At 67.6% G+C, this 55,120-nt stretch carries 56 protein-coding genes and 1 pseudogene (2 of these 57 only partly in view); 30 read left to right on the top strand and 27 right to left on the bottom strand.

Going from position 1 to position 55,120, the window contains the following annotated elements; genetic code table 11:
- A protein-coding gene (locus tag Pth03_RS24310) for an ATP-binding protein (protein ID WP_203946683.1) crosses the window boundary here: on the bottom strand, positions 1-558 show its start. The gene continues 2,595 nt to the left of window position 1, outside the view; the window shows 558 of its 3,153 coding nt (coding positions 1-558); its start codon is at positions 556-558; its stop codon lies off the left edge, out of view.
- Positions 559-689: 131 nt separating this feature from the next.
- The gene (locus Pth03_RS24315) at positions 690-2,036 is read right to left on the bottom strand and encodes an erythromycin esterase family protein (protein WP_203946684.1); all 1,347 of its coding nucleotides are present in this window, start codon (positions 2,034-2,036) and stop codon (positions 690-692) included.
- Positions 2,037-2,096: 60 nt separating this feature from the next.
- Between Pth03_RS24315 and Pth03_RS24320 the strand changes: the two genes are divergently transcribed.
- Both Pth03_RS24320 and Pth03_RS24325 read left to right on the top strand, forming a co-directional pair.
- Positions 2,097-2,648 carry a helix-turn-helix domain-containing protein gene (locus tag Pth03_RS24320; RefSeq protein WP_203946685.1) on the top strand — a complete coding sequence of 184 codons (552 nt, stop codon included), beginning with the start codon at positions 2,097-2,099 and terminating at the stop codon, positions 2,646-2,648.
- Positions 2,649-2,766: 118 nt separating this feature from the next.
- Positions 2,767-3,564: an alpha/beta hydrolase gene (locus tag Pth03_RS24325; RefSeq protein ID WP_203946686.1), complete on the top strand. Its 798-nt coding sequence runs from the start codon at positions 2,767-2,769 to the stop codon at positions 3,562-3,564.
- 24 nt (positions 3,565-3,588) lie between these two features.
- Here the strand turns inward: Pth03_RS24325 and Pth03_RS24330 are convergent, their stop codons facing one another.
- Positions 3,589-5,109, bottom strand: coding sequence for a glycosyltransferase family 39 protein (locus tag Pth03_RS24330; protein ID WP_203946687.1), 1,521 nt, complete (start codon positions 5,107-5,109; stop codon positions 3,589-3,591).
- Positions 5,110-5,434: 325 nt separating this feature from the next.
- Here Pth03_RS24330 and Pth03_RS24335 point away from each other — a divergent pair, with 325 nt between their 5' ends.
- Positions 5,435-6,643, top strand: coding sequence for a sensor histidine kinase (locus tag Pth03_RS24335; protein ID WP_203946688.1), 1,209 nt, complete (start codon positions 5,435-5,437; stop codon positions 6,641-6,643).
- A gap of 24 nt (positions 6,644-6,667) precedes the next feature.
- Positions 6,668-7,360: a response regulator gene (locus tag Pth03_RS24340; RefSeq protein WP_373318588.1), complete on the top strand. Its 693-nt coding sequence runs from the start codon at positions 6,668-6,670 to the stop codon at positions 7,358-7,360.
- A gap of 52 nt (positions 7,361-7,412) precedes the next feature.
- On the opposite strand, the gene Pth03_RS24345 is transcribed toward Pth03_RS24340, so the two are convergent.
- A complete protein-coding gene (locus Pth03_RS24345) occupies positions 7,413-8,261 on the bottom strand; it encodes a helix-turn-helix domain-containing protein (protein ID WP_203946690.1) in 849 nt (282 codons plus the stop codon).
- A 498-nt stretch (positions 8,262-8,759) separates the two neighbouring features.
- On the opposite strand from Pth03_RS24345, the gene Pth03_RS24350 reads away from it, so the two are divergent.
- Complete coding sequence (locus Pth03_RS24350) at positions 8,760-9,521, top strand: SDR family oxidoreductase (RefSeq protein ID WP_203946691.1); 762 nt, start codon at positions 8,760-8,762, stop codon at positions 9,519-9,521.
- A 48-nt stretch (positions 9,522-9,569) separates the two neighbouring features.
- Complete coding sequence (locus tag Pth03_RS24355) at positions 9,570-10,349, top strand: SDR family NAD(P)-dependent oxidoreductase (protein ID WP_203946692.1); 780 nt, start codon at positions 9,570-9,572, stop codon at positions 10,347-10,349.
- 96 nt (positions 10,350-10,445) lie between these two features.
- On the opposite strand, the gene Pth03_RS24360 is transcribed toward Pth03_RS24355, so the two are convergent.
- Entirely contained in the window at positions 10,446-10,817 is a 372-nt protein-coding gene (locus Pth03_RS24360; protein WP_203946693.1) for a DUF5997 family protein, read from the bottom strand.
- 56 nt (positions 10,818-10,873) lie between these two features.
- On the opposite strand from Pth03_RS24360, the gene Pth03_RS24365 reads away from it, so the two are divergent.
- Positions 10,874-11,602, top strand: a complete 729-nt coding sequence (locus tag Pth03_RS24365) for a LysR family substrate-binding domain-containing protein (RefSeq protein ID WP_239119327.1) — start codon at positions 10,874-10,876, stop codon at positions 11,600-11,602.
- A gap of 544 nt (positions 11,603-12,146) precedes the next feature.
- Entirely contained in the window at positions 12,147-14,543 is a 2,397-nt protein-coding gene (locus tag Pth03_RS24370; protein ID WP_203946694.1) for a DUF8508 domain-containing protein, read from the top strand.
- A 235-nt stretch (positions 14,544-14,778) separates the two neighbouring features.
- Here Pth03_RS24370 and Pth03_RS24375 read toward each other — a convergent pair whose 3' ends face one another.
- Entirely contained in the window at positions 14,779-15,120 is a 342-nt protein-coding gene (locus Pth03_RS24375; RefSeq protein ID WP_275413190.1) for a mycothiol transferase, read from the bottom strand.
- 105 nt (positions 15,121-15,225) lie between these two features.
- On the opposite strand from Pth03_RS24375, the gene Pth03_RS24380 reads away from it, so the two are divergent.
- Positions 15,226-15,630, top strand: a complete 405-nt coding sequence (locus Pth03_RS24380; RefSeq protein ID WP_203946696.1) for a hypothetical protein — start codon at positions 15,226-15,228, stop codon at positions 15,628-15,630.
- Between the two features lie 95 nt (positions 15,631-15,725).
- Positions 15,726-16,070: a hypothetical protein gene (locus Pth03_RS24385; protein ID WP_203946697.1), complete on the top strand. Its 345-nt coding sequence runs from the start codon at positions 15,726-15,728 to the stop codon at positions 16,068-16,070.
- Positions 16,071-16,160: 90 nt separating this feature from the next.
- Here the strand turns inward: Pth03_RS24385 and Pth03_RS24390 are convergent, their stop codons facing one another.
- Positions 16,161-17,093, bottom strand: a complete 933-nt coding sequence (locus Pth03_RS24390) for an SDR family NAD(P)-dependent oxidoreductase (RefSeq protein WP_203946698.1) — start codon at positions 17,091-17,093, stop codon at positions 16,161-16,163.
- An 82-nt stretch (positions 17,094-17,175) separates the two neighbouring features.
- On the opposite strand from Pth03_RS24390, the gene Pth03_RS24395 reads away from it, so the two are divergent.
- The 3 genes from Pth03_RS24395 to Pth03_RS24405 all read left to right on the top strand — a co-directional run bounded on the left by Pth03_RS24395 (position 17,176) and on the right by Pth03_RS24405 (position 19,364).
- On the top strand, positions 17,176-17,766 hold the full coding sequence (locus Pth03_RS24395; protein WP_239119328.1) for a TetR/AcrR family transcriptional regulator: 591 nt from the start codon (positions 17,176-17,178) through the stop codon (positions 17,764-17,766).
- 185 nt (positions 17,767-17,951) lie between these two features.
- The gene (locus Pth03_RS24400; protein ID WP_203946699.1) at positions 17,952-18,329 is read left to right on the top strand and encodes a PPOX class F420-dependent oxidoreductase; all 378 of its coding nucleotides are present in this window, start codon (positions 17,952-17,954) and stop codon (positions 18,327-18,329) included.
- 129 nt (positions 18,330-18,458) lie between these two features.
- Entirely contained in the window at positions 18,459-19,364 is a 906-nt protein-coding gene (locus Pth03_RS24405) for a TIGR03564 family F420-dependent LLM class oxidoreductase (RefSeq protein WP_203946700.1), read from the top strand.
- Positions 19,365-19,452: 88 nt separating this feature from the next.
- Here the strand turns inward: Pth03_RS24405 and Pth03_RS24410 are convergent, their stop codons facing one another.
- Both Pth03_RS24410 and Pth03_RS24415 read right to left on the bottom strand, forming a co-directional pair.
- Entirely contained in the window at positions 19,453-20,313 is an 861-nt protein-coding gene (locus Pth03_RS24410; RefSeq protein ID WP_203946701.1) for a helix-turn-helix transcriptional regulator, read from the bottom strand.
- Positions 20,314-20,444: 131 nt separating this feature from the next.
- Complete coding sequence (locus Pth03_RS24415; RefSeq protein WP_203946702.1) at positions 20,445-21,287, bottom strand: helix-turn-helix transcriptional regulator; 843 nt, start codon at positions 21,285-21,287, stop codon at positions 20,445-20,447.
- A gap of 557 nt (positions 21,288-21,844) precedes the next feature.
- Here Pth03_RS24415 and Pth03_RS24420 point away from each other — a divergent pair.
- Positions 21,845-22,408, top strand: coding sequence for a copper chaperone PCu(A)C domain-containing protein (locus tag Pth03_RS24420; protein ID WP_203946703.1), 564 nt, complete (start codon positions 21,845-21,847; stop codon positions 22,406-22,408).
- Positions 22,409-22,557: 149 nt separating this feature from the next.
- On the opposite strand, the gene Pth03_RS24425 is transcribed toward Pth03_RS24420, so the two are convergent.
- Together Pth03_RS24425 and Pth03_RS24430 are read right to left on the bottom strand one after the other, a co-directional pair.
- Positions 22,558-23,229 (bottom strand): phosphonatase-like hydrolase, encoded by a 672-nt coding sequence (locus tag Pth03_RS24425; RefSeq protein WP_203946704.1) that lies wholly within the window; start codon positions 23,227-23,229, stop codon positions 22,558-22,560.
- A 23-nt stretch (positions 23,230-23,252) separates the two neighbouring features.
- On the bottom strand, positions 23,253-24,020 hold the full coding sequence (locus Pth03_RS24430) for a GntR family transcriptional regulator (RefSeq protein WP_203946705.1): 768 nt from the start codon (positions 24,018-24,020) through the stop codon (positions 23,253-23,255).
- A 156-nt stretch (positions 24,021-24,176) separates the two neighbouring features.
- Between Pth03_RS24430 and Pth03_RS24435 the strand changes: the two genes are divergently transcribed.
- Positions 24,177-25,313, top strand: coding sequence for a TIGR03364 family FAD-dependent oxidoreductase (locus Pth03_RS24435; protein WP_203946706.1), 1,137 nt, complete (start codon positions 24,177-24,179; stop codon positions 25,311-25,313).
- A gap of 102 nt (positions 25,314-25,415) precedes the next feature.
- On the opposite strand, the gene Pth03_RS24440 is transcribed toward Pth03_RS24435, so the two are convergent.
- Entirely contained in the window at positions 25,416-25,955 is a 540-nt protein-coding gene (locus tag Pth03_RS24440; protein WP_203946707.1) for a TetR/AcrR family transcriptional regulator, read from the bottom strand.
- Between the two features lie 75 nt (positions 25,956-26,030).
- Here Pth03_RS24440 and Pth03_RS24445 point away from each other — a divergent pair, with 75 nt between their 5' ends.
- On the top strand, positions 26,031-26,459 hold the full coding sequence (locus Pth03_RS24445) for a hypothetical protein (protein WP_203946708.1): 429 nt from the start codon (positions 26,031-26,033) through the stop codon (positions 26,457-26,459).
- The gene (locus tag Pth03_RS24450; protein ID WP_203946709.1) at positions 26,456-26,839 is read left to right on the top strand and encodes a hypothetical protein; all 384 of its coding nucleotides are present in this window, start codon (positions 26,456-26,458) and stop codon (positions 26,837-26,839) included. Before Pth03_RS24445 ends, Pth03_RS24450 begins: the two co-directional genes overlap by 4 nt.
- A gap of 365 nt (positions 26,840-27,204) precedes the next feature.
- Here Pth03_RS24450 and Pth03_RS24455 read toward each other — a convergent pair whose 3' ends face one another.
- The gene (locus Pth03_RS24455; RefSeq protein ID WP_203946710.1) at positions 27,205-28,158 is read right to left on the bottom strand and encodes a hypothetical protein; all 954 of its coding nucleotides are present in this window, start codon (positions 28,156-28,158) and stop codon (positions 27,205-27,207) included.
- A 285-nt stretch (positions 28,159-28,443) separates the two neighbouring features.
- Here Pth03_RS24455 and Pth03_RS24460 point away from each other — a divergent pair, with 285 nt between their 5' ends.
- Together Pth03_RS24460 and Pth03_RS24465 are read left to right on the top strand one after the other, a co-directional pair.
- Positions 28,444-30,987 carry a hypothetical protein gene (locus Pth03_RS24460; protein WP_203946711.1) on the top strand — a complete coding sequence of 848 codons (2,544 nt, stop codon included), beginning with the start codon at positions 28,444-28,446 and terminating at the stop codon, positions 30,985-30,987.
- Between the two features lie 376 nt (positions 30,988-31,363).
- The gene (locus Pth03_RS24465; protein WP_203946712.1) at positions 31,364-31,936 is read left to right on the top strand and encodes a flavoprotein; all 573 of its coding nucleotides are present in this window, start codon (positions 31,364-31,366) and stop codon (positions 31,934-31,936) included.
- A 51-nt stretch (positions 31,937-31,987) separates the two neighbouring features.
- On the opposite strand, the gene Pth03_RS24470 is transcribed toward Pth03_RS24465, so the two are convergent.
- The 4 genes from Pth03_RS24470 to Pth03_RS24485 all read right to left on the bottom strand — a co-directional run bounded on the left by Pth03_RS24470 (position 31,988) and on the right by Pth03_RS24485 (position 35,525).
- Positions 31,988-32,938, bottom strand: coding sequence for an AraC-like ligand-binding domain-containing protein (locus Pth03_RS24470; protein WP_203946713.1), 951 nt, complete (start codon positions 32,936-32,938; stop codon positions 31,988-31,990).
- A 162-nt stretch (positions 32,939-33,100) separates the two neighbouring features.
- Positions 33,101-33,607 (bottom strand): tautomerase family protein, encoded by a 507-nt coding sequence (locus Pth03_RS24475; protein ID WP_203946714.1) that lies wholly within the window; start codon positions 33,605-33,607, stop codon positions 33,101-33,103.
- A gap of 186 nt (positions 33,608-33,793) precedes the next feature.
- A complete protein-coding gene (locus Pth03_RS24480; RefSeq protein WP_203946715.1) occupies positions 33,794-34,501 on the bottom strand; it encodes an SDR family oxidoreductase in 708 nt (235 codons plus the stop codon).
- Between the two features lie 319 nt (positions 34,502-34,820).
- The gene (locus Pth03_RS24485; protein WP_203946716.1) at positions 34,821-35,525 is read right to left on the bottom strand and encodes an SDR family oxidoreductase; all 705 of its coding nucleotides are present in this window, start codon (positions 35,523-35,525) and stop codon (positions 34,821-34,823) included.
- A gap of 336 nt (positions 35,526-35,861) precedes the next feature.
- Between Pth03_RS24485 and Pth03_RS24490 the strand changes: the two genes are divergently transcribed.
- Positions 35,862-36,509, top strand: a complete 648-nt coding sequence (locus tag Pth03_RS24490; RefSeq protein ID WP_203946717.1) for a winged helix-turn-helix transcriptional regulator — start codon at positions 35,862-35,864, stop codon at positions 36,507-36,509.
- A 160-nt stretch (positions 36,510-36,669) separates the two neighbouring features.
- Here the strand turns inward: Pth03_RS24490 and Pth03_RS24495 are convergent, their stop codons facing one another.
- Both Pth03_RS24495 and Pth03_RS24500 read right to left on the bottom strand, forming a co-directional pair.
- Complete coding sequence (locus Pth03_RS24495; protein WP_203946718.1) at positions 36,670-37,188, bottom strand: carbonic anhydrase; 519 nt, start codon at positions 37,186-37,188, stop codon at positions 36,670-36,672.
- Positions 37,188-37,541: an NmrA family NAD(P)-binding protein gene (locus Pth03_RS24500; RefSeq protein WP_203946719.1), complete on the bottom strand. Its 354-nt coding sequence runs from the start codon at positions 37,539-37,541 to the stop codon at positions 37,188-37,190. The genes Pth03_RS24495 and Pth03_RS24500 overlap by 1 nt, the downstream gene beginning before the upstream one ends.
- A 632-nt stretch (positions 37,542-38,173) precedes the next feature.
- On the opposite strand from Pth03_RS24500, the gene Pth03_RS24505 reads away from it, so the two are divergent.
- Positions 38,174-38,377: a cold-shock protein gene (locus Pth03_RS24505; RefSeq protein ID WP_203946720.1), complete on the top strand. Its 204-nt coding sequence runs from the start codon at positions 38,174-38,176 to the stop codon at positions 38,375-38,377.
- A gap of 119 nt (positions 38,378-38,496) precedes the next feature.
- On the opposite strand, the gene Pth03_RS24510 is transcribed toward Pth03_RS24505, so the two are convergent.
- Positions 38,497-39,441, bottom strand: coding sequence for an acyl-ACP desaturase (locus Pth03_RS24510; protein ID WP_203946721.1), 945 nt, complete (start codon positions 39,439-39,441; stop codon positions 38,497-38,499).
- 83 nt (positions 39,442-39,524) lie between these two features.
- On the opposite strand from Pth03_RS24510, the gene Pth03_RS41685 reads away from it, so the two are divergent.
- Entirely contained in the window at positions 39,525-40,376 is an 852-nt protein-coding gene (locus Pth03_RS41685) for a serine hydrolase domain-containing protein (protein WP_275413191.1), read from the top strand.
- Positions 40,307-40,885: an HD domain-containing protein gene (locus Pth03_RS24520; RefSeq protein ID WP_239119329.1), complete on the top strand. Its 579-nt coding sequence runs from the start codon at positions 40,307-40,309 to the stop codon at positions 40,883-40,885. The genes Pth03_RS41685 and Pth03_RS24520 overlap by 70 nt, the downstream gene beginning before the upstream one ends.
- A gap of 90 nt (positions 40,886-40,975) precedes the next feature.
- Here the strand turns inward: Pth03_RS24520 and Pth03_RS24525 are convergent, their stop codons facing one another.
- Entirely contained in the window at positions 40,976-41,170 is a 195-nt protein-coding gene (locus Pth03_RS24525) for a hypothetical protein (protein WP_203946723.1), read from the bottom strand.
- Positions 41,171-41,473: 303 nt separating this feature from the next.
- Here Pth03_RS24525 and Pth03_RS24530 point away from each other — a divergent pair, with 303 nt between their 5' ends.
- Both Pth03_RS24530 and Pth03_RS24535 read left to right on the top strand, forming a co-directional pair.
- Positions 41,474-42,454: a DUF8189 domain-containing protein gene (locus Pth03_RS24530; RefSeq protein ID WP_203946724.1), complete on the top strand. Its 981-nt coding sequence runs from the start codon at positions 41,474-41,476 to the stop codon at positions 42,452-42,454.
- A gap of 334 nt (positions 42,455-42,788) precedes the next feature.
- The gene (locus tag Pth03_RS24535; protein WP_203946725.1) at positions 42,789-43,703 is read left to right on the top strand and encodes a hydroxyquinol 1,2-dioxygenase; all 915 of its coding nucleotides are present in this window, start codon (positions 42,789-42,791) and stop codon (positions 43,701-43,703) included.
- 13 nt (positions 43,704-43,716) lie between these two features.
- Here Pth03_RS24535 and Pth03_RS42765 read toward each other — a convergent pair.
- A pseudogene (locus tag Pth03_RS42765) lies at positions 43,717-43,964 on the bottom strand (transposase); the annotation flags it as partial.
- Positions 43,965-44,132: 168 nt separating this feature from the next.
- Here Pth03_RS42765 and Pth03_RS24545 point away from each other — a divergent pair.
- On the top strand, positions 44,133-44,477 hold the full coding sequence (locus Pth03_RS24545; protein WP_203946727.1) for a nuclear transport factor 2 family protein: 345 nt from the start codon (positions 44,133-44,135) through the stop codon (positions 44,475-44,477).
- Positions 44,478-44,508: 31 nt separating this feature from the next.
- Here the strand turns inward: Pth03_RS24545 and Pth03_RS24550 are convergent, their stop codons facing one another.
- The 3 genes from Pth03_RS24550 to Pth03_RS24560 form a co-directional block, all read right to left on the bottom strand.
- Entirely contained in the window at positions 44,509-45,384 is an 876-nt protein-coding gene (locus Pth03_RS24550; RefSeq protein WP_203946728.1) for a COG4705 family protein, read from the bottom strand.
- A gap of 715 nt (positions 45,385-46,099) precedes the next feature.
- Entirely contained in the window at positions 46,100-46,612 is a 513-nt protein-coding gene (locus Pth03_RS24555; protein ID WP_203946729.1) for a GNAT family N-acetyltransferase, read from the bottom strand.
- Between the two features lie 84 nt (positions 46,613-46,696).
- Positions 46,697-46,858 (bottom strand): hypothetical protein, encoded by a 162-nt coding sequence (locus tag Pth03_RS24560; protein ID WP_203946730.1) that lies wholly within the window; start codon positions 46,856-46,858, stop codon positions 46,697-46,699.
- Positions 46,859-46,948: 90 nt separating this feature from the next.
- On the opposite strand from Pth03_RS24560, the gene Pth03_RS24565 reads away from it, so the two are divergent.
- Positions 46,949-49,837: an ATP-binding protein gene (locus tag Pth03_RS24565; protein ID WP_203946731.1), complete on the top strand. Its 2,889-nt coding sequence runs from the start codon at positions 46,949-46,951 to the stop codon at positions 49,835-49,837.
- Positions 49,838-49,924: 87 nt separating this feature from the next.
- Here Pth03_RS24565 and Pth03_RS24570 read toward each other — a convergent pair whose 3' ends face one another.
- A complete protein-coding gene (locus tag Pth03_RS24570) occupies positions 49,925-51,529 on the bottom strand; it encodes an SGNH/GDSL hydrolase family protein (protein ID WP_203946732.1) in 1,605 nt (534 codons plus the stop codon).
- 548 nt (positions 51,530-52,077) lie between these two features.
- Between Pth03_RS24570 and Pth03_RS24575 the strand changes: the two genes are divergently transcribed.
- The 3 genes from Pth03_RS24575 to Pth03_RS24585 all read left to right on the top strand — a co-directional run bounded on the left by Pth03_RS24575 (position 52,078) and on the right by Pth03_RS24585 (position 54,321).
- The gene (locus Pth03_RS24575) at positions 52,078-52,425 is read left to right on the top strand and encodes an ArsR/SmtB family transcription factor (protein ID WP_203946733.1); all 348 of its coding nucleotides are present in this window, start codon (positions 52,078-52,080) and stop codon (positions 52,423-52,425) included.
- Between the two features lies 1 nt (position 52,426).
- Complete coding sequence (locus Pth03_RS24580; RefSeq protein WP_203946734.1) at positions 52,427-52,849, top strand: VOC family protein; 423 nt, start codon at positions 52,427-52,429, stop codon at positions 52,847-52,849.
- Positions 52,850-53,166: 317 nt separating this feature from the next.
- Positions 53,167-54,321 carry an AbrB family transcriptional regulator gene (locus Pth03_RS24585; protein ID WP_275413193.1) on the top strand — a complete coding sequence of 385 codons (1,155 nt, stop codon included), beginning with the start codon at positions 53,167-53,169 and terminating at the stop codon, positions 54,319-54,321.
- 25 nt (positions 54,322-54,346) lie between these two features.
- On the opposite strand, the gene Pth03_RS24590 is transcribed toward Pth03_RS24585, so the two are convergent.
- Positions 54,347-55,120, bottom strand: partial view of an undecaprenyl-diphosphate phosphatase gene (locus Pth03_RS24590; protein WP_203946736.1) — the 3' portion only. The gene runs 168 nt beyond the window's last position; 774 of the gene's 942 nt are visible here — the last part of the coding sequence; its start codon lies beyond the right edge, outside the window — the gene reads right to left on this strand; its stop codon occupies positions 54,347-54,349.

Below are 55,120 nucleotides of genomic sequence, written 5' to 3' on the forward strand. Positions count from 1 at the left end.
CAAGGCGACCAGTTCCCGCAACTCCGGCACGACCGCCCGATGCCCGCCCCGCTGGAGATCGGCCTCGATCCGATCCTCCAGAGCACCGAGCCTGCCCTCTTCGAGCCGAGCCACCTCGGCCCGCACGGATACCACGTCGAGTACGTCGGCGAGCGCCGTACCACGCCACAAGGCCAGCGCCTCACGCAACAACACCGCCGCCCGCGCGGGGTCACCACGCGCGAGAGCTTGCCGCCCCTCGCCCGACAACCGCTCGAAACGGCAGACGTCTACGTCTTCGGGATCGACCACCAGCCGATAGCCGCCGGGAACGAACTCGATCGCCGCACCGGGGCCTAACGCCCGCCGGAGCCGCGACACCTGCGACTGCAGAGCATGGCCCGCCCCGTCGCCCGCCTGCCCGCCGTACAGATCATCGATCAGCCGCTCGGACGGCACCACCTCACCGACGCGCACCGATAGCAGCGCCAGCAGAGCCCGCCGCGCCGGGCCGCCGAGCAAAACCTCACTCCCGTCGTCACGCCACGCCCGCGTCGTCCCCAGGATCCCGAACCGCATACGTTTCATCATCACCCGCCGCGGCCCTGGACAGCGATCTTCGAGCCTGCGCAACGAGGATTCTTCTGCGTCGATCCACCGCGGGGCGGCGGCGGGCCGGTGACGAAGGTGTAAGCCCCGCACAGCAGAGATCAATTGTCAGACAGGCCCTTGGGCGACTTGTAGTGGGAGAACACTTCCCGCACCTCCTGTGGCGAGCAGGCGAGCGCGGCATCGTCGGGGTCCGCGCCCGTGACGTGAGGCAGGTGCACGACGATGTCGTAGGCGTCCAGCGCGCTCACGGGAGAGTAGTACGCGCCCAGACCCGCGCGTTGCACGGTGGCGCCCCGGACGGCGTCGGCGTCGGCCGGCGAGAGCCGGCGTAGATCGGCGGCGAAGGGGCCGTCGTGGCTGGCGTGCATGAGGGCGTCGAGGCTGCCGGGCTTGGGGGCCTGCATAGGCGCGAAGAGGGCGCCGGCCTGGAAGGCCGCGGCGTCGGAGTTGAGCATGTGACCGGTTCCCGTGGTGGCGCCGATGACCAGGTAGTCCTCGCCCAGCCGGTCTGCCAGGTGCATCCCCATCGGGGTCACCGGGTCCATGCCGGGGAGCGCAGCGGGTCCGCGCTGGACGTGGCCGTTGTGGGCGGCTAGGACGATCCGGTCCTGTCGGCGCAGAATCCATTCCACTGTGTCGGCGATCTCGGCATCGCGGTTGTACATCACGCTCTGCTGGTCGCCGCCGGTCATGCCGCGGATGACCGACTCCAGAGTGAGCAGGTGGCGCATGGATTGCAGTGCGCGCTCGTACTCCTCAGCGGTGGTACGCCGGACGTAGTCCAGGCGCCGGCCCTTCATGCGCGCAGCGAGGCCAGCGAGGCCCGCCGTCAGCGCGTCCTTCGTCGTGGACGGGAGTTGGGCGTAGACGGCCATCGTCGTGCGGGCGGCGAACGCGGACGTCGCCGCGAAGGCCGCGGCCGTTTCCCGGATGGCCGTGTCGACCTGCAAGCCGGGATCGGCCTGCGCGAGGTAGGCGAGGACCGCGTCCAGGGCGGGGATCAGGGAGGCGTTCTGGCCGCCCAGGTCGATGCCGTAGAAGCCGACGGAACGCTCGGCGGTGGCGTTGTGCCGGCGCATCCACTCCAAGTGGGCGCCCATCTGCTGCCACAGGCCCGTCAGTGAGGTCAGGCCGTACGCCATGATCTCGCCGAGCCGGTCCTCGCCGCCATGGACCCAGGCGTTGGTCCGCCGGCCCTCCGTGAATCCGGTCTCCATCGCGTAGGCACTGAATCCGTGCCGCTCGCTCAGGTAACGCAGGAGGCGGTGGCGCAGCTGGTAGGTCTCGCGGTTGTAGTGCGCGCTCTCGCCGATCGCCACCACCCGCGCGTCGCCGATGGCTTCGTCCAGCCATTGCAGGTCGTCCAGCGGGGCGACCGGGTCCAGCGTGCGCAGGGGGATCACCGCCTCGTTGCTGAGCCGGGCGGGGGTCGTGTGCGTGTCCATCGATTGCCCTTCAGCTAGTTCCAACTTTGGGAACAGTACCATGTGTGGGAATATTGGAACATGGACACGCTTGAGCTGATCTTGCATCCCGTCAGGATGCGCATCATGTGGGCACTGTCGGGTGGGCGCACCCGCACCACGTCCGAACTGTGCGAAAGCCTGCCCGACGTGCCCAAGACCACCCTGTACCGGCACGTCGGCCTACTCGCCGACGCCGGGCTGCTGGAAGTCGCCGACGAGCAGCGGGTGCGCGGAATAGTCGAGCGCTACTACCGGCTACGACAGAACGCCACCCACATCGATCTCGACACGGCCAAGGCGATGTCGCTTCAGGACCACCGTCACGGTTTCGCGGCGGCCATGGCAGCGCTGCTCGCCGAGTTCAACGCCTATCTTGATCGGCCGGGGGCCGATCCGGCAGCGGATCGGGTGGGGTATCGGCAGGGCACGTTGTGGCTCAGCTCAGAGGAGATGGAGGAAATCGCGGGCGAGTTGCAGGAGGTGTTCAGGGCGCGGGCAGGCAACGGGCCCGGACCGAAGCGCCGGCCGCATGTGATCAGCGCGATCTTCTTTCCGACGGAGGAGCGGGCGCAGGACGAAGCCAGCCCGTGAACTCGCCCGACGTGGACCACCGGTCATACGGGCTGAGGCGCCGACATCAATCCCTGATCGCGGATGGCTACGGCCCGTGTGACGGCCGGTGCGCGACCGAGGCGATCAACGGGGCGCGATGTTCAGTCCCCCGACGGCAGTCGGCGCAGGTCACGCAAAATTCCGGCGAACGCCGGGAACAGCACCGGCGGAGAACCTGGCCAGCCACGGCTACCTCGTCGCGGGCGTCACCCCCACCTACAGCGCGAACCTGACCGTCCTCCGCGGGCAGCCGGTCCACGCCACCGACAACGGCAACCCGCCCGCGTTCGACACCGCCGACGCCGCAGAAGCCACGCGGGCCGGCGACCGTCTCGTCAATGTGTGGGCCGCGGACGCACACTTCGCCGGCGAGGAAGTGGCCGGCCTCGACAGGACCGGCCGCTTCGCCCGTCACGTCGATGCGGCATGCGTCGTGTATCTCGGCCATTCCCTCGGCGGCGCGGCGGCGCTGGAGGCCTGCCGTACGGATCCGCGATGCCGAGGCGCTGCCGACCTCGACGGCACCCAGTTCGGCCCTGTCGCACATGTGGGGTTGAGCAAACCGATCATGATCCTCGCCAGTCAGGATTCATGCGTGACCTGTTCCTGCCGGGCGGACAACCTCGTCGAGCTCGCTGAGCGCGACGCCGCCCGAGCGCTGCTGGCCGCCGGCACGGGACCGGCCTGGTGTCACCAGGTAAACGGCAGTGGCCACTTCAACTTCAGTGACCACGCCGCCTACTATCTGGCCGCCCCCCTGCACCACCTGCTGGGGTTGGGCGACATCGACGGCCCTCGCGGGCTCGCCATCACCAACGCCTACCTGACCGCATTCGTGGACCATGTCGTCCGCGGCACCAACGAGCCTCTGCTCTCCGCACGGTGCTCTCATTGATCCGTCGGCCACGCTCACGATCACTCAATAGTGCAGCAATCTAGGCCATAGCTCCGACCAGGGCTTGGCCGTGCCGGAGCACAGTTCGATCGGAGCGTTCTGCTCCTCGTTGTCCACGCCCTCCCCATTGTCCACGCGGCCCACCTGCCGGCAGCCGGTGAAGAACTGTCCGCTGGACTGGTCACCCTGCCGGCCCACCAGCAGCACCGGCCCGTCGGCGGAGTCAGGAGGCGGCCCCCAGCCGGCGTAGCTCATATGGCCGGAGTAGGGCATCGGCAGGTTGTACTGGGAGCCGTACCGGACCAGCGCGCTCGCCTCGCCGTAGTTGACGGTGAAAATCACGGCTCGTGCGCGCTCCTGGACGGGTATGGCGGCCCATTGGGCCGCTACCGCAGAGGTGAGCTCGGGCCACCCGACCTGCTCGCCCTGCTCCTTGTTGATCGCGTTCACCGCCGACAGCGCGTTCGGCGGCAGTACCGGAAGCGAGATCAGACCGCTCATCATGACTGTCACGCCACCGCCGGCGATGACCGTCCACACTCGCCGCCGGTCTCGCATCCACCTGGCCACCGGTTCACAGCCGGCCGCCGTCAACACCAAGAGCAGCGGAAGCGCGTAGTACGGCTTGCCGCCCGCCAGCAGCACCAGGACGCAGAGCACCGGATAGGCCAGCGCCAATGAGCGGGCCCACCGCAGTTCGGGGTCACGCCACAAACGCACGAATCCCGCGATCCAGATCGGCACGAACAGCGGCGACAGGTACACGATCTGCATCGGGACGAACAACAGTCGGTTTTCAAGCCCGTCATCGGCGCTGATTCCACCTGCGACGGTCAACTGCGGCCACCCGTGCGCGGCCTGCCACCACAGGTTGGGCCCGGCCACTACGGCCGCGATGACCACCCCGGCGACCAGCCACCGGCTCCGCAGCACCTGGCGTGGTCCCAGGGCCAACTGAGCCACGAACAGCGCCACCACCAGTGAGCCGACCAGATATTTGTTCTCTACGGCGAGGCCGACGGCCGCGCCCATCGCGACCCAGAGACGACCATCCCCGGTGCGCAGCAGCCGCAACGCCAGCCAGGCGATCACCACCCAGGCCAGCAGGTCGAATGTGGACGTGGACACCATGTGACCGACCGCCAAGACGAATCCCGATGTCGCCGCACAGAACGCGGCGATCACCTGGGCCCGACGCCGTCCGCCCAACTCCCTGGCCACCAGGGCGACCACCAGGACCGCCACTGCGCAGGCCAATGTCGAGGCGACTCGCAGCCCGGCCGGGGTGACCCCGAAGACCGCGGTGGCCACCCTGGCCACGATCGGAGTCAGCGGGGGCTGGTCCACGTATCCCCACGCGGGATGATCCCCGGCGACCAGGAAGTACAGTTCGTCGCGGTGAAAGCCGTACCGCCCGGAGAACGCGGTCAGCAGCCCGGCCAACGCCGTCACGACCGCCACCACCGGAACAAAGGCGAACTTCGCCGGACCTGTGGCGGGCGTGGAGGCGCCGGCGGTCCGTGGGCTCAGGTCAGAATTGATCAACGTAACGGCCTCCCAGGGGGGCCGGGCCGGCGCAGGGGCGTCGTGGCCCGGGAGTTCACAGGTCATCGGCGGGATGCCGACACGAGGAAGGTAGAGGGTGGGCCACGGCTGCCGGATCCCCTGCGCCCGCCAACTCTGGCCTCCCCCGCTGGAGGGAGCCACCGGCCGGGCTCCCTCATGAGAGGGAGGCGGTCCAGGCGTCTGTCCCGATCGGCCGGGTGTCTGTGGGGACGTTGGTGGAGCAGCCGGCGCCGAATGCCGAACGGCCGCCGATCCCTCTCACTGGGGAGGCCTCCTGAGGGGCACGGGCCGGATACTTGAGCCCATGCAGACGAGTCCGCTCCCCAGTCTCGTGGCGTGGATCAGGGCCCGCCCGCTGATCGCCGACGCGCTGCTCGGCGTGCTGCTGGCTGTGGTCTCGCTGATCGCGCTCGTCTTCCAGTCGCGCAGTGAGCACTTGCCTGCTCCCGGGCCGCTCGCAGTGGCGTTCGTCCTACTGATCAACCTGCCGCTGGCCTGGCGGCGGGCTTACCCCCTGGGGGTCAACGTGGCGATCGGGGCGGCGGCCGCCGCCTACGGGGCCACGGCGTTACCGGACCTGGTGACGCCCGTTCCGCTCGCCGGCGTGGTCGCCATTTACAGCATGGCCGCGTGGTGCGGGAGGCGGGTCTCAATGATCGTGGGCGTGTTCACCGCGATCAGCGTCGTGGTCATCGCCGTGGTTCCCGCGACCGACAGTGACTTCCTCGACTTCTCTTTCGCCACCTTGCTGCTTGGCGGCGCGTGGGTGCTCGGCGACAGTGCGCGCGTCCGCCGCCTGCACACCGCCGGCCTGGAGGCGAGAGCGGCCTGGCTGGCGCGGGAGCGCGACTTCGAGGCCAGGCGCGCGGTGACCGCCGAGCGAGCCCGCATCGCCCGGGAGTTGCACGACGTGGTGGCCCACCACGTCAGCATGATGGTGATCCAGGCCGAGGCGGGGCCGGTGGCGGCGGAGCACGACGTGCCGGGGGCCGTGCGGGCTTTCGACACGATTGCGGGCACAGGCCGGCAGGCTTTGGTCGAGATGCGCCGGCTGCTCAGCGTGCTGCGCAAGGAGACGGACGGGCACGAGCCGAGCCTTGTGCCGCAGCCGGGGGTGGCGCAGTTGCCCGGTCTCGTCGAGCGGGTACGGCAGGCCGGTCTGGCGGCGACGCTCGACGTCGAGGGTGAGCCCGTCCCGTTGTCCGCCGGAGTCGAGCTGTCGGCCTACCGAATCGTGCAGGAGGCGCTCACCAACGCGGTCAAGCACGCGGGAAAGGTGCCGGTTCGCGTCCATGTCCGCTATGGCGGGCAGGACCTTCGCATCGAGGTGCGCGATGACGGGCCCGCCTCAGGGGCGATGCCCACCGGCGGCAGACCGCACGGGGGGAACGGCCACGGCCTGATCGGTATGCGGGAGAGGGCGCACCTGTTCGGTGGCGAGCTGACCGCGGGGCCGGATCCCGATGGAGGCTTCACCGTCAGGGCCCGGCTGCCACTGGGAAGCACTGGATGATGATCGCCATCTTTACCATGGCGGATGAGCACCGAGGGAAGGCGCACAGTGAGCATCAGGATCATGGTCGCCGACGACCATGGGATCGTCAGGGACGGCTTTCGCATGATCCTTGGGGCCCAGCCGGACATGCAGGTGGTCGGGGAGGCGGCCGACGGGATGGAGGCGGTCGAGGCCGCCCGCAGACTGCGCCCCGACGTGGTGCTGATGGACATCCGCATGCCTGGGATGGACGGCTTGGAGGCCACCCGTAGGCTCGCCGGCCCCGACGTGGCCGATCCCGTCAAGGTGCTGATGTTGACCACCTTCGACCTCGACGACTACGTCTACGAGGCGTTACGAGCGGGCGCCAGCGGATTCCTGCTCAAGGACGTGCGCCGTGACGATCTCGTGAGCGCCGTACGGGTCGTCGCCTCTGGGGAGGCACTGCTCGCCCCCTCGGTCACCAAGCGGCTGATCGGGGAGTTCGCCGCCCGCCCGCGCCCGCCGGAGAAGGCGCCGGCCGCTGTCGAGACCCTCACGGGGAGAGAACGCGACGTACTCGAGCTGCTGGCGCGAGGCTATTCCAACGCGGAGATCGCCGCCCGGCTGGTGATCGGAGAGGAGACGGTGAAAACCCACGTGAGCAACGTCCTGTCGAAGCTGTTCCTGCGCGACCGCGTGCACGCGGTGATCCTGGCCTACGAGGTGGGCCTGATCACCCCGGGCTCCGGCTGAGACTCCCCCGCCTCTGTTTGACTGGAAACGCACCTCTTCGGTGCGCTCCGCGTTATCCGGGCCTTCGCTCCGCACGGCGGAGTGGTGTCGTCTGGGCCATGGAGGCGAGGAGGCGTAGTTTCTCATCGCTCTCGCTACCCTGATCGGCGTAGTAGAGGACCAGGACCAGATCGTCGACAGGAAGCTTGTCTCGGTGCAGGCGCAGCTCGCCGACGACGGGATGGTTCACGGTGGTGGTGCCGCCTTCAAGGCTGCGGATGTCGTGGCGCGCCCAGAGAGTTCGGAACCGCTCGCTCGACAGGGCAAGCTCGCCCACCAGTTCTACGAATCGCGGGTTGTCAATATCGTCGCCGATGGACTTTCTGAAGACGGCGATGAATCCTTCCGTGGAGCGCGCCCAGTCCTGCTGGAACGCCTGCTCCTCAGGATCGAGGAGCAGCGATCGGAGACGGTTGTACCCGGGCTGAAGGCGCGGAGAGAGCGCGACTGCGAGCCGGTTGGACGCGAGCACATCGAACGCGCGCCCTTCCACGAACGCGGGAACCTGCACGCTCGCCAGGAGTTGATGCAACCGTGCGGGCACGCGTTCAGGCTCCCAGCGCCGCTGCGGCTTCGGGCGCGAGGCGGCCAGGCCGAGGAGGTACTCCTGTTCGAGCTCGTCAAGGTGCAGGACCCGCGCGAGCGATTCGAGGACCTGCGGTGAGGGGTTCTTGTCGCGGCCGCGCTCCAGCCGCAGGTAGTAGTCGCCGCTGATGCCCGCGAGCATGGCGACTTCTTCACGGCGAAGCCCGGCAACGCGGCGATTCCCGCCCGCCGGAAGCCCGACCTGCTCCGGAGTGACCAGCGCCCGCCGGGCCTGGAGGTAACTGCCGAGCAGGTTGGCGCGGTTGTCGTCGCTCATTTCAGCAGCGTAGTTCAGGGCCCCCTCAGCCAAGGGGGCCCTGATAGGACCCCGGAAGACGGGGGTACTACCTCCGGCCGGAGAACAGATCAACACTGAAGGTGTCGCCGCACAGGAGAGGAGCCGAAAACGGCGATGCCGAAGACCGTGCTTGATCGCCGGCGGCACCGGCTTCTCGCCTCGTGGATCAGATAAGAGCTGCCGGGTACGGCTACGCGGTCCGCACGAGCGTGCACAGCCTCGGCTGGGAAGCAGCCGTACGCCCCCCGATCGCGACGTGCGCCGAGCGGGCGTCCCGTCGTTCGTCCGCGTGATGCGGCTGGTGGGACAGTTCGACGGGCGCACGCGATCATTCCGTCCCCAGCCTCGGCAAGAAGCACGCGGTCACCTCGGCAAGGCCGAGCGCATCCTCGCATGGAACCCCCGACGGGTAACCCAAACCATCATCGACTGCGCCCACCAGCTTGTCGCTGTCGGCGCCCTGAGCAGGAGCAATCAATGGACATCACCAACCGCACCGTCTTCATCGCCGGCGCTACCTCGGGAATCGGTCTCGAGCTCGCTCGCCGCTTCGCCGCGGCCGGCAGCGCCGTCATCGTCGGCGGCCGACGAACCGACCTGCTCGACGAACTCGCGGCTGAGGGATTCGCCACCGTTCCCATCGACGTGACCGACCAGGACAGCATCGACCGCGCCCGCGACACGATCCTCCACAGCTACCCGAGCCTCGACACGATCGTGACGATGTCCGGGGTCATGATCCCCGAGGACCTGCGCGATCCCGCACACTTCAGCGCCGGGGAAAAGACGATCGACATCAACCTCCTCGGCACCATCCGCGTCATCGACGCGTTCACCCCGCACCTGATCGGACACGGCACCGGCACCGTCATCACGGTCACCTCGGGCATCGGATTCCTGCCGTTCCCGGTCATGCCCACCTACGCCGCCTCGAAGGCCGGCGTGCATGCCTACTCCGAGGCGTTGCGCGCGCAACTGGACGGCACCGGCATCGAGGTCTGCGAACTCGTCCCCCCGGCTGTCGCCACCACGCCGGAGCAAGCACAGCGCAACCCCCGCGCCCTCAACCTGGCCGAGTTCGCCACCGAGGTGATGGACCTGCTCCAGGCCGACCCCACTCCGCACGAGATCCTCGTCAAGGGCGTGCTGATGCACCGGTGGGCCGAGCGCGACGGCACCTACGACGAGTTGGTCGCCCAGCGGTCGCAGGCACTCGCGATGCTCCCGAGCCGTCAGTAAGCACGACGGCCCACGGCCTCCAATTGATCCAATAGATAAGGAACAACAGTGAGTAAGCTCGCACTCGTCACCGGCGCCACCTCCGGAATCGGCCAGGCCTTCGCCGAACGCCTGGCCGCCGACGGCTACGACTTGGTGCTTGTAGGCCGGCGTCAGGAACGGCTTGAAGAGTTCGCCGCCTCGCGCCCCAAAATCAAGATCAAGACCGTGGCCGCTGACCTGTCCACCGCCGCAGGCATCGACACGGTCGCCGAGATCTGCGCGACCGAGCCGCTGACCATGCTCGTGAACAACGCCGGTGTCGCCCACTACATGCCGCTCGCCGAGCTCCCCGCCGGCAAGGCCGCAGAACTCGTCAGCGTCAAGGTCCTCGCCCCCACGATGCTCACCCGTGCCGTGGTCGCGGGCATGCAGGAGCGCGGCGAAGGCACGATCATCAACGTGGCCGGCATGATCGCCTTCAGCGGCCCCGCCCCGCACTCCCAGATGCCCCGCCGCGTCGTCTACGGCGGGAGCCTGGCCTACCTCGTCGCGATGTCCCAGACCCTGAGCGCAGAGCTTGAGGGCACGGGAGTCAACGTCCAGGTCGTGTGCCCGGGCGTGGTGGCCACCGAGTTCCACGAGCGCCAGGGCCTGGACATGAGCAGGGTGCCCCGCATGACGGCCGACGACGTCGTCACCGCGAGCCTGCGCGGCCTGGAGCTGGGCGAGACCGTCTGCGCCCCGGGCGTCGAGAACGCCGGCCTCCTGGACGCGGTCTTCCAAGCCGACCTCGCCGCCTTCGGAGCGCAGAGCCCCGAGCTCGCCACGCGCTACCGGGCCGCCTGAACGGCACGGCCGTCGGCCCAACACCCCCACGCCGGGCCGACGGTCACGTCAACGCGTCTGGGGTCGGAGATGTGCAGGATCTAGGATCTCAGCTGTCTAGCGTTGCTTGAGACGGAGTGCTTCTTTGCGGACCTCGGCCTGGATGGACCGCTCGCGCTCCAGCCACTCCGGGTTCTCCGCTTTCAGCGCATCGATCTCAGCGGTGGTGAGCGGTCCGTTGATCCCACCTCTGGTCAGGCCAGAAATGGAGACTTTGAGCTTCGCGGCGATGACCTGCTTGGGGTGCGGGCCGTTGCGGCGCAGGTCAACGAGCCAGGCGGGTGGCGTCGACTGCAACTCGTTCAGCTCGTTCCTGGAGACGACACCCGCCTGGAACTCGGCGGGAGTGGCCGAGAGGAGGACACCCAGCTTCTTGGCCGCGGTCGCGGGCTTCATCGTCTGGATGGTCTTCGGTTTGGGCGAGGTCATGGACGTCAAGGGTAGTCAGTCGGAACGGGTTCCCATGACATCGGTAGCCTGGTGAGGTGACTGATGGGGAGACCGGCAGGGCGTTTCGGCTGGCGTACGTGCCCGGGGTGGCACCCGCGAAATGGGTCAACATCTGGACCGAGAGGATGCCCGACGTACCGGTCACCCTGGTCGCGGTTCCCGCCGCCGAGATGGTGGGACTCCTGCGGAATGGCGGCGCCGACGCCGGATTCGCCAGGTTGCCGGTCGACCGGGACGGGCTCAGCGTGATTCCTCTTTACGTGGAGACCACCGTGGCCGTGGTGCCCAAGGACCACGCGGTGGCCGCCGCCGACGAGGTGGCCATCGCCGACCTTGTCGACGACGAGGTGTTCCATCCTCTGGACGACACCATCGAGTGGACGGTCCGGCCCGGGCTGCCCGCGTTCACCCGCCCGGCCACAACGGCGGACGCGGTCGAGATGGTAGCGGCCGGCACCGGGATTCTCCTGGTTCCGCAGTCGCTGGCACGCCTCCACCACCGTAGGGATCTCACTTACCGGCCGGTGCTGGACGCGCCGCAGTCTCAGGTCGCGCTGACCTGGCCCACGGATGCGACCACTGACCTGGTGGAAGATTTCATCGGCATCGTCCGCGGCCGGACAGTGAACAGCTCGCGGGGTCGTACCCCTGCCTCCCCAGCGGAGAAACCAGCACGGCGGCAGGCACAAAAACCCGCGCAGAACGGCTCCGCTCGCCGGGCCGTGCCAGCCAGCCGTAAGAGGAAGGGCTACCGGTCTCGGTGACCTGCAGCCCCGAACCTCCGGTTCGGAACCCGCTTGGGAGTTATTGACGCAAACCGCGGCATGCATCGGCGAGAGGCACTGAGTGCCGCTACGTGCACTCCCCCCGTGCTATTTGGTGATCTCCGCTGCGGTTCCGCGTAAGCACTTCTGCTGATTCCTCCCTCGTCCGATTCGCCGTCCGCCAATAGACCTGCGCCCGCTCGACTCCCCGAAGCGCCGCAGAGAGCGTCAAGATCGAGATCGACGGTCGGGACGCCGCCTGCGCCAAGCTGCTCCCCAGAAGGCACCGTCCCCACGCGAGATCGCGGCGGTAGCGGGAGGCGACACCTAAGACCCTCCTGAACATTCCGCTAACGCAGCGTGTCCCTCTTGCACGTACACGTAACGGGTGGCGGCATTTAGGCGATTTTCCCTAGGCCCTTCCCCGCAGAAGAGAGAGTCCTGGCGCCCCCGATCCCAATGCCCCTGATGTTCGATCTAGGAGCAAAATCCTGTGGCAATCCCCAGAACACGTCGGCTTATCGCGGCGGCGAGTCTGCCGCTAATGGTCGCGGCGACCATGGCACTACAACCCGGCACCGCGAACGCCCTTTCGTCCGACGTCGTCATCTCCGCTGTGTACGGCGGCGGCGGCAATGCCCAAGCCGTCTTGAAGAACGACTACATCGAGCTGGCCAACACCACCGACCACCCCATCGACGTCTCGGCCTGGAGCGTCCAGTACGCCTCGGCTGCGGGCGCCGTCTTTCAGATGACCAATCTGACCGGCAGCATCCCCGCGCACGGCAGGTACCTGGTCCAGGAGGCTGCGGGCGCCAGTGGCACCCTGGCGCTTCCCACGCCTGACGCCATCGGCTCGATCCCCATGTCCGCGACCTCCGGTGTCGTCGCGCTGGTCACGGCCCAAATCCCGCTGGTGGGCTGCGGCATCAGCTGCGCGACTGCTCCGAACGTCAAGGACCTGGTCGGTTACGGCGCGACCGCGAACGTCGAAACGGCCGCCGCGCCCGGGCTCACGAACGCCACGGCCAACGCCCGCACCGGAGCGCTGATCGACACCGACAACAACGCCGCCGACTTCACCGCCGGCGTGCCGAAGGCCACCAACTCCGCGGGTACCACGGTCACCGCGGACGACTCGGGCGGCCCCGGCGACCCGACCCCCGGCACCGTCCGCATCCATGACATCCAGGGCACGGGCCGGATCTCCCCGATCGTCGGGCAGAACGTTACGAACGTCCCGGGCATCGTCACGGCCGTCCGGGTGACGGGCAACGCGCGCGGTTTCTGGTTCCAGGACCCCAGCGCCGACGCCGACGCCCTGACCAGCGAGGGCATGTTCGTCTTCATGGGCTCGACGTCGCCGGCGGTGGCCATCGGGGACTCCGTCCTGGTCTCCGGCCGCGTCACCGAGTTCCGCCCGGCCGCGGGCGCGCAGAGCCTCACCGAACTCGGCGGCACGATCACCACCACCAAGCTCAGCAGCGGCAACGCGCTGCCCGCGGCCGTACCGGTCGCCTTACCCGACGCCTACACCAAGAGCGGCAGCCTCGAGGCCCAACCTTTGGAGCCGTCCTCCTACGTGCTGGACTGGCTGGAGATCCACGAGGGCATGCGGGTCACCATCGCCCAGGACACCCGCCTGGTCAGCCCGGTCAACACGGAGTTCTCCGAGCTGTGGGTGACCCTCAAGCCGGGCCAGAACCCGACCCCGCGCGGTGGCTCCATCTACAACAGCTACGACGATCCCAACAGCGGCCGGCTGATGATCGTCGCACTGAACGGCGCGCCCGCCGCCAACGTCGGCTCCACGCTGGCCGCCGGCACCACTGGACCGGTGGACTACCAGTCGTTCGGCGGTTACGTCGTGCAGGCCACCCAGCTCGGCACGATCACCGAGGGCGGCCTCAAGCGCCAGAAGGTGCTCCCGTCGAAGAAGAAGCACGACCTGTCCGTCGCGACCTACAACGTCGAGAACCTCACCGCCACCGACCCGGACACCAAGTTCACGCGACTGGCCGAGGCGGTCGTCACCAACCTCGGCGCGCCCGACATCCTCGCCCTGGAGGAGATCCAGGACAACAACGGCACCACCGACAACGGCGTCGTCGCAGCCGATCAGACCGTCGCGAAGTTCACCGCGGCGATCCGGGCCGCTGGCGGTCCCAAGTACGCGTGGCGCTCCATCGACCCGAACAACGACACCGACGGCGGCGCACCCGGTGGCAACATCCGCCAAGGGTTCTTGTTCAATCCCGGGCGGGTGACGTTCGTCGACCGCCCCGGCGGTGACGCCAACACGGCCGTGTCCGTCGTCCGCAAGCACGGGGCCGGCAACCAGATCTCCCTGTCGGTCTCACCCGGCCGGATCAACCCGACCAGCGACGCCTGGGCCACCAGCCGCAAGCCACTCGTCGGCGAGTTCCGCTACCACGGCAACCAGCAGTTGTTCGTCATCGCCAACCACTTCAACTCCAAGGGCGGCGACGCCCCGCTGAGCGCCGCCGTCCAGCCGCCGGTCCGCAGCACCGAAGTCCAGCGCATCAAGCAGGCCACCGAGGTCCACAACTTCGTCAAGGACCTCTCCGACAAGAGCGGCGGCCGCGCCCAGGTCATCGTCTTGGGCGATCTCAACGACTACCAGTTCAGCCCTGCCCTCCAGACCCTCACCGGCAACGGCACCGTGCTGAAGACCCTGATCGACACCCTGCCCGCCGACCAGCGCTACAGCTACATCTTCGACGGCAACTCCCAGGTCCTCGACCACATCCTCATCAGCCCCGCCATCAAGGGCTACTCCTACGGCGTCGTCCACATCAACGCCGAATTCTCCGACCAGGCCAGCGACCACGACCCCCAAATCGTCCGCATCCTCACCGGTTGCAACGGACACCGGCTCCCCGCTCGCTGCCTCCCCGGCAGCCCCGTAGTAAACGAGTAACGCAAAAGCGCCCGCCCTGAAGGGCGGGCGCTTTTCTCGTTCCACCGGCTGGAGCCCTGGCTGGTTTGGGCGTCCCAGCCCCGAAACGTGGAAGCAACGTGTGGGCTCCGGAGGCTGCGTGAGTGGCAACCCGTCTGTACCCCGAGGTATCGTCCTCGCCGGATACAACATGGCTCTGCCCTTCAGGGCGGTAGCGCACCCGTGGCCCCCGCCACGACATCGACACGCGCGGAGCCTAATTGATCGATGTTTGACCGCCTGTGGCGGCAAAGGTGTCCGCTGCGGCTTGGATTCGAGTGACGTACCGCTTCCACTCCTCCGCGTCGAACATGTCGTGGTCGGACCCGCCGTGTCCGTCGATCATTTCCCGCACGATGTCCGCGTGACCGGCATGCTGGGCGGTCTTTGCGACCATCCGCGCCAGCAACGCCCCCAAGGTCGTGTCGCGCCGTTCCTGCGGCCAATGCGCCACCTGTCCGGGTGCGGCCAAGTCGAGTCGGACATTCAGCCGGAGCGACGTCCGCGCCCCGCGGGTGCCTACGCCATGTGACGTATCGCCCGCGCAGCCCACCTTCATCCCCGGAGGGAGCTCGGATTGCTACCAGGAGCCGACGACCGGGCCCGGCGGTACGGGCACGATGAGGTTCAAGATTGCAGGCGAGAAATAGAGCAGGTGTCGTCGATGGGGGCCATTACCCGGGTCTCGGACTCGAGCACAGGGCTGCTGCGGACCGTGCTTGTTGTCGACGCGGCGGTCTGCTTCGGCGCCGCGCTGTTGAACTTCGGCCTCAAGGTCCCGCTGGGCCTCACCACGTTGCGCTTCGCCGATTCGATCTGGCAGGCGGGAACGGGCGAGGCCGTCATCGGCGCAGCGCTGTTCGCGGCAGGGTTGACCGGAGGTCGCCGCTTGTCCTGGGCGGCGTTGGTGATGTCGGTGCTGGGCATAGCCATCGGCCTCACATCAGAACGAGTGCAGGGAGCCGCCCGCGACCTCCATGCTGCCATGGTCCTGCTCGCCGTCCTCGTGTTGGCGCTGCTGCTGGTCGACGGCCGGCGGAATCGGCGGCAGTCCGCGGCGGCGAAATGACCGCCAACCGGCCTAGCCGTACGGACCACGGGCGGCGGCCGCCCCCCGTGGCCGCCGGAATGTTGATGGCGCTCGCAGCGGCGGCATTCGCAATCATGTCCGTCATCCATTTCGGGGTCGACATTCCGGTCGGCTTCACCACCATCAGCGATCCCTTCGCCGGTGCCGCCCCTCCCGAGGCCGTCATCTCGGGCGTCATGGCGGTCGGCGCGACTGCCGTCTTCACCCGGCGGACGACGACCAGGAGAGTCGCGCTGGGGACGACACTGTTCGCGCTCCTGGGCACCGCCTACGGACTGACCATCACGCTCGACAGCACCCGCACCGGCGACCTCGCCTACCACCTCGGCATCCTGGCCACTCTGCTCGCAATCCTCGGCCTGCTGCTCGTGCCGGCCAGGAGGGCCGACGCCAGAGTCACGGGGAGGGAGCCAGGGTGAGGGTGGTCCCGACGATGGTGAGGAGGTTCTCCTGCCCAACCGCACACGCCGCACACGGGGAATCCGAGGGATGCGCTCGACGTGCGTGTGTCATACCGGGAACGTCACCGCGGTCAGTTCCTCTGAAATCGTCCACAGCCGACGCTGGGCGGCCATGTCGTAGGACTGTGCGCTCGACTTGACGATCTTCGGGTGCCCCTTGCTCTCTTGGAAGCCCGCGGGGCCGTAGTACTGGCCGCCTTGGACGGCCGGGTCGGTCGCAGCACGTAGCGGGGGTAGCGCCCCCATCTCGGCGGGCTGGATCAGCAATGGCCGAACCAGGGCGAACAGTGCTCGGAAGTACAGGGGCTGCAGCGAGACCGACGTTCTGGACCCTCCAGTGTCGGATCCTCCAGGGTGCGCAGCGACGGCGATGGTCTCCCCGTTTCCGGACAGCTTGCGTTGGAGTTCGTAGGTGAACATCAGGTTGGCCAGTTTGGAGTTTCCGTACGCGGCGACCCGGCTGTACTTCCTGGTCTTCCAGTTGAGGTCGTCGAAGTCGATCGGCCCGCCCTGCCTGTGCCCTGCGCTGCTGACGGTGACAACGCGAGAGCCGGGGACATGCAGCATCTTGTCGAGCAGCAGCCCGGTGAGGGCGAAGTGGCCTAGGTGATTGGTGCCGAACTGGAACTCGAAGCCGTCCACCGTGGTCCCTTGCGGGGCGTACATGATGCCGGCGTTGTTGATCAGCAGATCGATGTGGTCACGAGTGGCGCCCAGTTCGTCGGCGGCCGCGCGGACCGAGGCCAGCGAAGCGAGGTCGAGGCGTTGCACCGTGACGTCGGCGCCGGGGGTGGCTGTGGTGATCTCGGCTGCCGCTCGCTTGCCCTTGTCCAGGTCCCGTACGGCGAGGACCACCGACGCCCCGCGCGCGGCGAGCACCCTGGCGGTTTCGAAGCCGATGCCGGTGTTGCCTCCGGTGATCACGGCGACGCGGCCCCGCTGGTCAGGCACGTCTGCGGCGTTCCACCGCTGTCGGGGCATGGTTCCTCCAGATACAATCGGGGCGCTCGTTCCGCTTAGGAACATACCGGAACGCACGCCCCGCTTGTCAAGGAGAGCCGTTGTGAGTGAGAAATCCCGGCCGCTGCGCGCGGACGCCGCCCGTAACCGGGCCCGCGTGTTGCAGGTCGCCTACGAGACATTCGCCGAGGAGGGTGCGGGCGTCCCGATCGACGAGATCGCCCGCCGCGCGGGAGTGGGCGCCGGCACGGTGTACCGGCATTTCCCCACCAAGGAATCGTTGTTCCAGGCAATCGTGGCCGACCGGTTGCGGCAGATCGTCGAGTGGACGCGTGCACAGGCGGCGGCCGACCCCGGAGAAGGGCTGTACGCGTTCCTCTTCCAGATGGCCGAGCAAGGCGCGACCGATCTGGGGCTCACGGAAGCTTTCGCAGGGAGCGGCTTCGATCTGGCGGCGGCCCTGCCCGACGCGGAGAGGGAGTTCACGGGGATGATGGCCGAGATCCTCGCCCAGGCCCAGCGTGCGGGGACCGTACGGCCCGACCTGGATACGGCCGACATCAAGACTCTGATCGTCGGCCTGCAGGCGATGCGGCGCTTCCGCGGCGACAGCGAACTGATGCGCCGCGTCTACCCGGTGATCCGGGCCGGCCTGGCCGTACCGGACTCCGCCGAGACGTCACCCCGGACGTGAACTAAGTCTCTTGATAAGCGGGGCGCTCGTTCCGGTATAGTCCTAACCGGAACGAGCGCCCCGAATTTATCTGGAGGAACCATGCCTCGACCGCCGCACACAGGAGCCGACGTATCCAGGCGGCACGGCCTGACGATGCCGGAAGCCTGGAGAGGCGCGAGCTTCGCCGTCGCGGCGAGGGCGGCATGACCTGGCTGAACGAGATCATCCGCGGCCGGCACATCAGCCTGACCACCTTCCGCCGGAACGGCCGGGCCGTACCGACCCCGGTCGGGTTCGTCGTCGACGGCGACGAACTGTTCGTGTTGACGGCGCGAGACAGCGGCAAGGTCAAACGCATCCGCAACAACACGTCCGTCGTGGTCGCACCATGCGACGGCAGGGGCCGCATCGCGGAGGGCGCGCCCAGCGCGGAGGCCACGGCCCGGCTTCTGGACGAGACGCAGACGGCCCGCGTCAGGAGACTCATGTCGCGCAGGTACCCCGCGGCTCGGTTGGTGTTCTGGTGGAACCGGCTCCGTGGTGCCCATGACCGTTTGATCGGAATCGAGGTGACGCTGTGACCATCCGTCCGTGCACCGGACGCGAGGGAGCGTCGCCTGCCGAAGCAACTGTGGCGGCGCCACTGGCAGTTTCCGACCCCGGAACGTCTGATCACTGTTCACGCCGCGCGAGCCTGAGGAGCTGACCGCATGGAAATCGGACTGTCGAACTACGGTGCTGCGCCCATCCCGGAACTCCTGACGGAGATCGAGAGCGCCGCGGCGCACGGCTTCTCGCGTTTCTGGCTCGGCGAGCACGGTGGATGGGATCCGCTGACGGTATTCGCCGCACTGGGAAACCGCGCACCGGGCATCGAGCTGGCCACATCCGTCGTAGGGACCTACCCGCGGCATCCCCTCGCCCTGGCCGCCCAGGCCCTGACCACCCAAGCCGCAACCGGCGGGCGCCTGACGCTCGGCATAGGTCCGAGCCACGAACCGGTGGTCGAAAGCAGGTACGGGCTGACTTGGCAGCCGCCCGTACAGCACACACGCGAAGTTTTGGACGTCCTCGGCCCGGCCCTGCGAAGTGAGGAGGTAGAGGTCCGCGGTCGATCGATCACTGCGGTCGGCGGCGTCGCCGCCCCTGGCGTGACCCCGCCATCCGTCCTGCTCGCCGCGAACGGGCCTCGCATGCTCGCCCTCGCCGGCGAACGGGCCGACGGCGCGCTCACAATGTGGACGACGCCCCGCTTCCTCGGCGAGATCGTGGTTCCCACCGTCACCACCGCCGCAGCGGGACGGGCGGCACCGCGCATCGCCGTCGGGCTGCTTGCGTCCGTGACCTCGGACGTGAGTGGAACACGCCGGCGCGTCAACACGGACTTCCGCCAAGCCGCGACACTGCCCACCTTCCGCGCCTTGCTCGATCGGCAGGGCTCCACGGGACCGGACGACACTCTAGTCGCCGGCGACGAAACCCTCGTCGAAAAAACGGTAGGCCGCTTCGCCGACGCGGGAGCCACCGAGCTGATCATCTTCCCCGTCGGGCTCCCCGAAGACCAACACCGCACGATCGCCCTGTTCGCCGATCTCGCCAAAAGGCATCGCCGGTAGCCCGCCCTGGCCGACTGAGCAAAATAGCCGAGGAGGGCCACGTTTTCCACAATCAAGACGATTTATAACACGACGGCGTTCGCCACTTTTAGTTATGGGAAGGATGGGCCCATGTTGCGCCCCATTTGGCCAGCCGTTCCAGGGCGGAGGCGGACAGAGATCCCTGTGCGGCGGTGCAGACGAACAGGAACTGCTCGGGGTCTCCGGGGAGACGCAGAAGCTGGTAGTGGATAGAGAAGTCCCCGACTATCGGATGGTCAAAGGCAATCGTTCCCGAGGCGCGCTCATATACATGGTGAGCAGCCCATACTCTCCTGAAGTCCTCGTTTTCCAGTAACTCCCCGATCAGCTCGTTGAGCCTCGGATCGCCGGGATGACGCCCGAGGGCGAAATGGAGCATGGCGGTGACGTCGGTCGCCACGTGCTCCCAGTCGAGATACAGCCTGCGCGAGTTCGGGTCCAGGAAGAAGAATCTCGGGAGGCTGTCGTCCCGCTCCAGTCTGTCGTCCTGCCGCATATGCAGGGCCCAGAACGGCCGGTTGGCGGCCATGATGTCCAGGCAATGGCTGAACACGCACGCCGGGGTGTCGGCGTGCTCCAGGGCGTCGAGCAGCTCGCAGGTCAAGGGTGATACCCGTTGCCAGGCGCCCGCAGGGCGACGGACGGGAGCGATTATGGGGCTGGCCAGCGCAAACAGGTGATCACGCTCGCTCTGGTTCAGCCGGAGCGCGCGGGCGATCGAGTCGAGGACTACCGGAGAGGCGTTCTTGCAGCGGCCCTGTTCCAGCCGGGTGTAGTAGCCGAGGCTGACGCTGGCGAGTCGTGCGAGTTCCTCGCGACGCAGCCCTGGAACGCGTCTACGCCCTACGTCCTCCATCCCGACGTCCTCAGGATTGAGGCGGGCCCGGCGGGAGCGGAGGAAGTCCCCTAACCCCACGAGGCGGTCCATGTGTCCAGTATGTGCTCCTGGTCACACTGCGTTGGCGGGGCCCACGAACCTGGACCTCACGTAGACAGCGTCCGTCACACCACCTGGCGGGCGCTGTCGCGATCGCGCCTGATCCGCTTACCGCCGGACGCCTAAGGAACGCTCACTGGATCCGCCACCACTCGCCCGGCATCGCCATGACGCAGCCGGGCCAGCGCCCGTTCCGACGGGCTGCCTGGGTCGGTTTGGAACACGATAATCCTCTGACCGGGAGCGGAGTCGAGGCTTAACCCCTGGTAGCGCAGGGTCAGGTCTCCCGCCACGGGATGGCGGACGCGCATGGAATCACCGATATCCGTACAGACGTCATGGTGGGCCCAAATTCGTCGAAAGTCCTCGCTTGCCCCCGAGAGTTCCTCAACCAGATCCAGCAATGCCGGGCAGTCCGCTCCCGCCGTGGCGCGAAGATGGGCCACCCTGAGCCTGGCCTGCGCTTCCCAGTCCACCCATAACTCACGCACCGCAGGGTTGAGGAAGGCAAAGCGCATGATGTTGTCAGTGTGCTCAAAGCCCTCTTGGAGCGCGGCGAACAACGAATTCTGGGCGAGAACATCCAGAACGTGATTCATCACGAACGCCGGCTTATCGTCCCAGCTGTCCAGAAGCCGCGACACGTCCGGATGAACCCCAGCCATCGGCTCGGGACACCCGCGCTCACGCGTTCCCATGCGCGCGAGGAGGTGGAGGTGCTCAGTGGCCTCGGGACCCAGTTGGAAGACCCGCGCGAGGGCGTCAAGCACCTGATCCGACGGCCGGCACTCCCGGCCCTGCTCGAGCCTGGCGTAGTAATCGGAACTCACGGCCGCCATGGTCGCGACCTCATGCCGACGCAACCCTGGCGTCCGGCGGCGGTCGTTGACCTGCATCAACCCCACCTGATCAGGGGTGGTGAGCCGGCGGCGCGCGCGGAGAAACTCACCTAAGAGACTGCCCATGCTCGGGAGGGTAAGAAACAAGGCGTCAAAGAAACGCAAAGCGCCTGATCGATGGCGGGCGGGGCCAGGGAGCTCCCGGGCTTCCCACAGGCCCTGCGCCGTCCCTTGACCTGGGGTTTCCTGTCCTGCTCGCAATGGCGTCTCGCATGATCGGCCCGGACGGGTACGGCTCGGCGATCGCGCATGCACCAGTGAGACGGAGCAACTGTCGGATCCACGCTCACGACCCGCCTGGTCCGGCGGTGGAAGGTGCAACGCCGGTAATTCCGCTTCCTTACCGATCTGCGCCGTTGAGGAGCAGGCGAACGGGGAAGACCCAGGCTACTACGTAACGTAATGAATAGATACTATCCGTGACCAACAGGGCCGAGATGACCGAAGTGCTCTTCATCCTGCCTTTGCCCAGCTTGACCGGCCCGATCAGACTCGGCCTCTTGACCGTCTACCGCTGCGACCTCCGGGAAAACCTGCATAACGCTGAGACGATCGGCGCTGAGGAACTTCCGGATTACGCGAAGTTGAGGACCCCGACGAGCGAGAGCGGAGCCTGGTGAAGCATGAGCCATTACAGCAGGCCGAAGGTTCTCGTATCAGCCACAGCGGCCCTCATGCTGACCCTCTCGTCCTGCGCCCGTCAAAGCGCCGTCGGTCTCCGGGAGTCCAGCCCCAACGCGGGGGCCAGCGCGTCCGCGTACGGCATCCTGCTGAGAAATGCGTTCATCATCGGTGGTCCCGCCGGAGCCCCGCTGCAACCGGGCGCGCACGCACCCATGTATCTGATCCTGATCAGCCAGAGCGCCACGCCCGATCAGCTTGTCGCCGTGAATGGCCGGCCCACATTCCAAAGCGCCGTCATCCCTGCAGGCGGGCTCCCGATTCCAGCACGGCAGATCGTCGGCAAAGGCCCGGCCCCTGAGGTGCTGCTGACAGGGCTGACCCGTCCACTCCACAGCGGCGGCTTCGTCGCGGTGGAGTTCGTCTTCCAGAACGCCGGAACGATAAGGACCCAGGTCCCGGTACGGCCTCCCACACTGTGGCGCACCACGTACTCGCCCTGGCCCTCCCCCTTCCCGTCCCGACAGACGCCACCCCTCCAGACAGCTCGACCGGCCTCCGGTTAGCCTCCACCTCTGCGCCATGCGGGCACCGAGGGCACCCCCCAGGCCGCCGCGTACGGCGAGGGCGACACCGAGATGACGCTGTGCTGGACGATCGTGAACACCGAGACCGGCCCGCTGCACCGAGGTGGAGGAGAGGTGCTCTGCGCTGATCAGCTCAGCAGGGCGGGGAGGTCGGCCACGCCCGGCAGCAGGTGCGTGTGACGCTCGGCGCCCAGGCCGGTGGCGTCGAGCTTGCCCGTGAGGACTCCGACGACGAACCCGGCGCCGGCGTTGACCCCGGCCTGCAGGTCACGGATGGTGTCACCGGCGACGAGCACCCGCGCCACGTCATGTACGCCGGTGGCCTCCATCGCACGGAAGATCATGTAGGGGGCTGGACGGCCGGCGGCGACGTCGTCCACGCACACGACCGCGTCGACCACGCTGGAGTCCCAGCCAAGGGTGTTCAGCAGGGCGTCGGTGACCTCGCGGTCGAACCCTGTGGTCAGCGCCACCTTGATCCCGGCGGCGCGGACGCGGCTGAGCGCCTCGGGGACGCCGGGCAGCGGGACCGGCGGCCGGTCGCGGTAGGACTTGTCGAGCCGGGCACGGAAGTCGGCGAACGCCGCGTCGACGATCACCGACTCGACCGCACGGCCGAGGTGCTCTTCCAGCAGGTGCTGGATCGCCTCGCGCTTGCCGGCGCCCATCCAGCGCTGGATGTCCGCTTCCGAGGGCCTGCCTCCCGCCGCGGTGACGGCTTCGGCCAGCGCCTCGTACACGGCGCCGTACTCCTCGATCGTCGTCCCGGCCATGTCCAGGACCATCAGTTCGATGGGCATGAGTTCCTCACTTGGTGATGTGTTCACAGGCTGCCGGTGGGGGCCGGCCGCCAGGCTCGCGCGACCGACGGGTGCGCCTGCTCGGCGTTCTCGATGGTGAAGGTGACCACGTCGGGCCGATAGCGGTCGTCGGAGTATTCGTACGGCTCGCCGGACGCGCTGCCGGCGCGGCGGCGTTCCCGCAACAGCGGCGCGCCCTCGGGGATCTCGAGGAGCGAGGCATCCGTGGGATCGGCGGCGACGGCGTCGAACACGTGCCGGGCGACGCTGAGGTCGACTCCCTGGTCGGCCAGATACGCGTAGATCGATCTTTTGTCCGGGTCGAAGTCGAAGCTGAGGAGCAGGCGCCCCACCGACTCCACGAAGGTCGTCCTCTCGACCATCGTCGGCCGGTCGTCCAGCAGGCGCAGCCGCACCAACTCGACGACGAAATCGCCTTCGTCGATGGCCAGGGCGTCGGCAACCTCCTGGCGTGCGGGCCTGCGCGCTATCTCCAGCGTGCGCTGCCCCGGAGTGCGGCCCAGGCTGCGGGCCCAGCGGGAGAACGACAGCAGTGTCTGGAACGGCTGCGGCACCTGGCTCGTCCGCACGATCGGCGGACGGCCGCGACCCCCGCCGATCAGCCCCTCGGCGCGCAGCGCGCTGAGCGCCTGGCGCACCGGCCCGCGCGAGGCCGCCCACTCCTCGCACAGTTGCGACTCGGACGGCAGGGGCGACCCGACGGGCAGGTCACCGCGCGCGATGCGACGACGCAGATCCTCGGCGATGCGCTGGTACAGAGGCCCCTCCACAAGGCTTGACTATACATCTCGTCCATGTCGGCACAAGTGGGATGCAATGCGGTCACCACCATGCTGAGCACGGAAGATGAACCGCTGGACAACGAGCGTCGACAGCTGTCGCCGACCTGTTGACGTGCCGTTGAATACTGGTGAATCCTACTTGTCATGACAAGTGGACCTCTGCTCGCCGGATCCTCCGACCACGCCGACGTCGTCATCGTCGGAGCCGGGATCGTTGGTCTCGCACACGCCGTCGAGGCCGTGCGCCACGGCTGTTCCGTCGTGGTGATCGAGCGCGACGACCGGGCCGTCGGCGCGTCGGTGCGGAACTTCGGGCACGGCTGCTTCACCGCCCAGAGCGGCCGGGCTCTGGGGTACGCGATGGCCGCGCGTCCCGTCTGGGTCCGTCTGGCGAAAGAGGCGGGCTTCTGGCTCCGCGAAAGCGGCACGGTCGTGGTCGCTCGTGCCGACGACGAGCGGGCCGTGCTCGAGGAGTTCCGCGAGTCCCGCGGCGATCAGGTGGAGTTGCTCGACCGGGCGGACGTCGAGGCCCGCATGCCGATCGGCGCGGACGTCGTCGGAGGCGCGTGGCTCCCGCAGGACATCCGGGTCGATCCCCGGGAGGCCGCCCGCATGATCGCGGCCTGGCTACTCACCCAGGGCGTACGGTTCCAGTGGGCCACGACCGCCCTGGGGATTGAGGCGGGTCTGGTCAGGACGAGCCGCGGCGAGGTCTCCGCCGACCACGTCATCGTCGCGGTGGGCCACGATGTGGACAGGTACTTCCCGGGCCTCGCGGAAGAGGCCGGCGTCGTCCGGTGCGCGTTGCAGATGTTGCGCGTCGAGGGCCCCCATAACCGGGTCATCGACCCCGCCGTCTTGAGCGGCTTCTCCCTGCTGCGGTACTCGGGGTTCGAGGCCTGCCCGTCGCTGCAGGCGGTACGCGAACGTCTGGGCGTCGACCACCCGGATCTTGTGGCCGCCGGGCTGAACCTCATGTTCACCCAACGCCCGGACGGTGATCTGACCATCGGGGACACCCACACCTACGGCCGCACGCTCGACCCGTTCGACTATGAGGCCCTCGACGACGCGATCCTCGGGCAGATCGCCTCGCTTCTCGGTTACGCGCGACTGACCGTCCGGGAGCGCTGGCGTGGCGTCTACGCCTCCTCGCCCGACCGCGAGTTCCTCGTGGAGACCCCCGAGCCCGGCGTCCGGGTCGTCTCGGTCACCTCGGGGATCGGCATGACCACGGCGCTGGGCCTCGCGCAGGACGTTGTCGAAGGGATGCTCGCCTGACTGCGTGTGGGCAGCCCACTGCTCCTCGACGGGCGGTTCTCGGTTTCCGAGGTGCGCCGATCATCCGTAACGCCGTGATGCTGCACACCGAGTAGGCGGCGCTCAGCCCGTACCGACGAGCGCGTCGATCCCCTTGCGCCAGGTGGTGTCGAGATCGGCGCCGGGCGGGAAACGTTGGTTCAGCTCGAGGATGACCATGCCGTGCGCAAAGGCCCAGATGGCCCGTGCGCGTTCGCGGTCACCGCCGGTGGCGTCGAGGAGCGGCATCGCGGCCGCCTCCTCGACACCGGAGGCGAGCAGGTCGCGGCGCAGAGGCCGCTCGGTCATCAGCCGATAGAGGTTCGGCTGACGGCGCGCGAAGGCGCGGTAGGCGGCGATGAGGGCGGCGATCGGGGCGTCGGATCGATGGACGGCCTCCCCGAACAGTTCGGCCTGCTCTTCGAAGCCGACCGAGATCAGCGCCGCCTCCAGTGCCTGCTTGTCGCGGAGGTGCTCGTAGATCGAGGATGCGCGGATCCCGAGTTGGTCGGCGAGGCGACGCATCGACAGTGCGTCGGGGCCCTCCCGCTCGAGGAGTTGCCGCGCGGTCTGCACGATCTCCCGGGCTCGTGGAGTGAGCCGGCTCAGTGCGTGGAAAGCCATTCGTCCCACCTTCCCGGAATGCCCTAACGGTGTTAGGGTAGCGCCCTAACACCGTTAGGGCGAAAGGTAACGTCGATGCCCGCTCCCCCATCCCTTCACGTCGAGACCAGCACCGGCTCCGCGCGGATCCGTGACCTCATCGCGCGGGTCCTGCTCCTCCTCGCCGCCGTAGGCGCCCTCGCCGCGGTGGCCACCGCAGTGGGCGTCGTCGCGGACGCCGGACCGGCCACGCGGATGGTCGAGACCTGGCGCATGCTCGGCTTCGGTGTCTTTACGGGTGTGTTCCTGCTGCTGGCCTACCGCCCCCGGCTCTACGCCGGGATCTGGGAGCTCGCCGTCCTCAACAAGCTCGGCCTGACCCTGGCCGCCCTGTCCTTCGGCAGCGGGACCGACGGCGCCGGCGAGGCGCTGATCGCCGACGGAGCGGTCACGCTCATCCTGCTGGCCGCGTATGTGCTCAGCCGGGGCTGGACAGCCTGGTCGACCGCAAGGGCCGTGGCGTGATGCAGGGCGTCCACGACCGCCCGCCGAACGCCGCTCCGGACTCGCTGACCGCGGCCGCACCACGCTTTCTGATCGAGATCATCGCTTGGGTCGCCGTGCCATGGGCGCTCGCGTCATATTCGATCTGGCTCGCCGTGCTGGCCGACATCGTGCTGATCGGCCTGCCCACCGTCTTCGGCATGCCGGGAGCCAAGAAGCAGCGGAACCCGATCCCGATCCCGCCCGGGCCGGCCATCGCGCTCGAACTGCTCCAGCCGGCCGCCGCCTGCGCAGGCGCCATCGCGGCCTGGCCCACGGTAGTGGCGTCCGTCGTGGTCGTGGCGTCACTCGCGGCTTGTCTCCTGCAGCTCCCCCGATGGCGCTGGATGCTCAGCCAGTGAGTCGCGAGAAGAACCGCACGTACGCCGCCCATGGTAGGGCAGCCACTGAGCTTCACGATCTTCACGGCCCCAGCTCGGTATCGGCTCAGTCGTACAGCGGGAATGCGACACCCCACCGAGTGGCGCGTGAAGGAAACGGACCTCAGCCGACGGAATGGAGTGCCGGTCAAATCGTCCTAATTCCTGTTGATCTCCTAGACGAGGCCCGACGCCCCACCCGACGATGGATTGACGATCCCAGATCCCCGCGAACGGCCCAGATCGGACAGGAGGCACCATGTACGGAAAACGACTCCTTAGCTTGCTCGGCCTCGCATTCCTTCCCATCCTGGCCCTCGGGTCGACGCAGATAGCCCAGTCCACGCTCACCCACGTCCCAGCGAAGGCTTCGGTCGCCAGCACTCTGGAGCACCCGATGATCGGCCAGTCCCAGTCAGAGGACGCGGAGCAGCCCGAGGTCGTGGCCACGCACACGCCTGGGCACCGGCGGTACTAGGACCAGCGCCGCGAACGCTCTCGCAGATATCCCTAGGACGCATGATCCACGCGGCATGACCGCCAACGAGAGCCCAGCACAACGAAGCTCCGCCGGCTGACGGGCCGGCCATGTACGTCAACTCGGCCTCCGGTCTTACTGGGGCCGAGTTCATATGCACCGTAACCAGGACCAGATCGACAGCGCGACGGCCACCAGACGGAACAGATGGTTGCCGCGTTAGTCCCGGCCGGATTGATCGGTCGTCGTCGCCGGCAGGTAGCAGCGCACGCAGCCGTAACCGCGTGCCGGCCAGTGCGTCGAGCGTCTCGGGGGACCGCGTCCCCATGTCCTCGTAGAACTCGATCCTGCGTCGGCACAGCGCGATCTCCAGGCCAAGCCGCGTCTCGTCGTCCAGCCGATCGTCGCCCAGGAGCTGACCCGCCCGGTCGAGCAGCGCCGAACGCTCCCGCGTCCCCATCGCCGGCAGCCCGCCCGACACCGGACCGCCGTCGTCCCTCTCCTCGCCGGGTGCCCACGCGTCCAGCCGGGCGAGCAACCCGGCCAGCTGGTCAGGAGCGGTGAGGACATCTCCGGCCTGTTCCGGCCACAACCACGCCTGCAGGAACCGCATCAGGAAGTCTTGCTCCGCCGCCGCGTGACGCACCCGCGCGGCGGGATCGTCAAGGTCGCCCAGGTCGGCCGCGACCCGTTCCCAGCCCGTGCCCTTGACTCGTTCGTACAGCACCGCCGCGTCCACCAGCCGACGGGCCGCCTCCAGCAGCCGCACCGCGTCGGCAACGAACTCGCCGTCGCGGGCGTGCCGGTCGGCCCTCGTCGGCACCAGCTCGGCCGCCCCCTCCGACAGTTCCCTCGCCTGCTCGCCGTGCCCATGCCGTGAGTGCGGACCGTAATGTCGGCCACGTCCAGAAGGGGTCGGAGTGGTCGGTAAATGACAAATAAGAACAAATAGCCCATCGACACAGGCAGGCGAATTCGTCACAACCTCGTCACGACCACACAAAGCGTGGCAACCAACACAAATACCGAATCGTCGTCATGGCATGACCGATCAAGCTCCTGCCTGTACGACCTTCCAGGAGCGCTCACAGGGGGAGACCGCCAGCCCATGCCGCTGCCCTGGAAACGGCTACGAAACACCACGCTCGCCACACTCACAGGCGTAGCCGCGACGACTTCCGTCCTCCTCGTTCCCACCGACGGCTGGGCCACAGACCGTACGGCACCGGCCGTCACCGTGTCACCGGCCCCGCGCGAGGCACACCAGACCGCCATGCTGGCGACCGGCGAGCGGCTCGAGATTCTGGACACCGGTCGCAAGGGCGCCTCGAAACCGAACCTATGGATCGCCCCGAAGGCCGGGCAGACCACCGGGCGCTACGCCTTCACCTCCGCGAACGGCAAGCTACGGGTACGGCCACTGAACCAGCGTCAGGTCGTCGCCGCGACAGAACTCGCCACAGGTTCCAGCACGCCGACGCCCGCGTTCGCGTCCGCGACGGCCACGACCTATCCGGTGAAGCTCAGCATCGTCAACGGGGGCGCCGTCTCGTTCAAGACCTTCATCGTGTGGAACCGCCGCACCTTGACGGAATACGAAGTCAAGAACCAGCGCAACAGCCCGAACGGCAGCGTGAGCCTGCCGCCCGGCGACTACGTGTCCGTGGCGATGCACGATGACTTCCCGAAGCCCACGTACCTTCTCGTACGGACCTTCACGGTGAAGAGCGCCGGTCTCACAGTGCGTTTCGACGAGAAGACGGCCAAGGAGACCGGCGTCAAAGTCGACGACGCGACCACGCGCCGCAACGCCTCCTCAGTGTCGATCTCATTCCCGGGCGGGATCGAGATCGGCTACGCCCTGCTCGGGGGCGACGGCAAGGTCTACGTGAACCCGTTCTCGCTCACGGGCGCCGCCCTCCACCTCCAGGAGGTGCAGGTCAAGCAAGGAAGTTCAGTCTCCGCGCCGAGCCCTTACCGCTATGACCTGTCCCACACCTTCCAGAACACCGTGCCCGCCTCGCCGATGTTCCACGTGCGCACGAGCTCACTCGCCAAGACGGTCACAACCTTCCGCGCTCCCGGGACCGACACCAACGCCTCTCTGCTCAGCGGTCCCATGGTCGACGACTTAGGCGGCATGTTCTTCGACTCCCCCGTATGGCTGCCCTCCACCGTCACCGAATACGTGACGCCTGACGTCACCTACGGTCGGGCGTTGGTGTACGGCAACTCCGAGTCCGTTCTGATCCTCAAAGATCGGAAGCTCCCCGTGGGCACGTCCGCCGGCGAGACGGTCGGCACCGCCCCGTTCGACCTGCGCGGACCCCAGTACCTGGGCGCGTACCGGCAGGGCACGACGATGTGGCTGAACGAGGACTCGCCCTTCTCCGACTCCGCCGGGAACTTCGGGTTCGACAACAGAGCCAAGGTGTCCTACGAGCTGAGCTCCGAAGGCAAGACGCTCCTGTCCGCCGTTGACCAGTCGCCGAGCAAGGAAGTACGCGTGACGGTCCCGGCCGCTCGTGCGGACTACGCGCTCACCGAGACGGTCAGCCGTACGGTTCCGTACTCCCGGTTGTCCAGCCAGATGATCAGCGAATGGAAGTTCAGCTCCGCCGCCGCCACCCGGCCCGCCGACCTGCCGCTGATCGACATCGACCTGTCGGTGTCGGGCCTCGACTCCAGGAACACGGCGACGTCGACCGTCCGTATCGGCGCGACCGCGACCGCCCGGCTTCGCGCGACGGAGACCGTGACCGGGTTGGAGTATTCGACCGACGACGGCACCACCTGGACCTCCCTGCCCCTCACCGGCACGGGCGACAGCGCGTCCGCCGAACTGGCCGTCCCGGCGGACGCCTCCTTCGTGTCCCTGCGCGTGTCGGCCGTGGACGACGAGGGTGAGAGCGTCCGGCGCACAGTCATCCGGGCCTTCTCGGGCCCGGCACCTCAGCCGGACCAGACGGTCGGCGCGACCAAGATCTCCAACGTCGTGGTCAACGACGGCAAGCCCCTGGCCGTGGACCCCTTCGGTGCGTTCTTCTCGGTGAAGTTCACCGCCACCGATCCGGCCGGTATCGCCGACGGCGACGCCTACCTCTACCACGGATCGTACGACAGACCCGACAACGTCTTGATCAACCCAGTCCCGGCCCAGTGCACGAAAGTGAACGCCACCACCTCGACCTGCGAGCTGATCTACAACATCGGCTCACAGCTCGACCTGGGGAAGAACTCGCTGGCCGGCCCATGGAAGGTGGCCGCCTGGGCGCACTCCAGGGATCGCAAGAGCTACACCGACCTGCATGCGGCCAAGACCGTCAACCTGCTGCGGGCCACCAAGCTGAGCGCGAACGCCACGCCCGAACCGATCCGCAAGGGCAAGACCCTCACCATCACAGGCAAGCTCACCCTGGCCAACTGGGAGACCTCCACCTACGCCGGTTTCGCCGGACAATCGGTGAGGCTCCAATTCCGCAAGGCAGGCACCAGCACCTACACCACAATCAAGACGCTGACGACGAACGCCTCCGGCGATCTGAAGACGACGGTCACGGCGTCCCGTGACGGCTACTGGCGCTACAGCTTCGTGGGCAACTCCACGGTCCGGACGGCCATCAGCGCCGTCGACTACGTCGACGTGCGGTGACCGCCCCGGGCGGCCCGGCATCAGCTCGGATGCACGGGCAGCGCCCGCAGGTAGCCCGCCTCAACGGTGCGGTCGGCCCTGACCAAACGATCAACGGTTTGGACGGTCAGGTCGCGGCTGGAGCCATCGTGTGACGGTCGGCGAGTTCCCGCCAAGGTTCTCGCGAAGGAAGTCACACGATGGCTCTGGATCAGTCTGCTGCTCGACCTGTTGCAGTCTTCCAAGCCGCCGACGACGTCCGCCACGCGCTGCAAGCGGGCGGTTCGGGCTCGGGGCCGACCTCGCCCCCGCCCATAGGCCTGGCCTGGCACGACTGGTCAGTCGCCTTGGCACGGTCGGTCACCCGCTCCCCCGATGGGGTTTTTACCGTTCGAGTATGAGCGCTACCGAAGTTTCCTCTTTTGGCGGCCGTCTGCTGATCGGCGCCACCGGCTCAGCCGCGGTCGCGTCGCTTCCGACGTACATCAGTGCGCTGCGCACCTCGTTCACCGGCACCGTCACGGTGCTGATGACACATACAGCAGCCACTTTCCTCCCGCCGCATACGGTCGCCCTCTTCGCGGACAGGGTGGTGACCGGTGCAACGGCCGCCGCATGGCCGCGAGAGAACCATGCGACCCTGGCTGCGCAACACGACCTGATGGCGGTACTCCCCGCGACGGCCAACATGCTTTCCGTGACCGCGACCGGCGGCGCGTCGAATCTGCTGTCCACCACCATCCTGGCTGCGACCTTTCCGGTCGTGTTCTTTCCAGTGATGACCGGCGAGATGTGGGAGAGCCCTGCGGTCACGCGCAATGTCCGGCAGATCCGCGAGGACGGGTATCACGTCGCCGACCCGTCGTGGGGGTCACGCTACGACGTCGCACTCGGTGAGTTCGTCAAGAGCCCCATGCCGCCGGCGCCGCCGCAGTTCATCGAGGTGATCAGGGACCTCATGCCATCGTGATGACCCACCTGCGGCGAGGCGATACGCGCGCCGACCTTCGGTGTGACGCGCTCAACCCACCCCGCTCCCGCCGGACCGGTAGGTTCCCGGCGTGATGCCTGTGACGGCCTTGAATGCCCGGTGTAGCTGAGACTCGCCGCCGAAGCCGCACTCGTGTGCCACCACTGTCAGAGGGCGCCCTGGAGCAGCCCGAAGGATCTGCTGGGCACGGGCGACTCTCAGACGGCGGATCAGGGTGGTGAGCGACTCCCCGTCGGCGGCCAGGGCGCGGAACAAGGTGCGCTTGGAGAGGCCGCAGCCCGCGGCCACCGCATCGGCGTCCAGGTACGGATCATGGACGTGGCGGCGCACGAACCGATGGACTCGCTCGCGCGTCAGGGCGGCGGCCGAGGCGTTTGTCGGCCTCTCGCCGACAGTCCAGTCCAGTGCCGTGTCCAGCAGCCCGATCGCATGGGGGACAAGGGCGGCTGCGGCTTTCGGGTTCAGGCTCTGCTGGCGGTTCAGGCCCAGGAGGAAATCGGCGACCAGCCGGCCGGGTCCGGTGGCGCTCAGCTCCACCGCGGTCGTTTCGGGGAGTGAGCGCCGCGGCAGCAATGACCGTGGAACCTTGACGACCAGTTGGGAGAAGGCGCCGGAAAAGCTCAGCGAGTATGGGCGGCTGCTGTCGACGAAGGCCATCGCCCCGGCGGAGAGCGCAGTCACCCGGCCGTTCTGACGCACCTGGGCCTGGCCCTCGATCTGGATGTTGGCCAGCACGAAATCCTCGTGATCGCGGGCGATCATACGACGGGTCCTCGCTACCTGCTGGGCGAACGAGGACACCACCGTAAAGCCGATCCCGTCCAGAACGGCGTGATCGACCCGACCCTCGAAGTGCACGTCCGCCGAGGGCCGTACAGACACCCCCACGAAGGCCTCACAGATGGCGTCCGACCAGTAGCCGAAAGCGTCTGCGTCCCCGACATCCGCAGTAGACCAGGCATTGCGTACGAACTCCTCCACTCCTGGAATGATGCATCAGCGCACGTAAGGCCTTCTGCTCGGGGCCAGTCACCCGGTAGCGGTAAGGGCGTTCCTCAGCCATTGCTTTGGCCGCCGCCTTGTTGGATGCAGTCACAAACCTGAAAGGTCAAAGCGGTCTCACGCCTTCCTAGATGGCGTGGTTTACGAGATCTGGTCGAGGGCGACGTCCATCTTGCGGCTCATCACCACCTCGAGTGCACGTGCTGCTTCTTCGGCGGTTTCGGCGGCGAAGTACGGCCGCGCCGCGATGAAGTCCGGGATGTGGCCGTCCATGCCCCAGTGCCCCTCGGGGATGGCATAGACCTGGACCCACGGGCCGCGCGCCGGCAGCACCCCGTCGCCGGTCACGGACCGGATTGCTTCCGTGACTTTCTCGATCGCGATGCGGGCTTCCCGCGTGGTGGGCACGTATTCCTGGGGTGCGATCACGTCCACCTGCCAGAAGGCGTTGTTGTCGCCGATGGTGGCCGGGGAGTGCCAGTTCTCGCGGTCGATCTCGAAGTACTGCACCCACGAGGTCTGCTGGTGACGTGGGGAGTTGACGAGGTCCTCCGCCTCGGCGATCGCGGCGATCAGCTTGTCACCCAGCTCCTTCTTCTGCTCGGCGCTCAGCTGGGCCTTGAGCACTTGCACGCGTACGAAAACCACAACTTTCTCCTTGCTCAGCGGTGTCGGACGACCCGGCGGCCGCGGCGTCGAGGTGTGGGCGGAGCCGTTGCCGGACATGCCGCAGATGGGGCACCGTCATCCGATGCCCGATCCCGGCGTTCCGTTGTCCATACTTCGCAGCCCACCTGCCGGCGGTTGTCCGGGACCAGGGCTGCTGCGCGCGTGTCACATCACTTGCGCGAACTTCGCGTACAACTCGACGACACCTTCGGACAGGTTGCTCAGCACGAACTTGCTCACGTCGTCGGCGACGATCTCGGTCACGTCGCCTGCCAAGCCGTCGAGGGCGAGGCGCGCGACGTCGGCCGGGTCGACCTTGGGAACGTCGACGCCCTGGGTCATGTCGGTGTCCATAAAACCGACGTGCAACGCGGAGACGCTGGTGCGCTGCGGAGCGAGTTCCTGGCGCAGTGCGTTGGTCATCGCCCAGGAGGCCGATTTCGCAGCGCAGTAGGCGCCGAAATCAGCGAAGCTGATCCAGGATGCCACGGACAGGATGTTCAGGATCGCACTGCTCTCGTGTGCGCCCAGTTGAGGTGCGAACGCCCGAATGACCGACAGCGTGCCGAAGTAGTGCGTGTCCATTTCCAGACGGATGTCCGCGAGATCTCCGGCCAACAGCTTCGCGTAGGTGGCCGAGCCGGCGTTGTTGATCAGGATCGAGACATCGCCGGTGGCTTCTGCCGCGGCAGCGACGGACGCGTGGTCGGTCACGTCGAGCGCGACGGGCTTCACGCCGTCGAGGTCGACAGAGTCCGGGTTGCGCGCGGCTGCGTAGACAGTGGCGCCGCGATCCCGCAACTGCTGCGCCAGGTGCCGCCCCAAGCCGCGGTTCGCACCGGTGACCAGCGCGGTCCGTCCCTTGATCTGCATGTTGAGCTCCTCTGGTTCGTTTCCCCATCTGCGCTGGGGTGCTTGGTGAGCTCTGGGCGGCCCGATCATGCGAATGCAGTGGCGGGCACGACCCGGTGCTCGAAGTTTCTGAAACCACTCGGCATGGCGCCGGGCCCGCCGGCCACCAACGCAACGGGGGATGACGCTCCAAGTAGCCATCGCGCCGCCACTCGGAGAGTGAGCGCGGCCGGCGGGAGAACGCACCGGCTCGATGATCGCTGCAGTCCACAGCGGACTGCGGTCTGGCCCGGGCCGGCGTGGTTTCTGCAGATCACGCCTGTTCCGGGTCGGTGGTGGGTCAGTTGCCGGCGAGGGCGGGGTAGAGGGCGGTGACCGGCTGAGCGAGTGCGGCGTGGACCTTCTTGGTCATCTCGTCCACGAGCACTTCGTGCTCCCCCGCTTCGAGGGCGGCGAGGATGGCGTCGACGACGTCGGCGGGCTTGTTCATACCGCTGGTGTCGTTGCCGGCCTGCATCGGGGTGTCGGTCGCGCCGAGGTAGGCACCCAGGACCTGTACGCCGTCGGGCGCGAACTCGAGCCGGAACGCATTGGTGGCCATCCAGAACCCGGCCTTGGAGACACTGTGGGCCTTGCCGACGGCCAGCCAGCTCAGCACCGAACCCACGTTGACCAGGGCACCCTTGGCCGAGCGCAACGCGGGCGCCAGCGCACGGGTCAGAACGATCGGGCCGGTCAAGTTGGTCTTGATCGTCGCCTCGATGTCCTCGATCGGAGCGGTCAGCAGGTCCCCGCGCGGAAAGACCGCAGCGTTGTTGACCAAGATCGTGGTGTCCCCGATCTTCTCCGCAGCCTGCTGGATCGAGTCGCGGCTGGTCAGGTCCAGGTCCACGGTCACGACACGCTCGTCACCCCAGTCCTTCGCCTTGCGGGCGGCCGCGTACACGCGCTTGGCGCCGCGGTCGAGGGCGGCCTGGACGAACTCGGTCCCGAGCCCGCCGTTGGCGCCTGTCACGCAAACGGTGGCGTTCTGCAGAGCAGTCATCGTGCTGTTCCTTTCACTTCTCGAACTGGCTTGAGCGGTGCCGACGGTCACCCCGGGCTAGTGGGGTGACCGCCAGGTGGGGAGTGGCCAAAGGCTGATCCGCCGGTCAATGCTCGACCAGTACGCCTTCCGAGGACGGGCCTGAACCCCGGCCCGTCCTGTGCCGAAGCCGGGGAGCCCGATCACTCGCGACGTGCGAGTGACGGCCCGGACGGAGCCCGTCTTCCGGCTCCGCATGGCCACGGCGATGACACTAACCCGCTCTACTGCATTAATGCAAGTACAGTTCGTATAAAGGATCGAAGTTCATGCACGAGACAATGCTATAGTTAAGAGATGAAGCGGCGTGATTTTGGGCAGTACTGCGGGCTCGCGCGAGCCCTGGAGCTCGTCGGCGAGCGGTGGACCCTGCTGATCATTCGCGACCTGGCAATCCACCCGCGCCGGTACACCGACCTGCTCGACGGACTGCCCGGGATCCCGTCGAACGTCCTGGCCACGCGGCTGAAAGAGCTGGAACAGGCCGGCATCGCCGAGCGCCGGATCGCGCCGCCCCCGAACCGCGGCGTCGTCTACGCCCTGACGCCCCTCGGACGCGAACTCGAACCGGTGATCCACGAGCTCGGACGCTGGGGAGCCACACAGCTCGGTGAGCCTCGCCCTGGCGAGATCGTCACGCCGGAAGCGCTCACCATGTCACTTCGAGCAGCCTTCGACCCCGACGAGGCAGCGGGGCTGACCGCCTCATGGGAGATCCACACCCCCGACTTCGTCGTGCACGCCGTCGTCACCGAGGGAAAGCTCGAAGCCGGCGTCGGCCCAGTCCCTGCCGAGCCCGAGCTCGTGATCACGTTCCAGCCGGACGATCTTCCCTCGTACCTGGAGCTGGTGCAGGCCATCAAGTGCGGCCTCGTCAAGATCTCCGGGCAACCGAAGCTCCTCGACACCTTTACGCGGGTCTTCGCGAGTCGCGGCCCGGCGTAACCGGATCGTGTCACGCATCGCGCGGGAACCCACATCGCCGGCCACGGTGGTCGCGCCAAGTGCTGGACCATCGACGTACGCCATGCGGTGCCCGAGCACCTCAGCGTAGGACTGGCGCCGCTGCCGGCTGTCCGCTGTGTTGCCATCGGCCCTTTGCCGGTCAGGGGGTGACGACGGTTTCAACCAGGCCGGTGACAACGTCGTAGACGAGGCCGGAGACCTGGAAGCCGGGCAGGCGTGGCTCTGCGCGCAGCGCGACGACGTCGCGGGCGACCGCGGCCCGTGGATCGCCGACGGCGACGCCGGGCAGCTCGGCCTCGGGCACCTCGAAGTACGGGGCCAGCAGGTCCGGCCGGTCCTGCATCGTGGTGATGCCGCACTGCGTGTGGTGCAGCACAACGATGTTCCACCCGGTACTGGTGTCGGAGCCATTGGCCGCTGCCACGTATTGGAGCATGACCAGTTGCTCGATCGTGTGCGGTGTGACCCGTCCGCCGACATTGCGGATCACGCCGATCTCGCCCTGTTCCGCGCCGAGCACGACGGCCGGGTCGACCCGCGGGTCGAAGCAGGTGATGACGTTCGTCGCCAGGCTCGGCCGCATGCGCAGCTGAGGGATGAACCGCGTCTCGGCGAACGTCCGGTTCCGGTCGACGAAGGTGCTCACGACGTTCGCCATCAGTTCGTCCCGCTCAGGATGTCGGCGTGCTTGCGGGCGAACTCGCCGACGGACATCGACCGCTTGCCGGTGAGCTTCTCGATGTTGTCGTCGGCACCGCCCAGGCGGCCCGCCTGGTAGTCGATCGTGATGCCGCGAATGGAGTTGACCAGGTATTCGGGAACGCCGATTCCGGCAATGGGGGCCATGAACTCGGCACCCTGATCGGCCAGGGCCTGGGAACGTTCGTCGATGCTGCGCACCATGGCCCGAACCTCGAGGCCGAGGGCCAGGGCGTACTGCAGGGCGAAATGGCCGGTGTCACCGGTCGCGCCGGTGATGAGAACGATCTTGCTTCCGTCTGAAGAGGACATCGTGTGCTCCGTCTGTCAGCTGCGCGAGTTTCCGACGGTCGCGACCGCCCGCTGCGCGTTCGCGACCGGATCGAGCGCCCAGCCCTCCCCGGATCACGGCATTGACCATAGCAATGTAGCTTCATTTTTACAAGTTAACAGCTTATAGCGAACTCTACATCACCTATAGAAGATTTCTGATGCCCAGCTGCCGACGGGGTCGGCCCACAGCACACGAACAGCCGAAGGCGGCGGCGTGCAGCCGTAGGCCAGAGATCACGGGACATACGCGGGACGATCATGTGGGCGTTTCCGCCGGTGAGCTCGGTTTAGGTCGCGAGCTAACGGTGAGGTTCGCTTGCGCCCACTGCGTGACACCGCCGAGCCGCGGCCTTCCGCGCGCCCGGCCGGAGGACGGGCGCGGGTCTGCGGGGGCGTACGGGGTTCGCGAGAGAGTGGCGCGGGAACAGCGTTGTGGCGTGTAGTGTCGGAAGCACAGGTTGTGTCGAAGTCCAGTATGCGTTGAAGCGCCTGTGGAGTTATGACAGCGGGCGTTACCGTACGGAGCCGAGGCTTTCCCAAGACGGTCGGTCGCAGCAGCCCGAGGGTCACATCCGTGACCCTCGAGATCGTCTTATCAAGGAGAAAGCATCATGGCTCAGGGAACCGTCAAGTGGTTCAACGCCGAGAAGGGCTTCGGCTTCATCGCCCCCGACGACGGCACTCCGGACGTCTTCGTCCACTACTCGGCCATCGACGCCGGCGGCTACCGCTCGCTGGAGGAGAACCAGCGGGTCGAGTACACCGCAGGCCAGGGCGCCAAGGGCCCGCAGGCCGAGCGGGTCCGACCGCTCTAAGCAGCGCTTCGCACCGACGATGCCGGGCCCACTATGTGGTCCGTCATCCGACGGCATCCGGCCCCGGGCTTCTCACGGAGTCCGGGGCTTTGTCATGGGTGCCGACAGGCCCCCATTCGCTACGACACTGATTCGGCCCTCGCCCGCCGGGCGTCCCGTCGCTCCTCGAAGCGGGTCGCGGCCACTTCGAGCTTGGCGAGGAAGGCCGACAACTCCTCGCGGGCCTGCTCCCCCTCGGAGTCGAGACCTTCGATGTCGAAGGTCTTCCACTGTCGCAGCACCGGCGACAGAACCTCATCACAATGCTGGCGCAGGTCGTAGATGCCCGCCATGGCGATCGTCACGGACTTGCGGGCGAAGCCCTCGATGCCATGGCCCGGCATCTGGAACGAGGCCACGACATCGGTGACGGCTCGCATGGTCTGCGACGGGGCCAACTCGAACGCGGCGGCGAGGAGGTTCCGGTAGAAGAGCATGTGGAGGTTCTCGTCAGCGGCGACCCTCGAGAGCAACCTCTCGCAGACCGGGTCTCCCGACACCTTCCCGGTGTTCCGATGGGCGACGCGGGTGGCCAACTCCTGGAACGAGACGTATGCCAACTGCCGGAGCATGCCGTCGTACTCCGTGGCGAAGCCGTTCTGCATGTGGGTCATCCTGGCCCGCTCCAGAGCGACCGGGTCGACGGCCCGGGAGACGGTGAGATAGTCGCGGATGGCGATCCCGTGCCGGCCCTCCTCCGCTGTCCACCGGTGCACCCAGGTGCCCCAAGCGCCGTCTCTGCCGAATGTCGTGGCGATCTCGTGGTGGTAGCTCGGCAGGTTGTCCTCGGTCAAGAGGTTGACGATGAGCGAAACACGGGCGGGTTCGGGAATCGAAGAGTCCTCCGGCGACCAGGCTTCGCCCCGCAGAACCCCGTCGAACGTCCGGCCTTCACTCCACGGGATGAACTCGTGAGGGAACCACTCCTTGGCCACCGCGAGGTGGCGGTCCAACTCTCGCCCGACCACGGGTTCGAGCTCCACGAGAAGCTCCGTCTGGGTGAGCGGGCGAGACGTGATCGGCATGTAAGGCCTCCGGATCTGCAACCTACGGTGACGTAACCTACGCTAGCGTAGGTTAAGACCTTGCGAAGGGCCCCCGACACGCCGTGTTGACAGTCGAGCACGCGCTCACGATGACGCCCGGGCTGGAGTGGAACGAGAACGTCCCGTACACGAGTGAGGCCAACAGCGAGATCGCGATGGAACTCGCCCCCGACCGCTATCGCTACATCCTGCGGCAGCGGATCGTGGACGAGCCCGGCGCGCGGTGGTCGTATTGCGGAGGCGCCTCGGCACTGGTGGCTCGGCTCATCGAGAAGGGCACCAGGCTGGTGCTGGAGGACTACGCGCGTACCAGGCTCTTCGAGCCGCTGGGCATCTCGTACTCAGAGTGGTCGGCCGGCGAGGACGGTGTGGCTCTGGCTGCCTCCGGGTTGCGGCTGACCCCTCGCGGCCTCCTCGCGATCGGGGGGCTCGTGCTTGAAGGAGGCCGCGGCATCGTGCCCGCGTCCTGGCCGGCGACGGCGCTGCGCCCGCACGTACGGATCGACGAAGGTTCGGGCTGCTCACGTGCACGACCTGCCCGTGAGCAGCGAGGAGATCGCCCGGAACCAGCTGTGACGGACGACGCGAAGTCGCAGGCCACGAGCTGGACCCGGCTGCGCGACGTGGTGCCGCGCGTGGTGGAGCACACGGCTGGGATTTCGCCCTGTCCGGATATAGGTGATTCCTGGCCGGACGAAGGCGGCGCCGTACACCGATCGGTAGGCAGCATGGAAGTCGGACACACGGCCCCACAGCGGACACCCGTCGCGGAAAGTCAGAGGTCATGCCAGAGGTCATCGCGGGGTTGGAGATCCCTGAGACAGCGGCGGTCGCCGAAGCGACCATGCTCATCCAGGAGACGACCAGCCCCCTCATCTACCACCACTCCCGGCGGGTCTTCTTCTTCAGCCTGATTCACGCGCACAAGCTCGGTGTGAACCCGGACCCGGAACTGCTCTACCTGGCGACCATGTTCCACGACACCGGCCTCCTGACTCCCTTCTCCGACGCAGAGCAGCGCTTCGAAGTCGACGGCGCCGACCACGCGCGCAAGTTCCTCCTGGACCACGGTTTCTCGACGGCCTCCGCCGACACCGTCTGGACGGCGATCGCGCTGCACACCACGCCGGGCATCCCCGGCCGGATGGCCCCGGAAATCGCGACCACGCACCTCGGCGTCCTGACCGACGTGATCGGCTTCGGCCTGGACGAACTGGACCACGATCAGCTGGGCGAAATCCTCGCGGTCCACCCACGAGGGGACTTCAAGAACGAATTTCTGCGAGCCTCCTTCGACGGATTCAAGGACCGCCCCGAAACCACGAACGGCACCGTGAACTCCGACGTGCTCGAACACTTCATCCCCGGCTTCCAGCGCACGACGACGGTCGAGCGCATCCTCGGCTCGCCCTGGCCGAGCTGACCGGACATCACACGAGGCGGTGACGATCTGACGGTGATCTTCGCCGTGTACGTCGCCGGTCTGCTCGGCGCCTGCTGACGGTCGGGTCGCTCAGCGATCACCTGGGCCGCCGCCCTCCTCGTGGCCGCAGGCAGTACGGCGATCTTCTGGACACAACCAGCCGAGCTCCTCGTCGTCTTCGTCTCCACCACCGGAGAACAGCTCAAGACCGACGACCCGCACCAGTAGCCCCCGCCGCGACAGCGTGATCAGCCCGCAGGACGACGCGTACCGCCAGATCGCCAAACAGCTGCGCCACGTCCTGCTGTCCAACACCCACCGCGAACCGGAAGGGGATAAATCGCAGTCAACAACCAGTTGACACCTCTCATGCGTCAGCGTTGGCGCGTTTCTCATCGCTGTCACGGAATTCGAACCGAAGACACTCGGGGCTCATGCGCCTGGCGTGGATTCCGCGAGTGGAGCGGTCGCGCCCGCACTTGAGCATCGGCAACGCATCGTCCGAGGCGATCCGCAGATGATGCGCATCTCTGACGCATTGCGATCATCTCGCCATTTGGACTAGTCATCTCTTCTTCAAGGAACTTCATGTTTTCATGGAAAAAATGGCGATTGGCAGCAATCGCCATATTGGCTGCTTTCTCGGTCCTGATCGTGACCGGGACCCCGGCGTCCGCCGCCAACGCACCGGGCGAGTGGGACTATTGGCGCGCCGAAACAGTAAACGGTAGCCAACACCTCTATGCGGCAGGCACCATCGCTGAAGCAAGGAATGGCAGCGGCCGCCTGCTCAGGGTATGGAGAGCCAACGACGACACTGGTTACCTATGGGCGGCCTGGGATAACAGCGGGCAGGCATACCGGCTCGACGGGGCGTATTCCTGGGCCTCCCCCACAGTCGTTCGTTGGGGTAACAATGGATTCGCCCTCTTCCATACCGGAACGGATGGTCGAATCTACTGGGCCACCTACGACGAATCACTCAACTGGTCAGGTTGGCACGCGATCAGTGGCCAGACGACGCAGTTGTCGACTCCCGTATCGGTCACTCAAGTGGGTACGGGTTCACGGGAGCTGTACATGGTCTATCGCAGTGGATCCGACTTCGGCATGTGGGGCAGCTTCTTCAACGGCGGCAACTGGCAGAACGCGCAGAACTTGGGCGGGCGCACGTACTTCTGGCCTACGGTGACCTGGAACCAGTCGACGCACCGGCTTTACGCCGGGCACACCGGCCAGGACGGCCATGTCTATTTGCAATGGCAGGAGTACGGCGGCACCTGGCACGGCTGGTTCAGCGTCGGCGGCGATGTCAACGGAGCCCCGACCATCGCCACCTCTTCGACCGGTAATATGCAGGTGGCAGGCCGGGATTGGGATTCCTTTGTTTGGTACCGCGAATTCAATGCTTATGGGTATCCACTGCGGGATTGGACTCAGGATCCGGCTTTCCTGAGGGCTGCGTGGCCGGTTTTCCTCAGCGTGGCCGGCGCCGTCATCTACTCAATCGCCACCACGTCCGACAGGCACGATGGTTTCTACAAGCAGTCATTTAGCGGCAGCTCATGACCGCATGAGACAGCAGGCTTGGATGCCCACGACGGAAATACCAGTCAATGGGCATCCAAGCCTGCTGTTCAGCGATCCTCGGGGCAGGCCACAGTTGTCGACGGCGAGGTGAATCCTGGTGCCCAGCCCGCCTCGGGACCCGCGGCTGACAAGTGCCTGGCTGTCACCGACAACAACTGGGACTGCGCCGGCACCGCCAACCAGAAGTGGAACGCACCAAGGCCGTGCTGGGGGCGCCTACGATTTCCGCATGCCCAGACGCACGCCGACGTCCTGGCGCACGACGCCCCCGCGGTTCCCGAGCATGCCGCGCTGAATCCGAAAGGAGTATCACATGAACAAGCCCGACAGCGGCCCCCTGTCCGCCGAGCAGGCGCGCCAGCAGGAACTCCTGGACCGCGTGCTGACCTCGTTCCAAGGAACCGAGTCGCCGCGGCTGAAACAGATCATGGAGTCGCTGACCCGGCACCTGCATTCCTTCGTCCAGGACGTCCGGCTGACCGAGCAGGAGTGGAGCGCCGGGATCGAGTTCCTCACGGGAGTCGGTCACATCACCGACGACCGGCGGCAAGAGTTCATTCTTCTGTCCGACGTCCTCGGCGTGTCCATGCAGATGGTCACCGTCAACAACGTGGCGGTCGGCGACTCCACCGAGGCGACCGTCGTCGGACCGTTCTTCGTGGAGAACTCACCCGAGATCCCGCTCGGGGGCGACATGTCCTTCGGAGCTGAGGGCCAGCCCTGCTGGGTGGAGGGCATCGTGCGGGACACCGTCGGCAAGCCGATCCCCCGCGCCCGGATCGAGCTGTGGGAAGCCGACGACAACGGCCTCTACGACGTGCAGTACGACGACGACCGGGTCGCAGCCCGAGCGCACCTGTTCAGCGACGAGGACGGGTCGTACCGCTTCTGGGGGATCACCCCGACGCCGTACCCCATCCCCTCCGATGGGCCGGTCGGCAAGATGCTGGAGGTCGTGGGCCGGTCCCCCATGCGCGCCCCGCATCTGCACTTCATGGTGACGGCTCCGGGGAAGCGCACGCTGGTCACCCACATCTTCGTGAACGACAGCGACTACCTCGACAAGGACAGCGTTTTCGGGGTCAAGGAATCCCTGATCAAGGATTTCGTTCTGCAGGAGCCGGGCACCCCCACGCCGGACGGGCGCGACCTAGCGGACGCGCCCTGGACACGGGTGAAGTTCGACATCGTCCTGGCACCCGCAAAGGAAACCCCGGCCACCAGCTGAAGGGCGCCACCGAAAGGTCACCGCCCGGCTCAATCGCCACCTGGTTCGCGCCGCGTACGTCGTCACGCGCGGCCTCGGCGTCCCAGCGGTCAGTGCGCAGAAGGCGCAGCAGGCGCTGCATGGCAGCGGCCCCGCAGCCCCGGCGTGTTCGGCCAGGTTTCAGCAGTTCTTGCTCTCGATGCCGGCCAGCAGTCCCCGCTCATAGACGCCCGCCGTACGGCGTGGCTCGACGCGGTGGAACCGGCCCGCGATCCGGCTGATCAGTTCGTTGAGAGTGACCACCCAGCCGTCAGCTTCTACGCTGTGGCCCACGGCCATCACGCGATCTTCAGATGTCTTCACAAACTCCGAATGATCGCGAGGTGGCCGTCTCCATGGCGCTTAACCGAAGATCGCGAAGCCTCGCTGGAGTAGTAGGAGGTCTGCCAGGTGTCCGAGGTCGACAACAGAGCGTTTCTGCAGGGAGTCTTCGCCGAGACCGCGAAGGGGAACGGACGACCCTTCATCGACGCGCTGGCCGACGACGTCCGCTGGACAATCATCGGGCAGACCCCGTGGTCGCGCACGTATGAGGGGAAACGAGCCGTCCTGGACGAGCTGCTCCGTCCGCTCTCGGAACAGCTCGGCGGACGTAACGTCGTCAGCGCCGAGCGCTTATTCGGGACGCCTTCCAGCGAACCGTCGCGGGCAAGTGCGTCACCGGGGCCTGAACGGGCCCTCACATCAAGGTCGGAGCCGACGGTCAAGGATCGACATCCCATCGCGTACATCTAGATCGCAAAACCGTCGGCGTGCCGCATGTGGGTCAGGAGACGCTTGCCATGGCGAGGTTGTTACGGCGTTCCTGAAGATGGGCCCATCCCATGAGGCCGAACAGGACCGCGAGGAGGACAGCGGAGGAGCCGGCGGTTCCGAGGTCGAGACCGCCCTTCGTGGTCGGCTTGGTGAGGAGGTCACCTGCGATGGCGCCGAAGGGTCGGGTCAGGACGAAGGCGAGCCAGAACAGCAGCACGTTGGGCACGGCAGGGACGTATTTCAGGGCGAGGAGCAGCGCGAGCAGGGCGGTGATGAGTACCACGCCTCCGCTGTAGCCGAGGCCTGAACTATCGGAGAGGAAGTCGCCCAGGGAGGTGCCGAGCGTGTTGGAGACGAGGATCGCCGACCAGAAGAGGGCTTCGCCACGGAAGGTGTCGATGTCGCGGATCGCGAAGGTCAGCCCGGTGTACTTCCAGATGACGAAGATGGCGATGAGGATCGAGATCAGGATCGCGGCGCCGGCGGGGTAGCCCAGGCCGAAACCCTGTGGCCCCCAACCCAGCGACGTCGCTCCTTCGGGCAGGTATTCGGCGCTGGCGTCGCGGTTCATGAAGTCCGACATCGTAGTGCCGGCCATGCTGGTGGACAGGATGACCGTCCAGTAGAAGAACGGGTTGTACCGCTTGGAGGCGAGCTGGATCCCCAAAGCGACAAGGAAGATCAGGAACAGCGCGACCGTGGTGAGGAAGTAGCCGATCTTCAGCGTCTGTGCGAACAGGTCGCCGGCGGTCTCGCCGAGCATGGTGGCAGCGACCTTCATAATCCAAAAGGCCAGCGTGACCTCGGGCAGTTTCTTCATCACGTATTGGCCGGGACGCTGTATCCAGTGCGTGTCCATGCGGGGTGTCTGGTCGTCGTTTCGCACGGTCTAGTCCCCTTACTTCCCGTGGCTAATGCCTTGTGGGGATGCGGCATGACGTTCCGGAGCGCCTGACTCCGGGGACGGCGGGGCAGCGGCGAGAGGGTGAGGCGGGGCCAAGTACTCCGGTCCGCGGGCGCCAAACCGAAGCCGCGAGATCGCTAGCCTCCATGCGCCGCAGTCGCGCTGCAGCACTACCGGTAACCAGCACATCACGGAAGGCTACCGATGCAGGTCAGGCAGCGCGGGAGGATCGGGTAAGCAAAGACGTAACTCCACCCCAAGGGCTGTATCGGCCCCTCACGCAGATCCTCGATGAGAACCACGTCACCATCGCCGCCGGGGGCATCACCTTCAGCCCCATCCGGCTACGCCTGGCCCACCCGCCGGAGTTCGACCTGATGGCGCGGGAGCTGTAACCCTTGTCGGCCACCACGTGATCGGGGCCGGCCCAGCCCCTGTCGGGGAACGCGGACGGCGTGCAGCACCTGCTCCAGGCGGGTGCAGTCGTCGACGCGGTAAGGAACGGAATTGGATTCGGGCAACGTCCAGCGTGCGTTTGGCACCGTGCTCAGGCGGCAGGCAGTTCGATCGCTACCCCCGAAATGCGGACGGTGTCAGTGGAGCGGTGGATCCTGCTTCTTTAATGCTGAACGCCAACCCGGTGCGAGGCGGCGACCCAGTACACGACCTCTGATGCCTGAGCGGCTGGTCTCCCACCTTAGCTAGCTGTGACGAGCGAAAGGCTCCTCAGCAGGAAGTGGGACTCGCCGACCGAAGGGTCGGAGGGCAGCGTGCCACGAATGCCACTAGGTGTGAAGCCTCTGCTCTTATAGAGCGCGATGGCCGGTTCGTTTCCATCCACAACCCACAACTCGACCTCCTCGGCGCCCATCTTCCGTGCCTGCGACAGCGCCGCGTCCACGAGCCGCCCTCCGGCTCCCCGCCCGCGGATCGCCGGATCAACCCACATCGCGATCAGGTGAGCACGCAGGGGGTGCTCACCGCTGCCGGGAATCACCCCGACGATCCCGGCATCCACTCCATCCGTGACCGCGACCAGCGTCGCAACCTCACCGACCAGCCGTTCCTCCCATCGCTCGGCGGGGAAGGCGGCCTCCTTGTCGTAGGTGGAGGCGAACGCCTCGGGCGAGTCGGCCAGGGCTTTAAGCCGGATCTTGCGGTAACGCTCCCCTTCACCTGGCACAAGCCGCCGAATCTCTACATCAGTCATGCCCGAAATCTTGCCATCTGAGGCCCTCATGTCGATTCCCGAACTGAGATCTTCATCCTCCCTCGACCCCGATAGCGTCCACCGTCACTCCCGAGGCGCGAGTATCAGCGGCCAGACTCCAATGCCGAGCAGCGTGATGCCGGCTGCTTCGAGCACGGCCACGTCCGGCAACCCGGTCATCCTGATTGTCGGCTCGCCGCAGGCGACCCGGCCGCCATGGACCTCGACGCCGATCTGTATGATCATCGCGACGTAGACCGTGCGACTGGGTCCTGGCGTGTTCGCCGACTTGCGCTCCGGCAGCCGGTGTGATCGCCGGACGAACCGGGGGGCTCCATGTCCGATGGTGGGCCGGCGGGATCGGAATCCGTCCGGCTGTCCCGGCCCGAGCCGGTCGGGCGGGGCGACGAGCTCGCCCGAATCGACGCGGCGCTCGCCGACGCGGCGGCCGGCGAACGCCGCCTCGTCCTCATCGACGGCGAGCCAGGCATGGGCAAGACGCGGCTGCTGGAATACCTGGCCGAGCGGGCGCACGCCGCCAGGCGTACCGTGCTCGCCGGCAGCGCCACCGAGTTCGAGAGCCTCGTCCCGTTCGGCATGTACGTGGACGCCTTCACCCGCCTGTCCGACGAGTACGGCGCACCGGGTGCGGCGCCGACCGGCACCCGGCCCGGTGATTTCGCCGAGGCGGCGCTGCGCACCTTGTTGACGACGGGCGAGACGAGCGACACAACTCGAGGCCGGTTGGATCGTTACCACACCTATCGAGGCGTCCGAGCGCTCCTATCCCATCTGGCTGCCGACCGCGGCGCCGTACTGGCGCTCGACGACCTGCACTGGGCGGACGCGTCGTCGCTCGAACTGACCGAGTTCCTGCTCCGCCGTCCGCCGGCCGCCGGGTTCCTGCTGGCCATCGCCTGCCGTTCGGCCATGATCCCGGCCGTGGTGGGCGACGCCCTCGCCCGGCAGGATCCGCGCGTCACCCGGCTGAGCCTGCACCCGCTCGACGAGAACGCGGTGGCCGCACTGCTCCCGCTCGGGGTGGACCCGCACCGGCGACGGCTGATGTACCGGGTCAGCGGCGGCAACCCACTGTTCCTGCGGTCGCTGCTGGACGCCGACGACCACACACTGACGGAACTGGCCGACGGCCGGCCCGGGGCGGCGCTCGCCCTCGAGCAGACGTTGCTGGCGGTGCTGCGCCGGGAGCTGGACCGGCTCACCCCGACCGGCCGGCGGGCGGCCCACGCGGCGGCGGTCGCCGGCGAGCTGGCCTCGCTCGTCGTCATCTCCCACGTCGCGGAACTCGACGCCGCGACGGCTGCCGCCGCCGTGGACGAGCTCTGCAGGCAGGGGCTCGGCGCGCTGGCGGGCGCCCGGTTCGTGTTCCGCCACCCATTGGTACGCGCCGCCGCGTACGACACGTGCGGGCCTGGCTGGCGCATCTCCGCCCATGCCCGGGTCGCCGACTACCTGCGCCGCAACGACGGGTCGCTGGCGTTACTGGCCCACCACACCGAGCGGTGCGCCGAACACGGTGACGAGGAGGCCGCCAGGACGCTGGGCGACGCGGGCATCGCGTATGTGGGCTCGGCCCCGGCGACCGCGGTGCGGTTGCTGCGTGACGCCCTGCGGGTGCTGCCGGAACGCGAGGACCTCGTGCCGTATCGCGGCCACCTGCTCACCTGGCTGGCGCGGGGCACTGCGGTGAGCTCGCTGACCGAGGGCCGCCGAATCCTGCACGAGGTCATCCACCTGCCACACGACGTGGCCACCGAGGCGGTGGCCTTCTCCTCCGTGATCTCGCGGCTGCTCGGCCGGCTCGACGAGGCACGGGCCCTGTTGAGCGCGCAGGCCCGCCGGGCCGGGCAGGACCTGCGGGCGCAGGCCCCGCTCCTGGTGGAGCTGGCCGCCGTGGCCGTGTTGCGGGCGGACCCCGGCGGCGCGCGCCGGCATGCGCTCGAAGCCATCGAAATCCTGTCGAAGACGGCCGACCCGACGCTCGGCGCCGCCGCGTACGCCCTGCTGGCCCTGGCGTGCCTGCAGGACGGCGACGTCGCGGCGGCGCGTTCGCACAGCAGGCGAGCCGGGTGGATGATGGACAGCGCGCCGGACACCGCCCTGGCGACGCACGTAGAACTCGTCGCGCCGCTCTCCTGGGGCGAGACCTGTCTCCAGCGGCCCGACGACGCGGAGCGCCACCTGGCCCGGGGCATCGACCTCGCGACGATGTCCGGTCGCAGCAACGACATGCCGTACCTACTGATCGCCCAGGCCCACCACAAGGCCCGGACGGGCCGGCTGGCGGGGGCCATCGACGTCGCGGAGCACGCCGCCGCGGCCTCCGAGTACATCCAGAGCAGCGAGACCCTGGCGATGGCCCGCTGCGTCATGCTGTTGCCGGTGCTGTGGCGGCACGGCGTGCGCCCCGCCATGGCGCTCGCCGACCGGCTCGCCGAAGTCGCTCCGGGTTCGGCCTGGTGGCTGGCGATGGCGCACGTGTCCGTGATGCGGGTCCGGCTCGCCGCCGGCCGTACCGGGGCGGCTCACGCGCCGCCGCTGCCCCCGGCCCTGTCCCGCGACACCGAGGTGGAACGGCTGGCGGTGCAGTCGCTCCGCGCCGGTGCCGACGGCGACGTCGGTACCGCGCTCACCTGGTCGGCCGCGGCGGTCGCCGCGGCCGCCGGCGGCCCGGCGTATCACCTCGGCACCGCCTACGACGCCCGCGCCCGCGCGTTGTGCCACTGCGACGACCTGGGCGGGGCCGTGGCGGCGGCCTGGATCGCCGCCGAGCGGTTCGCCGAGAGCGGCGCCACCGCCGAACGCGGCCTGGTGCACCAGTTGCTCGCCGACATCCACGGCCGCATGGGGGACGTGGCGCAGTGCCGCGCCGACATCGCCCGGGCCAAGGCCGCCTACAGGGAGTCGGGTGCGGACTGGCTCGCCGGTCAACTGGCCAGGGTAGAGCGCCGGCTGGCCGCGCAGGGTCCCCGGCACGCGGCACGGAGAACCGGCGGGCCGCCGGTGCTCACGGCGCGGGAACGCCAGGTGGCCGAACTGGTCAGCCAAGGGCTGACCAACCGGGAGGTGGCCGAGCGCCTCCAGGTCAGTCAGAAGACGGTGGAGACCCACGTCGCTCGCATCTTCAACAAGTACGACGTACGCTCCCGGGTGGCGCTCACCCGGCGGCTGGCGAGCCTGGACGGTCTCCCGCCCGCCGAGTGAGACCCGTCGGCGCTGTCGGTGATCCGGGGCCGCCGGGCGGTACACGCCCGCCCGGCGGTTGCGATCAACGGCGTCGTCCGGTGCTGATCATTCCGGCCATTCCGGCAGCGGACCGCCGTTCAACCACGCCTCTGCTTGCTCCCTGAGCTTCTCCGGGTCGATCTTCTCACCCTTCTTACACGGGTCGGCCTTATCGGTAGTCAAGAAGTGAACATAGGTGATATCCATGGGTTCTCGCAGGATGCCGCCGCTCAGCGTGGACGTGGAGACGGCCACCTGCAGGCCCGGCTCCGCTGTTTTCACGATGAGATCGCAGGGGTCCCCCGTGGGTGTGTTCGTGATGCCGCCGGGGCCCGGGACGCCGGACGGCGCGCTGCTGTAGGTGGCCGGAATCCAGCTCGATGGCGCCGGCCCGCCGCTCGACCCGCCGCCCCCGCTGCCCCCGCTGCCCCAGGGGCCGACGACCCTCGGAGCTCCCGGAATCGGCTCCAGCGGGATCGGGTTCAGCAACACCTCAAGCGGGATCGTCAGCTGACCGTCCGGGCCTATGAAGTGGCAGATGCTGTCGATGGAGTCCCCGTCGCACAGCTTGCCGAGGTTGGTGCTCGCCCATTCCTCAAGTTGCTGGTCGGCCTCGGGGTCGTCAACGGAGGCTCGCGGGTTGGTGATGACGCGGTTGAAGTCGGGTCCGTTTGGGAAGAGGGACGGGAACTTGCCGGCCATCCAGTTCGCCAGCGCCCGGCCGATCGCCACCGCACCGAACTCGTTGGGGTGGAAACTCTCCTGAAGCGCGTTGAAGATCTTGCCCCGTGCCAAGAGCCCGAACCGGGAAATCACTCCGTTGAAGTATGAATCCGGTTGGCCGACCTCGTGACCGCTCACCACGCTGGTGCCGTTCGGCCCCGCCGTGTTCGGGTCGAACACGTGAACCTTTCTCTGCGGGAACCTCGCGCGGAACCTGTCAACCGCATCCGTGATCGCCTTGTTCACCGCGACGACGAACGGATAGATTTCGTCCATGGCCAGGCCGCCGATCTGATTGTGATCGACGTTGCCTGACGGCTTAACTGCCAACGGGTAGAGCGCGGCGACGATCTCCGCGTGATCCGTGGCGTTCATCACGTTCACCAGGCCCTGCTCGATGTTCGCCGAGACCTGCGGCATGTTATCCATCAACTGCTGCACCTTGTAGTGGACGAGACGCGCCTGAGCTTCGCGTCTGTTCACGTAGTTGCCGGCGGTCGCGGTGGAGTAGTGGCCTATCAGCACCATCCTCATCAGCGGCCCGAAGTTGGCGTCGTTGCCGCCGAGCCCGAAGTAGAAGATGTCGAGGTCCCGGGGAACGCCCGAGAGCTGAGACACGTTCCGCACCTCGGTGATGTCGGGGTGACTCTCGTCTTCGAACTGCACGTCCGTCAGGTGGCTGACCTTGGCGCCCGACGAGGCGTTGAAGATGAAGCGATCGCTGTTGCCGGTGCCCCAGGTGTGGCTGATCACATCAGGCTGGACCGTGTACTGGCCTCCATAGCGGGCCGATTGCAGGTAGTCCCACGCGAGAGCGAGTGGAGCGTAGCCGCTCTGATGCCGGAAGTCCTCGGAGCCGTCCGGGAATGTCACGTACTTGTGGTCCCAGGTCGCGCCTTCACCACTTGTATAACTGTCGCCCGCCCCTGCGATCTTGACCGTGGGCATCGGCGCGCAGTCGGGCGGACACAGATGTAGGGGAGGCGTGGAGCCCGGCGGGAAACCCGGCGTGGGAGTAGGAAAGAAAGTCGGCGGGGGCGGTGACAGGGTCGGCCGAACAGGCGGGGTGGTCGGAAGGAGGATCGGGCCGTCGGCGCTCGCCGGGATACTGACCAACATGGTCGCGGTGAGCACGGTCACGAGCCCGATCAGCACCAGCCGCCAGCGCGATAACCGGCGCGGAGGTCGCATGGACAGGTCTCCTCTGGGGGGTCGAAAGGAGCAGGCACTTGACGCACGCATCATCCGGCCGTCGGGTGACCGCTAACATCCGGTGTTGTCCGCCGGGCCACCCCGACATCCGCCGATCGAGCCGTCACCCGGGGCAGAAGGTACCTGGCTCAGCACAACGCCTTGTGGAGTTCGCCCACGACGCCGCTGAGGCGTCCTGTGCGGGCGAAGGCGGCGGTCAGCACCAACCGGACCGTCTCCTACGCCGCGCGATGGGCGACCTCTGGCAGCAAAAATATTCAGCATGTACGCTGAATATTGACAACGTGAACATTCAGCGAGATGGGTGGGAGATGGTCGACGAGTCCGGGCGCCATGAGGATGCGTACGAGGCGGTGTTCAGTGCGCTGGCACACCCGGCGCGCCGACGGGTGCTGCTCACCATCTACTTCAACGGCGGATCGATGGCCGCCGGCGAGATCGCCGCGGTGTTCTCACACGCCTGGCAGACGACCACCCGCCACCTGCAGATCCTCGAGGCCGCTGGCCTGCTCAGCAGCGCACGCGACGGCCGCATGCGGATATACCACCTCGAACGCAAGCGCCTGGACCTCGTACGCGACTGGCTTGCGCACTTCTCCATCACGCCCGACCCCACGAAGGAGGCCCCCTGATATGGCAGCCGCCACCACACCGGTTAACCGGCCCGACACTCCTCAGCTCTTCCGCCTCAGCGTCGAGGTCGGCGACCTCGACCGGGCCATCGCCTTCTACAGCGAACTGTTCGGCATCGAAGGCCACCGGCAGGCCGGAGCCCGCTCCTACTTCGACTGCGGGCCCGTCACCCTGTCAGTCATGGACGTCTCGGCCAATGGAACGCCGCACACCGCGGCAAAGGCCCTGTACTTCACCGTCGAGGACCTCGAAGCCGTCTTCGCCCGCGCCAAGGTCCTCGGCTGCCTGTCCACGGAACTCGTCCACGACCAGAGCGCCGGGGCCATCGTCGTCCGTCCGTGGGGCGAGCGGTCGTTCTACGCCGATGATCCCTGGGGCAACCCGCTGTGCTTCGTCGAGCGCGGCACCGTATACGCGGGCTGACTTCCACGGCCATCTCTTTCGAGCGTCCGCCCATGGGTAGTGACACGTCGAGACGGATGGCACGGCGGCCGCTTACGAATCTTCTCCGTCGTTGTGCCAGGTGACGCCGGACCAACGCTCTCCTGTGGCCCCCTCCCGTGCCTTTTCATGAACTGGCGCAATCATGGCGGGAAGCTCCTTCGACACCGCTGTCGGGGTGCGCGCACCAACGCCGGCGGCGCCATGGCGTTGTTCTTTTGCCCGATGAGGGGAATCCCGGAGCACAACGGATCGTTACTCACCGTAGTCATCGGTAGCCGAGCGCAACGTAGGTGTGTATGAGTAGCAGCACTGCGCCAGACAGGATCCCGACACGCCCACCAGCACTCCCCCGCTACGTTGTGTGGCGCCGTTGGGTCGGTTGGCTGGCTCTCATTGCGATCGCGTACGTGATCGGCGAGTCCGCGGAAGCGGTTCTGCCGGCAGCGCATCTGCTCGCTCCACTGGTAGCGGGGCTGGCCCTGGCCGCGACGGGACTGACTGCGGATCAGGTACCGGCTCGCCTCAATCGCACCTGCCAGGCCGGGCTAGGGGTGCTGATCGGCAGCTACCTCAACCCGAACACGTTGGCGCACGCCTCCGGCGCCGTGCTTCCGCTGACCGTCGTCACCGCGGCGACGATCGGGCTCTGTCTCCTCGCAGCCGCCGGCATGGCGCGCACCGGCCGCATCGATCGGGCCAGCGCGACCTTGGGCATGGTCGCCGGCGGTTCGGCCGCGGTGATCTCCACCGCTCAAGAGCACAACGCCGACTCGCGTACCGTCGCCTTCCTGCAGTGCCTGCGCGTCGCACTGGTGGCCGCCACCGCGCCCCTCGTGGTCCACTGGCTGATCAGCCCACAGCCGACCGCCCCCGGTACGGCCACGCCGTACACGGCTGGGGGCTGGCGCCTGGTCACCGGCGACCATCAGGGGATCGGGCTGCTTCTCCTGGCGGGTGTCGCCTTCGCGGGGATCCTCATCGGCCGCGCCGTCCGGCTGCCCAGTCCCGCGCTGCTCGGGCCGATGCTCATAACCGCCGCCGTCACCGCCGGCGGTTTCTCCGAGGAGTTCGCCCCCACCGGTCTGCTCCGCGCGTTCCTGTTCACCATCGTCGGCCTTGACATCGGCCTGCGCTTCACCCGCCCCGCCATGGCGCACATACGCCGACTACTGCCTCTCGCCCTTTGCTGCACCGTGGCGATCAGCGTCGCGTGTGCCGGCCTGGCCTGGGTGTTGTCCGCCACGGTGCGGATCCCCCTGGCCGACGCCTACCTCGCCACCACCCCCGGCGGCATCAACGCCGTCTTGGCCACGGCCGTCGCCACCCACGCCGACGTCTCCCTCATCTCCAGCGTGCAGAGCGTGCGGCTGTTCATCATGGTCCTGCTGGCGCCTTTGATCATTCGACTCTTCACTCCGCGGGCGGTCAGTCCCGGCAACGCGCAGACGTGAGCAGACCCGTCTCAGGACATCGGCGCTAGCGGGTGGCCAACCAGGCGAAACTCGCCACTCCGGCGGCGGCGCAGTACACCGCGAACGGGATCAGCGTTCGTGTCTGGAAATACCTGGTGAGGAACCTCACGGCGAGGTAGGCGCAGACGAACGACGCGGCACTTCCCGCGAGGACCTGCCCGTGGATTCCGTCACCGAGCGGGCCGAACAGGTCGGGCAGTTTCAGCACCCCGGCGGCGAGGATGACCGGTGTGGCGAGGAGGAAGGAGAACCGGGCGGCGTCGTCGTGGTCGAGTCCGCGGAACAGCCCGGCTGCCATGGTGGCGCCGGATCGGCTGATGCCGGGCAGCAGTGCGAGGACCTGCGCGGTGCCGATGAGCGTGGTGTCGCGCCAGGACCGCGCGGCGAGACGTCGATCGCTGCCCGTGGCGCCCTGGTCTCCGCTCCCGAGCGTCGCGCCACCGGCACCGGGCATGTCGGGTGTCGTCGCGGGCCGAATGGCGAGTGCTCGCCGGCGCAGCCGTTCCGCGCCGTACAGGATCACACCGTTGAGGGCCAGGAAGACCGCCGCAGGCATTGGGCGGCCGAGGACGGTCCTGAAGGTGTGTTCCAGAAGCAGGCCCGTGACCCCTACGGGGATCGTCGCAATGATGATCATCCAGGCCAGGCGTTCGTCGGCTGTGGCGATGCGCCTGTGGCGAATCGACGTCACGAAGCCGGTGATGATCCGAAGCCAATCACGCCAGAAGAACAGCATGAGCGCGAGCGCGGTCGCGACGTGCAGTCCCACGATGAAGGC

The sequence above is a fragment of the Planotetraspora thailandica genome (genome assembly GCF_016863335.1).
GTDB lineage: Bacteria > Actinomycetota > Actinomycetes > Streptosporangiales > Streptosporangiaceae > Planotetraspora > Planotetraspora thailandica.

Coding starts and splice junctions, on each gene's coding strand:
- Pth03_RS24315 (WP_203946684.1), bottom strand. CDS start 2,036: ATGGACACGCACACGACCCCCGCCCGGCTCAGCAACGAGGCGGTGATC.
- Pth03_RS24320 (WP_203946685.1), top strand. CDS start 2,097: ATGGACACGCTTGAGCTGATCTTGCATCCCGTCAGGATGCGCATCATG.
- Pth03_RS24325 (WP_203946686.1), top strand. CDS start 2,767: ATGTTCAGTCCCCCGACGGCAGTCGGCGCAGGTCACGCAAAATTCCGG.
- Pth03_RS24335 (WP_203946688.1), top strand. CDS start 5,435: ATGCAGACGAGTCCGCTCCCCAGTCTCGTGGCGTGGATCAGGGCCCGC.
- Pth03_RS24340 (WP_373318588.1), top strand. CDS start 6,668: ATGAGCACCGAGGGAAGGCGCACAGTGAGCATCAGGATCATGGTCGCC.
- Pth03_RS24345 (WP_203946690.1), bottom strand. CDS start 8,261: ATGAGCGACGACAACCGCGCCAACCTGCTCGGCAGTTACCTCCAGGCC.
- Pth03_RS24350 (WP_203946691.1), top strand. CDS start 8,760: ATGGACATCACCAACCGCACCGTCTTCATCGCCGGCGCTACCTCGGGA.
- Pth03_RS24360 (WP_203946693.1), bottom strand. CDS start 10,817: ATGACCTCGCCCAAACCGAAGACCATCCAGACGATGAAGCCCGCGACC.
- Pth03_RS24370 (WP_203946694.1), top strand. CDS start 12,147: ATGGTCGCGGCGACCATGGCACTACAACCCGGCACCGCGAACGCCCTT.
- Pth03_RS24375 (WP_275413190.1), bottom strand. CDS start 15,120: ATGAAGGTGGGCTGCGCGGGCGATACGTCACATGGCGTAGGCACCCGC.
- Pth03_RS24380 (WP_203946696.1), top strand. CDS start 15,226: ATGGGGGCCATTACCCGGGTCTCGGACTCGAGCACAGGGCTGCTGCGG.
- Pth03_RS24385 (WP_203946697.1), top strand. CDS start 15,726: ATGTCCGTCATCCATTTCGGGGTCGACATTCCGGTCGGCTTCACCACC.
- Pth03_RS24390 (WP_203946698.1), bottom strand. CDS start 17,093: ATGCCCCGACAGCGGTGGAACGCCGCAGACGTGCCTGACCAGCGGGGC.
- Pth03_RS24400 (WP_203946699.1), top strand. CDS start 17,952: ATGACCTGGCTGAACGAGATCATCCGCGGCCGGCACATCAGCCTGACC.
- Pth03_RS24405 (WP_203946700.1), top strand. CDS start 18,459: ATGGAAATCGGACTGTCGAACTACGGTGCTGCGCCCATCCCGGAACTC.
- Pth03_RS24410 (WP_203946701.1), bottom strand. CDS start 20,313: ATGGACCGCCTCGTGGGGTTAGGGGACTTCCTCCGCTCCCGCCGGGCC.
- Pth03_RS24415 (WP_203946702.1), bottom strand. CDS start 21,287: ATGGGCAGTCTCTTAGGTGAGTTTCTCCGCGCGCGCCGCCGGCTCACC.
- Pth03_RS24420 (WP_203946703.1), top strand. CDS start 21,845: ATGAGCCATTACAGCAGGCCGAAGGTTCTCGTATCAGCCACAGCGGCC.
- Pth03_RS24425 (WP_203946704.1), bottom strand. CDS start 23,229: ATGCCCATCGAACTGATGGTCCTGGACATGGCCGGGACGACGATCGAG.
- Pth03_RS24435 (WP_203946706.1), top strand. CDS start 24,177: ATGACAAGTGGACCTCTGCTCGCCGGATCCTCCGACCACGCCGACGTC.
- Pth03_RS24440 (WP_203946707.1), bottom strand. CDS start 25,955: ATGGCTTTCCACGCACTGAGCCGGCTCACTCCACGAGCCCGGGAGATC.
- Pth03_RS24445 (WP_203946708.1), top strand. CDS start 26,031: ATGCCCGCTCCCCCATCCCTTCACGTCGAGACCAGCACCGGCTCCGCG.
- Pth03_RS24460 (WP_203946711.1), top strand. CDS start 28,444: ATGCCGCTGCCCTGGAAACGGCTACGAAACACCACGCTCGCCACACTC.
- Pth03_RS24465 (WP_203946712.1), top strand. CDS start 31,364: ATGAGCGCTACCGAAGTTTCCTCTTTTGGCGGCCGTCTGCTGATCGGC.
- Pth03_RS24480 (WP_203946715.1), bottom strand. CDS start 34,501: ATGCAGATCAAGGGACGGACCGCGCTGGTCACCGGTGCGAACCGCGGC.
- Pth03_RS24485 (WP_203946716.1), bottom strand. CDS start 35,525: ATGACTGCTCTGCAGAACGCCACCGTTTGCGTGACAGGCGCCAACGGC.
- Pth03_RS24490 (WP_203946717.1), top strand. CDS start 35,862: ATGAAGCGGCGTGATTTTGGGCAGTACTGCGGGCTCGCGCGAGCCCTG.
- Pth03_RS24495 (WP_203946718.1), bottom strand. CDS start 37,188: ATGGCGAACGTCGTGAGCACCTTCGTCGACCGGAACCGGACGTTCGCC.
- Pth03_RS24500 (WP_203946719.1), bottom strand. CDS start 37,541: ATGTCCTCTTCAGACGGAAGCAAGATCGTTCTCATCACCGGCGCGACC.
- Pth03_RS24505 (WP_203946720.1), top strand. CDS start 38,174: ATGGCTCAGGGAACCGTCAAGTGGTTCAACGCCGAGAAGGGCTTCGGC.
- Pth03_RS24510 (WP_203946721.1), bottom strand. CDS start 39,441: ATGCCGATCACGTCTCGCCCGCTCACCCAGACGGAGCTTCTCGTGGAG.
- Pth03_RS24520 (WP_239119329.1), top strand. CDS start 40,307: ATGCTCATCCAGGAGACGACCAGCCCCCTCATCTACCACCACTCCCGG.
- Pth03_RS24530 (WP_203946724.1), top strand. CDS start 41,474: ATGTTTTCATGGAAAAAATGGCGATTGGCAGCAATCGCCATATTGGCT.
- Pth03_RS24535 (WP_203946725.1), top strand. CDS start 42,789: ATGAACAAGCCCGACAGCGGCCCCCTGTCCGCCGAGCAGGCGCGCCAG.
- Pth03_RS24555 (WP_203946729.1), bottom strand. CDS start 46,612: ATGACTGATGTAGAGATTCGGCGGCTTGTGCCAGGTGAAGGGGAGCGT.
- Pth03_RS24560 (WP_203946730.1), bottom strand. CDS start 46,858: ATGATCATACAGATCGGCGTCGAGGTCCATGGCGGCCGGGTCGCCTGC.
- Pth03_RS24565 (WP_203946731.1), top strand. CDS start 46,949: ATGTCCGATGGTGGGCCGGCGGGATCGGAATCCGTCCGGCTGTCCCGG.
- Pth03_RS24570 (WP_203946732.1), bottom strand. CDS start 51,529: ATGCCCACGGTCAAGATCGCAGGGGCGGGCGACAGTTATACAAGTGGT.
- Pth03_RS24580 (WP_203946734.1), top strand. CDS start 52,427: ATGGCAGCCGCCACCACACCGGTTAACCGGCCCGACACTCCTCAGCTC.
- Pth03_RS24585 (WP_275413193.1), top strand. CDS start 53,167: ATGAGTAGCAGCACTGCGCCAGACAGGATCCCGACACGCCCACCAGCA.